This window comes from Sodalis sp. RH21 (assembly GCF_047324175.1).
Taxonomy (GTDB): Bacteria; Pseudomonadota; Gammaproteobacteria; order Enterobacterales; family Enterobacteriaceae; genus Acerihabitans.
Window position 1 is genome coordinate 2,878,460 of record NZ_CP178732.1, and the last position, 57,671, is coordinate 2,936,130.

The 57,671-nt window shown below is 53.9% G+C and carries 50 protein-coding genes, 2 tRNA genes, 1 other RNA gene and 1 other annotated feature (2 of these 54 running past the window's edge); of the genes, 20 read left to right on the plus strand and 33 right to left on the minus strand.

Annotated features, from left to right (window positions below; genetic code table 11):
* The 3 genes from pdxH to anmK form a co-directional block, all read right to left on the minus strand.
* Window positions 1-429 carry the 5' portion of a pyridoxamine 5'-phosphate oxidase gene (gene pdxH / locus ACL2XP_RS13190; protein ID WP_413738945.1) on the minus strand. The gene continues 222 nt to the left of window position 1, outside the view, so 429 of the gene's 651 nt are visible here — the first part of the coding sequence; the start codon lies at window positions 427-429; its stop codon lies off the left edge, out of view.
* A gap of 72 nt (window positions 430-501) precedes the next feature.
* Window positions 502-810: an MliC family protein gene (locus ACL2XP_RS13195; protein ID WP_413738946.1), complete on the minus strand. Its 309-nt coding sequence runs from the start codon at window positions 808-810 to the stop codon at window positions 502-504.
* Window positions 811-952: 142 nt separating this feature from the next.
* Window positions 953-2,056, minus strand: a complete 1,104-nt coding sequence (anmK, locus tag ACL2XP_RS13200) for an anhydro-N-acetylmuramic acid kinase (protein ID WP_413738947.1) — start codon at window positions 2,054-2,056, stop codon at window positions 953-955.
* A gap of 385 nt (window positions 2,057-2,441) precedes the next feature.
* Here anmK and slyB point away from each other — a divergent pair, with 385 nt between their 5' ends.
* Window positions 2,442-2,909 (plus strand): outer membrane lipoprotein SlyB, encoded by a 468-nt coding sequence (slyB, locus tag ACL2XP_RS13205; protein WP_413738948.1) that lies wholly within the window; start codon window positions 2,442-2,444, stop codon window positions 2,907-2,909.
* 126 nt (window positions 2,910-3,035) lie between these two features.
* Here the strand turns inward: slyB and slyA are convergent, their stop codons facing one another.
* Both slyA and ACL2XP_RS13215 read right to left on the minus strand, forming a co-directional pair.
* Complete coding sequence (gene slyA, locus ACL2XP_RS13210; protein ID WP_413738949.1) at window positions 3,036-3,470, minus strand: transcriptional regulator SlyA; 435 nt, start codon at window positions 3,468-3,470, stop codon at window positions 3,036-3,038.
* A gap of 604 nt (window positions 3,471-4,074) precedes the next feature.
* Window positions 4,075-4,320 carry a DUF1289 domain-containing protein gene (locus ACL2XP_RS13215; RefSeq protein WP_413738950.1) on the minus strand — a complete coding sequence of 82 codons (246 nt, stop codon included), beginning with the start codon at window positions 4,318-4,320 and terminating at the stop codon, window positions 4,075-4,077.
* Window positions 4,321-4,551: 231 nt separating this feature from the next.
* On the opposite strand from ACL2XP_RS13215, the gene gloA reads away from it, so the two are divergent.
* Both gloA and rnt read left to right on the plus strand, forming a co-directional pair.
* A complete protein-coding gene (gene gloA, locus ACL2XP_RS13220) occupies window positions 4,552-4,959 on the plus strand; it encodes a lactoylglutathione lyase (protein WP_413738951.1) in 408 nt (135 codons plus the stop codon).
* 130 nt (window positions 4,960-5,089) lie between these two features.
* A complete protein-coding gene (gene rnt, locus ACL2XP_RS13225) occupies window positions 5,090-5,755 on the plus strand; it encodes a ribonuclease T (protein ID WP_413738952.1) in 666 nt (221 codons plus the stop codon).
* Window positions 5,756-5,837: 82 nt separating this feature from the next.
* Here rnt and ACL2XP_RS13230 read toward each other — a convergent pair whose 3' ends face one another.
* Window positions 5,838-6,185, minus strand: a complete 348-nt coding sequence (locus ACL2XP_RS13230) for a Grx4 family monothiol glutaredoxin (RefSeq protein ID WP_413738953.1) — start codon at window positions 6,183-6,185, stop codon at window positions 5,838-5,840.
* 414 nt (window positions 6,186-6,599) lie between these two features.
* Between ACL2XP_RS13230 and ACL2XP_RS13235 the strand changes: the two genes are divergently transcribed.
* Window positions 6,600-7,427, plus strand: coding sequence for a C40 family peptidase (locus ACL2XP_RS13235; protein WP_413738954.1), 828 nt, complete (start codon window positions 6,600-6,602; stop codon window positions 7,425-7,427).
* A gap of 185 nt (window positions 7,428-7,612) precedes the next feature.
* Here ACL2XP_RS13235 and ACL2XP_RS13240 read toward each other — a convergent pair whose 3' ends face one another.
* Window positions 7,613-7,702 (minus strand): YnhF family membrane protein, encoded by a 90-nt coding sequence (locus ACL2XP_RS13240; protein WP_162365808.1) that lies wholly within the window; start codon window positions 7,700-7,702, stop codon window positions 7,613-7,615.
* A 250-nt stretch (window positions 7,703-7,952) separates the two neighbouring features.
* Here ACL2XP_RS13240 and purR point away from each other — a divergent pair, with 250 nt between their 5' ends.
* Together purR and cfa are read left to right on the plus strand one after the other, a co-directional pair.
* Window positions 7,953-8,969 carry an HTH-type transcriptional repressor PurR gene (purR, locus tag ACL2XP_RS13245; protein ID WP_413738955.1) on the plus strand — a complete coding sequence of 339 codons (1,017 nt, stop codon included), beginning with the start codon at window positions 7,953-7,955 and terminating at the stop codon, window positions 8,967-8,969.
* 453 nt (window positions 8,970-9,422) lie between these two features.
* Entirely contained in the window at window positions 9,423-10,574 is a 1,152-nt protein-coding gene (gene cfa, locus ACL2XP_RS13250) for a cyclopropane fatty acyl phospholipid synthase (RefSeq protein ID WP_413738956.1), read from the plus strand.
* A gap of 47 nt (window positions 10,575-10,621) precedes the next feature.
* On the opposite strand, the gene ACL2XP_RS13255 is transcribed toward cfa, so the two are convergent.
* A complete protein-coding gene (locus ACL2XP_RS13255) occupies window positions 10,622-11,263 on the minus strand; it encodes a riboflavin synthase subunit alpha (protein ID WP_413738957.1) in 642 nt (213 codons plus the stop codon).
* Window positions 11,264-11,495: 232 nt separating this feature from the next.
* Here ACL2XP_RS13255 and ACL2XP_RS13260 point away from each other — a divergent pair, with 232 nt between their 5' ends.
* The 5 genes from ACL2XP_RS13260 (at window position 11,496) to ACL2XP_RS13280 (ending at window position 15,766) form a co-directional block, all read left to right on the plus strand.
* Complete coding sequence (locus ACL2XP_RS13260; RefSeq protein ID WP_413738958.1) at window positions 11,496-12,869, plus strand: MATE family efflux transporter; 1,374 nt, start codon at window positions 11,496-11,498, stop codon at window positions 12,867-12,869.
* Between the two features lie 160 nt (window positions 12,870-13,029).
* Window positions 13,030-13,106, plus strand: a tRNA-Val gene (locus ACL2XP_RS13265).
* A 24-nt stretch (window positions 13,107-13,130) separates the two neighbouring features.
* Window positions 13,131-13,207 (plus strand) — tRNA-Val (locus tag ACL2XP_RS13270).
* A 558-nt stretch (window positions 13,208-13,765) separates the two neighbouring features.
* Entirely contained in the window at window positions 13,766-15,178 is a 1,413-nt protein-coding gene (pykF, locus tag ACL2XP_RS13275) for a pyruvate kinase PykF (protein ID WP_413738959.1), read from the plus strand.
* Between the two features lie 351 nt (window positions 15,179-15,529).
* Window positions 15,530-15,766: a major outer membrane lipoprotein gene (locus tag ACL2XP_RS13280; protein ID WP_213989638.1), complete on the plus strand. Its 237-nt coding sequence runs from the start codon at window positions 15,530-15,532 to the stop codon at window positions 15,764-15,766.
* A gap of 210 nt (window positions 15,767-15,976) precedes the next feature.
* On the opposite strand, the gene ACL2XP_RS13285 is transcribed toward ACL2XP_RS13280, so the two are convergent.
* From ACL2XP_RS13285 to sufA, 7 genes are all read right to left on the minus strand, one after another.
* Window positions 15,977-17,035 (minus strand): L,D-transpeptidase family protein, encoded by a 1,059-nt coding sequence (locus tag ACL2XP_RS13285; protein WP_413738960.1) that lies wholly within the window; start codon window positions 17,033-17,035, stop codon window positions 15,977-15,979.
* A gap of 252 nt (window positions 17,036-17,287) precedes the next feature.
* Window positions 17,288-17,701 carry a cysteine desulfuration protein SufE gene (gene sufE, locus ACL2XP_RS13290; RefSeq protein ID WP_413738961.1) on the minus strand — a complete coding sequence of 138 codons (414 nt, stop codon included), beginning with the start codon at window positions 17,699-17,701 and terminating at the stop codon, window positions 17,288-17,290.
* Between the two features lie 27 nt (window positions 17,702-17,728).
* A complete protein-coding gene (gene sufS, locus ACL2XP_RS13295) occupies window positions 17,729-18,949 on the minus strand; it encodes a cysteine desulfurase SufS (protein WP_413738962.1) in 1,221 nt (406 codons plus the stop codon).
* The gene (gene sufD, locus ACL2XP_RS13300; protein ID WP_413738963.1) at window positions 18,933-20,234 is read right to left on the minus strand and encodes a Fe-S cluster assembly protein SufD; all 1,302 of its coding nucleotides are present in this window, start codon (window positions 20,232-20,234) and stop codon (window positions 18,933-18,935) included. Before sufD ends, sufS begins: the two co-directional genes overlap by 17 nt.
* On the minus strand, window positions 20,209-20,955 hold the full coding sequence (gene sufC, locus ACL2XP_RS13305) for a Fe-S cluster assembly ATPase SufC (RefSeq protein ID WP_413738964.1): 747 nt from the start codon (window positions 20,953-20,955) through the stop codon (window positions 20,209-20,211). The genes sufD and sufC overlap by 26 nt, the downstream gene beginning before the upstream one ends.
* A gap of 92 nt (window positions 20,956-21,047) precedes the next feature.
* Window positions 21,048-22,553 carry a Fe-S cluster assembly protein SufB gene (sufB, locus tag ACL2XP_RS13310; protein WP_413738965.1) on the minus strand — a complete coding sequence of 502 codons (1,506 nt, stop codon included), beginning with the start codon at window positions 22,551-22,553 and terminating at the stop codon, window positions 21,048-21,050.
* 13 nt (window positions 22,554-22,566) lie between these two features.
* Complete coding sequence (gene sufA, locus ACL2XP_RS13315) at window positions 22,567-22,938, minus strand: Fe-S cluster assembly scaffold SufA (RefSeq protein WP_413738966.1); 372 nt, start codon at window positions 22,936-22,938, stop codon at window positions 22,567-22,569.
* Between the two features lie 713 nt (window positions 22,939-23,651).
* Here sufA and ACL2XP_RS13320 point away from each other — a divergent pair.
* On the plus strand, window positions 23,652-24,857 hold the full coding sequence (locus ACL2XP_RS13320; protein ID WP_413738967.1) for an MFS transporter: 1,206 nt from the start codon (window positions 23,652-23,654) through the stop codon (window positions 24,855-24,857).
* Here the strand turns inward: ACL2XP_RS13320 and ACL2XP_RS13325 are convergent.
* Together ACL2XP_RS13325 and ACL2XP_RS13330 are read right to left on the minus strand one after the other, a co-directional pair.
* Window positions 24,835-25,287, minus strand: a complete 453-nt coding sequence (locus ACL2XP_RS13325) for a hotdog fold thioesterase (RefSeq protein WP_413738968.1) — start codon at window positions 25,285-25,287, stop codon at window positions 24,835-24,837. The two genes, ACL2XP_RS13320 and ACL2XP_RS13325, sit on opposite strands and share 23 nt — an antisense overlap.
* On the minus strand, window positions 25,287-28,496 hold the full coding sequence (locus ACL2XP_RS13330) for an FAD-binding and (Fe-S)-binding domain-containing protein (RefSeq protein WP_413738969.1): 3,210 nt from the start codon (window positions 28,494-28,496) through the stop codon (window positions 25,287-25,289). Before ACL2XP_RS13330 ends, ACL2XP_RS13325 begins: the two co-directional genes overlap by 1 nt.
* A 311-nt stretch (window positions 28,497-28,807) precedes the next feature.
* Here ACL2XP_RS13330 and ydiK point away from each other — a divergent pair, with 311 nt between their 5' ends.
* Together ydiK and rprA are read left to right on the plus strand one after the other, a co-directional pair.
* A complete protein-coding gene (gene ydiK / locus ACL2XP_RS13335; RefSeq protein ID WP_413738970.1) occupies window positions 28,808-29,908 on the plus strand; it encodes an AI-2E family transporter YdiK in 1,101 nt (366 codons plus the stop codon).
* A gap of 201 nt (window positions 29,909-30,109) precedes the next feature.
* Window positions 30,110-30,211, plus strand: an RNA gene (gene rprA / locus ACL2XP_RS13340) — antisense sRNA RprA.
* Window positions 30,212-30,373: 162 nt separating this feature from the next.
* On the opposite strand, the gene ppsA is transcribed toward rprA, so the two are convergent.
* Entirely contained in the window at window positions 30,374-32,749 is a 2,376-nt protein-coding gene (gene ppsA, locus ACL2XP_RS13345) for a phosphoenolpyruvate synthase (RefSeq protein ID WP_413738971.1), read from the minus strand.
* A gap of 166 nt (window positions 32,750-32,915) precedes the next feature.
* Between ppsA and ACL2XP_RS13350 the strand changes: the two genes are divergently transcribed.
* The 3 genes from ACL2XP_RS13350 (at window position 32,916) to ACL2XP_RS13360 (ending at window position 41,032) form a co-directional block, all read left to right on the plus strand.
* Window positions 32,916-33,737 carry a pyruvate, water dikinase regulatory protein gene (locus ACL2XP_RS13350; RefSeq protein WP_413738972.1) on the plus strand — a complete coding sequence of 274 codons (822 nt, stop codon included), beginning with the start codon at window positions 32,916-32,918 and terminating at the stop codon, window positions 33,735-33,737.
* Window positions 33,738-33,871: 134 nt separating this feature from the next.
* Window positions 33,872-34,918 carry a 3-deoxy-7-phosphoheptulonate synthase gene (locus ACL2XP_RS13355; RefSeq protein ID WP_413738973.1) on the plus strand — a complete coding sequence of 349 codons (1,047 nt, stop codon included), beginning with the start codon at window positions 33,872-33,874 and terminating at the stop codon, window positions 34,916-34,918.
* 249 nt (window positions 34,919-35,167) lie between these two features.
* Window positions 35,168-41,032, plus strand: a complete 5,865-nt coding sequence (locus ACL2XP_RS13360; RefSeq protein ID WP_413738974.1) for a hypothetical protein — start codon at window positions 35,168-35,170, stop codon at window positions 41,030-41,032.
* 30 nt (window positions 41,033-41,062) lie between these two features.
* Here the strand turns inward: ACL2XP_RS13360 and ACL2XP_RS13365 are convergent, their stop codons facing one another.
* The 15 genes from ACL2XP_RS13365 to thrS form a co-directional block, all read right to left on the minus strand.
* Window positions 41,063-42,514 (minus strand): protein adenylyltransferase SelO, encoded by a 1,452-nt coding sequence (locus ACL2XP_RS13365; protein ID WP_413738975.1) that lies wholly within the window; start codon window positions 42,512-42,514, stop codon window positions 41,063-41,065.
* A gap of 92 nt (window positions 42,515-42,606) precedes the next feature.
* Window positions 42,607-43,623 carry a lipoate--protein ligase gene (locus ACL2XP_RS13370; RefSeq protein WP_413738976.1) on the minus strand — a complete coding sequence of 339 codons (1,017 nt, stop codon included), beginning with the start codon at window positions 43,621-43,623 and terminating at the stop codon, window positions 42,607-42,609.
* 35 nt (window positions 43,624-43,658) lie between these two features.
* Entirely contained in the window at window positions 43,659-44,126 is a 468-nt protein-coding gene (locus tag ACL2XP_RS13375) for an NlpC/P60 family protein (RefSeq protein WP_413738977.1), read from the minus strand.
* Window positions 44,127-44,133: 7 nt separating this feature from the next.
* Complete coding sequence (btuD, locus tag ACL2XP_RS13380) at window positions 44,134-44,940, minus strand: vitamin B12 ABC transporter ATP-binding protein BtuD (protein WP_413738978.1); 807 nt, start codon at window positions 44,938-44,940, stop codon at window positions 44,134-44,136.
* A 16-nt stretch (window positions 44,941-44,956) separates the two neighbouring features.
* Window positions 44,957-45,508, minus strand: coding sequence for a glutathione peroxidase (locus ACL2XP_RS13385; protein WP_413738979.1), 552 nt, complete (start codon window positions 45,506-45,508; stop codon window positions 44,957-44,959).
* 55 nt (window positions 45,509-45,563) lie between these two features.
* The gene (gene btuC / locus ACL2XP_RS13390) at window positions 45,564-46,568 is read right to left on the minus strand and encodes a vitamin B12 ABC transporter permease BtuC (protein ID WP_413738980.1); all 1,005 of its coding nucleotides are present in this window, start codon (window positions 46,566-46,568) and stop codon (window positions 45,564-45,566) included.
* A gap of 227 nt (window positions 46,569-46,795) precedes the next feature.
* Window positions 46,796-47,218, minus strand: a complete 423-nt coding sequence (locus tag ACL2XP_RS13395; RefSeq protein ID WP_413738981.1) for a DUF2502 domain-containing protein — start codon at window positions 47,216-47,218, stop codon at window positions 46,796-46,798.
* 409 nt (window positions 47,219-47,627) lie between these two features.
* Window positions 47,628-47,924, minus strand: a complete 297-nt coding sequence (gene ihfA, locus ACL2XP_RS13400; protein ID WP_011411244.1) for an integration host factor subunit alpha — start codon at window positions 47,922-47,924, stop codon at window positions 47,628-47,630.
* Between the two features lie 4 nt (window positions 47,925-47,928).
* Window positions 47,929-50,316: a phenylalanine--tRNA ligase subunit beta gene (gene pheT, locus ACL2XP_RS13405; protein ID WP_413738982.1), complete on the minus strand. Its 2,388-nt coding sequence runs from the start codon at window positions 50,314-50,316 to the stop codon at window positions 47,929-47,931.
* A 14-nt stretch (window positions 50,317-50,330) separates the two neighbouring features.
* A complete protein-coding gene (pheS, locus tag ACL2XP_RS13410; protein WP_413738983.1) occupies window positions 50,331-51,314 on the minus strand; it encodes a phenylalanine--tRNA ligase subunit alpha in 984 nt (327 codons plus the stop codon).
* A 50-nt stretch (window positions 51,315-51,364) separates the two neighbouring features.
* Window positions 51,365-51,488: a sequence feature (Phe leader region), on the minus strand.
* The gene (gene pheM / locus ACL2XP_RS13415) at window positions 51,439-51,483 is read right to left on the minus strand and encodes a pheST operon leader peptide PheM (protein ID WP_106120997.1); all 45 of its coding nucleotides are present in this window, start codon (window positions 51,481-51,483) and stop codon (window positions 51,439-51,441) included. Its footprint overlaps the feature before it by 45 nt.
* Window positions 51,489-51,552: 64 nt before the next feature.
* Complete coding sequence (gene rplT, locus ACL2XP_RS13420; protein WP_162365778.1) at window positions 51,553-51,909, minus strand: 50S ribosomal protein L20; 357 nt, start codon at window positions 51,907-51,909, stop codon at window positions 51,553-51,555.
* A gap of 42 nt (window positions 51,910-51,951) precedes the next feature.
* Window positions 51,952-52,149: a 50S ribosomal protein L35 gene (gene rpmI / locus ACL2XP_RS13425; RefSeq protein WP_010847343.1), complete on the minus strand. Its 198-nt coding sequence runs from the start codon at window positions 52,147-52,149 to the stop codon at window positions 51,952-51,954.
* Between the two features lie 96 nt (window positions 52,150-52,245).
* Complete coding sequence (infC, locus tag ACL2XP_RS13430; protein WP_074012490.1) at window positions 52,246-52,788, minus strand: translation initiation factor IF-3; 543 nt, start codon at window positions 52,786-52,788, stop codon at window positions 52,246-52,248.
* Between the two features lie 3 nt (window positions 52,789-52,791).
* On the minus strand, window positions 52,792-54,720 hold the full coding sequence (gene thrS / locus ACL2XP_RS13435) for a threonine--tRNA ligase (RefSeq protein ID WP_413738984.1): 1,929 nt from the start codon (window positions 54,718-54,720) through the stop codon (window positions 52,792-52,794).
* 401 nt (window positions 54,721-55,121) lie between these two features.
* Here thrS and ACL2XP_RS13440 point away from each other — a divergent pair, with 401 nt between their 5' ends.
* From ACL2XP_RS13440 to pfkB, 3 genes are all read left to right on the plus strand, one after another.
* A complete protein-coding gene (locus tag ACL2XP_RS13440; RefSeq protein ID WP_413738985.1) occupies window positions 55,122-55,487 on the plus strand; it encodes a GtrA family protein in 366 nt (121 codons plus the stop codon).
* Window positions 55,484-56,401, plus strand: a complete 918-nt coding sequence (locus ACL2XP_RS13445; protein ID WP_413738986.1) for a glycosyltransferase family 2 protein — start codon at window positions 55,484-55,486, stop codon at window positions 56,399-56,401. Before ACL2XP_RS13440 ends, ACL2XP_RS13445 begins: the two co-directional genes overlap by 4 nt.
* Before the next feature lie 666 nt (window positions 56,402-57,067).
* A protein-coding gene (gene pfkB, locus ACL2XP_RS13450) for a 6-phosphofructokinase II (protein WP_413738987.1) crosses the window boundary here: on the plus strand, window positions 57,068-57,671 show its 5' portion. 338 nt of this gene lie beyond the right edge of the window; the window shows 604 of its 942 coding nt (coding positions 1-604); the start codon lies at window positions 57,068-57,070; its stop codon lies beyond the right edge, outside the window.

A 57,671-nucleotide genomic window follows, 5' to 3' on the forward strand; every position in this document is an offset into this window, starting at 1 on the left:
CCGCGAGACCCAGGCGGCGATTTGGCTGTCTTTCGGGCGGCTGTGGAAGTATTTCATCACGTCGATGGCCGACAGGCGTTGCGCTCGCCCGAGCACCATGACCTGACGTTCCAGCCCGTGCCAGGGAAAATGCAGGCTGATGCGGGAATTATGGGCCAGATGGGCGGCCTTGCGGCTGCCCAGGTTGGTATAAAATACCATGCCGGCGGCATCAAAGTGTTTGAGCAGCACCATGCGCTGAAAGGGCTGGCCCTGCTCGTCGACGGTGGCCACGCACATGGCGGTGGGTTCGGCGAGCCGGGCTTCGCAAGCCTGTTTGAGCCAGCGCTCAAACAAATCCAGCGGTTCCGCGGTTAAATCCGCGCGCCGCAGGCCGCCGCGCGTATATTCACGACGCAGGCCGGCGATATCGATTTTGGGATCTGTCATAGTGATGTTCTGCGTCAAACCGTGGCTTTATTGTGCGCCGGACGGCTGAAAATCTCAATCATTTACCACCGCCTAACCGGCGATAATACAGTCGTTTATGATGATTTTTCCTTCACGTTCGACAAAGGCGTTATTGCCTTTTGACCAAAAAGTATATTGCCCGTTGCTATAACGTACACCGGAAGCGGAGTTCACCTGGTCCAGGGTCAATTGGCGGCCGTCGAGAATAAAAGCGACCTGCGGCGGGCTGGCGGTTTGGCGCACCGTCAGCGGCGTGGTGCCGCATTGATAATGCAGCGTTTGCTCTTGGGTACCGCGGTTTAGCTGGCTGCATGCGGTAGCGGCGAGCACGCAGGCGCAAATGGTAAGCCGGTTGATCATGATGTCCCCTTAATGACGGCCTTGGGATGATGGCATCCCTGAATTCGGACCCGCCGGCGCAATCGCGCCGGGTCCACGGCTCACCATAATCAACTCCCGCCGGCCGCTAAAGCGGATCTGTCTGAAAACCAACCGCCGCGGCCTATACCGGATAAATGGCGCCCAGTACCGTTTCCCGGCTGGCCCCGGTGACGGACGGCAGATTACCTGGCAGCCCGGATAAAGTGCGAAAAGCCAGCCAGGCGAAGGCCAGCGCTTCCATATCGTCGCCGCTGACGCCGTATTTGTCGGTTGGACCGACTTCCATGCCGGGCAGCAGAGCCGAAAGACGGGCCATCAACAGCGGATTACGCGCCCCGCCGCCGCACACCAGCAAATGTTCGCAACCGCCGGAGAGCTGAACCTGCTCGGCAATACTCATGGCCGTCAACTCCGCCAGGGTCGCCTGCACATCCCGGGGCGGGATGGGGACGAACTGCGTAAGCTGGTAGCGCAGCCAACTTAAATTGAAATATTCGCGACCGGTGCTTTTGGGCGCGGGCAACGCAAAATAATCGTCGGACAGCATTTGCTGCAACAAGGGCTGGTGCACGGTGCCGCCGATGGCCCAGGCGGCGTCTTTATCATAGGCCTGGCCCAGGTTGCGCCATATCCAGGCGTCCATCAGCATATTGCCCGGTCCGGTATCATAGCCGCGTATCGGCTGCCCGGGCAGCAGCAGCGATAAATTGGCGATTCCGCCGATATTAAGCACCATGCGCCGTTCACAGGGATGCGCCAGCAATGCGTGATGGAACCCGGGCACCAGCGGCGCGCCCTGGCCGCCGAATGCCATATCCCGGCGGCGAAAATCCCCTACCGTGGTGATACCGGTCAGGGCGGCGATACGGTTATTATCGCCGATTTGCAGCGTACAGGGCGCATCGCCCTCAGGCTGATGCCAGACGGTTTGCCCATGGTTGCCGATGGCGGTAACCTCCAGGGGATCAACCGCGGCGTGCCGCAGCATCTCCTGCACCGCCTGGCCGAATAAAATGCCCAGCCGGGTATCCAGCTGGCCCATTTGTGACAACGTCACTGCCTGCCCCTGGCACATGGATAAAATCTGGTGCTTGAGTTCAACGGGGATCGGATGGGAATAACTGTACTGCTGCGCTACCGTATGTTCATCAATAGCGGCCAGCACCACGTCCACGCCATCAAGGCTGGTACCCGACATCACACCTATATAGCGACCCGATCTCATAGCCTGTCCTTATCCCTTCGCACGCGGCGACTAAACCTCATCCGACTACGTTAAACAGGTTTGCTCCCCGAGGCTATGGAAAAGTCGCCAAATTTTTAAAGTTGTTACAATAAAAGGAGGGATACGTGACAAAGCTTAGCGGTAAAATTATTGCTATAATGAAAAATAAGCGTCTGTTGATTCGCAGTTTATGGTTTTTACAATATTATCAACTATTGTAAACTATAGAAGTCGCATCGATTAGCGGTGGTTGATTAAGCGGTAGTTGATTAAGCTATAGTCGATTAAACAGTAGCCGCCGCGGTAGTCATGGCGGCTCGCGACAACATTTGCATTTGTTCCGTCTGGGTTTGCCTTGACGAACGGCGTATAACAGGAGTTTTCAATGATGAAACGTTTGCTCGTGGTCACCCTGGCTGGATTGACGCTGGCGGGTTGTGCCAGTAACAACAGCTTATCCGGTGATGTCTATTCCGCCTCTGAAGCCAAGCAGGTACAAAGCGTTACCTACGGCACCCTGGTGGGCGTTCGCCCGGTGCAAATCCAGGGCGGAGATGATTCAAACGTTATCGGCGCGCTGGGCGGCGCGGTACTCGGGGGATTCCTGGGTAATACCCTGGGCGGCGGTACCGGGCGCAGCCTGGCAACGGCGGCCGGCGCGGTGGCCGGGGGCGTGGCGGGACAAGGCGTGCAGGGCGCGGCTAACCGCACCCAGGGCGTCGAACTGGAAGTGCGCAAGGACGACGGTAATACTATTATGGTGGTGCAAAAACAGGGGAACACCCGCTACAGTGTGGGGCAACGCGTGGCGATCGCCAGCAATGGCCGCAACGTGACCGTTTCACCACGTTAATTCCACCAGGAAAATAAGGCGGTTACGCTTAACCCCTGGCCATGGAGTGGTTTCCCCCCACCCCAATAAAAAAACCGGCAATATATGCCGGTTTTTTTATAAAACATGTTTTTACCGGCTGGCATATCAGGATTTATTGTAGAGTTCCAAGATATTTTTTTCCAATCGGGCAATCATATTACTCAAGAAATGTATTTCATCTTCCGATATGCCGGTGAGGATTTCATCTCGGGTACTATTTATGACATGGTTCACTTCTTTAATGATAGGTTCGGCGGACTCCGTCAGTTTAATACGTTTTGCCCGCCGGTCGTTGGCGCAGGTATGGCGCGTGATGAGTTTTTTCTCTTCGAGCTGGTCAAGGGTTCGCACCAATGATGGCTGCTCGATGCCTATAGCCTTCGCCAACTGAATTTGCGACTGCTCCGGCGGTAATTGGCAAATATTATGCAGCGTGATCCAATGAGTCTGCGTAAGCTCTAGCGGTTTTAAGCGATGGTCAATCAGCGCGCGCCAAACACGAACAAGTCGCGCCAAATCAGATCCTAATGGCGATTCCAATTCTCTCTCCTTATAATTAAGCTGATTAAGCTTGTTCCCTGGATTCCCATCCATTCTAATGGGTGGAATGGCAAAATACAAATATATATATATGAATAAGACGGCAGTTAAGTTGAGATTGATGTATTAGGCATGTTATTCCTTTGAAATAATGGACGTTACCGAAGAGCGAATTTCTCTTTGCCGGGCAGCCGCCCCGCGGATGGATCGGCCCTTCATTCCTTGGATTTCCCGCTTAGTATTAGATAAGCTTTGGAAACGTCTTATAATCCGTTTCTAGCAGTGGTTACCGCCAGGTAGTTGCCGACATCATTGTCGGCGTACGTGTCCGGCATAATCACCGCAGCGCCATAGGCTACGCATGCCAAGCGGATTATTCATAACTGTATCACTATTATTGTCATGCAACGTGTTTTATTGTTAATTTAAGTTAAATGAAGACATAACCAATATCATAATGTCATGTATTCGAGCTGATAATGTAATTATAATATATTAATAACAATTCATTAGTCACATAATTAATATAACTAAATGCATTCACGCCAATGCCGCTCCGGGCGAAACCGTGGCGTGAAATGACGGGAAAGTACAATGGCAGCGGTCAAAACAGCGAAGGCTGTTCCGGACCAACCGGTTCGTTGGGGATGTTCTTGCCGGCGCGCACCAGGCGCAAATAACGTTGATGGCATAATCTGAGCACGTCGCGCTTCTGGCTATCGTTCATACCGGTCCAATCAAACCGCTCCTGCCGCGAGCGCAGGCAACCACGACAAAACCCGCGGGCATCTGATTGGCAAACGCCGCGGCACGGACTGGCTATGGAAAAAAACTCTAGCTGTTCTGGCACACCCCTCCCCTTCTTTTATTTTAATTGAAGACGTTATTTCCCCCCATGGCAAGGATTTTGTATGAAAAAGCGGCGTTAGCCCCGCCGTGCGCTGCTCATGGCGGCCCATCCAGTACCATCGGTTACCGGCCCCATGGGGTATATTGAACCCGGCGTAGCCCAGCGGCTATACTGTCACGCATTCATTAACCGGCGGCGGATTGTCCGCCGTCTTCGTCGATTGAGGATACTATGCGCCTACTTCATACCATGCTGCGGGTCGGTGATTTACAGCGATCCATTGATTTTTATACCAAAATATTAGGAATGCGGTTACTGCGCACCAGCGAAAACACGGAATATAAATACACGCTGGCGTTTGTGGGCTATACCGAGGAAAGCGAGGGCGCGGTCATTGAACTGACCTATAACTGGGGCGTCGACCATTACGATCTCGGCAGCGCCTATGGGCATGTGGCATTGGGCGTGGATGACGTCGCCGCGACCTGCGACCGCATCCGCCAGGCGGGTGGGCGGGTCACCCGTGAAGCCGGTCCGGTCAAGGGCGGCACGACCATCATTGCGTTTATCGAGGACCCCGATGGCTATAAAATCGAGCTGATTGAACAAAAGCATGCCGGCAAGGGCCTGGGCGCCTGATGCCATCCGGTTAATCCCGCGGCTGTGGCTGTACTACCGCAGCGCGGGCCACACGGCAGCGGATTCGCCATGCATCCCGCGCTAAAATTTGCCATAATGCGGGCTGTTTTCCTGGATATTAAGAACTGGCATGGCTGAACTTGATGATGTAAATACCCTTCGAGGCCGCTTTCGCGGTTTTTATCCGGTGGTAATCGATATAGAATCCGCCGGTTTTAACGCCACCACCGACGCCCTGCTTGAAATTGCCGCCGTGACAGTCAATATGGATGACCAAGGTTGGCTGATCCCCGATCAATGCTTGCATTTCCATGTGGAACCGTTCCCCGGCGCGCAGCTCCAGCCCGAGGCGCTGGCGTTCAACGGCATCGATCCCACCAATCCCCTACGGGGCGCGGTAAGCGAATACGTGGCGTTGCATGAGATTTTTAAAATGGTGCGCAAAGGCATTAAGGATCGGGGATGTAACCGGGCGATCATTGTCGCGCATAATGCCGGTTTCGATCACGGTTTTCTGATGGCTGCGGCCGGCCGGGCGGCCCTGAAGCGCAATCCGTTCCACCCGTTCGCCACTTTTGATACCGCCGCGCTCAGCGGGCTGGTGCTGGGGCAAACCGTACTGGCGAAAGCCTGCGCGGCCGGTGGCATTGAGTTCGACGGCAGCCAGGCCCATTCGGCGCTGTATGACACCGAGCGCACGGCGGAGCTGTTTTGCGAGTTGGTCAACCGCTGGAAACGCCTGGGCGGCTGGCCGGTGCCGCCGTTAAATTCCCCCGATCCTGAGAATAACGGCTAATCACGGTGCGTCAAACGCTGAAAAGCCGGCCTTATCTGATGATAAGGCCGGCTTTTTTATGCGCCTGCGGTGACGGGCGACATCAAGAGGGAGACTGATCTTCCTTGGAACCGTATTTCACCGCCGTCTCTTTGATCAACGGTTGCAGTTCGCCGTGCTGGTACATCTCGATGATAATGTCGCAGCCGCCGACCAGTTCGCCATCCACCCAAAGCTGGGGGAAGGTCGGCCAATTAGCGAATTTCGGCAGCTCGGCGCGAATGTCCGGATTTTGCAGCACATCCACATAAGCGAAACGTTCGCCGCAGGCGGACAGCGCCTGGACCGCCTGGGCGGAAAAACCGCAGCCGGGCAATTTAGGAGAGCCTTTCATATAAAGCAGAATCGGGTTCTCAGCAATTTGCTGCTGAATTTTTTCTATTGTCGTCATTGTCTCGCTTCCTCAAGCCAGTACCTGGCCTTATCTGCACTATGCGGGATTACACTCAGTCCTCCCATTCTAGCCACTACCGGGTAAACATATAAACGTTTTTTTGCCCCGGTTAGCAATTATGCAACATCTTGCGCTGCCCGTATTATCCCTTTCACGGGCGCCATGCTATCCACTTTAGCGTTATTTTTGCCCCGCCGGCGGACAAAACGGGCTTAAACAGAAGTTTAACGCCTGGAAAAAGTGTTGTATTTAACGCCGCAGTACGCTGATTAATGCAGCAATTACGCGTTTATTCACGTTTATTCACAATATGGAGTGAATTACTGATGCAATAGCGGGATAAATAGCTTAAATTCCTGTGAGGTGTCGATAACCCTCCCTATTTTGGGCCACATAAGGATAGCGTTGATCATGCGTTTATGCTTTACGCTTTTTGTGTTGCTTTTTACCCAGCTGTTTTTCAATCTGGCGCATGCCGCCCCGAATGCCGGCGTCAATGCGGACCAACGGAAATCCCAGGCGACAACGGCCAAGGCCGGTGACAAGCGCAAGCGCAAACCGGTGAAAGTCGCCAAAAAAAGCAAACCCGTTGCGGCTGAAAAAGTCAGCGTGCAAAGCGTCAAAAAAACGAAGGTCCTGGTGGCAGCCAAATCCACCCGGGAAAAAAAAGCGGTTGCCGTACCGGCCGGTCGCAAAATAGCCAAATTCACCCCGCCGAAAAAAGGATATAAAAAGGGGTATGGCCGGCACCGAGCGATTCGCGAACAGGCCGCAGTTGAGCTGGTGGCCAACGACCAGCCGATAAAAATGAGCGACAGCCATAAAAAGCGCTACCAATCGGCCAAGCTCACCGCCATGAATAAACTGATGTCCCAGATGGGTAAACCCTATCGCTGGGGCGGGATGTCGCCCAATACCGGTTTTGACTGTAGCGGGCTGATTTATTACGCGTATAAAGATGTGGTGCGTATCCGTATGCCGCGCACCGCCAATGAGATGTATCATTTGCGCGACGCGGCGCCGGTGAAAAAAGGCGAGCTGGAAAGCGGGGATTTGGTTTTTTTCCATATATCCAATCGCGGCGCGGCGGATCATGTGGGTGTCTATCTGGGGAACGGGCGGTTTATCCAGTCACCGCGCACCGGACGGGATATCCGCATCAGTTATCTCAATGAAGATTATTGGCAGGATCACTATGTGGGCGCCCGCCGCGTTGTAACGCCGAAGAATATCCGCTAGGCGGGACGCTGCCGCTGTTTACCCGTGATGCGTTAATGAAAAAAGGAGCCTTGGCTCCTTTTTTCATTAACATACGGTTTCATTAACATACGGTTTCATTAACATACGGTTTCATTAACGAGCGGTTTCATCACCAAACGGTTTTATAACTAAACGTTTTATCGACTGGTCGCTCGCTAGCCGGCTTAGTTCATTACGGCGGTAAAGCTGAACACGATGATAACCAATAATGAAAAGACCGTGGTGAGTAATGACATTTTCAAATCGCTATCCATGGTTTGCCCTTATCATGTTGCGTGCCTGTGCGGTGGCCAGGGCGTCAATCAGGTGGTCGACGCGCTTTCGTGATAACGCCATTTTGGCACAATCGCCGCAAGAAAGCTCGCCGTTCGGCAGGCCCGGTTAACATTTAACGCTTTCACTTTGCCGCGGGATCAAGGAAAATTACCGGTTATTGTTATTGCGTCGTAAAGTGCTTGCGCCTTCGACAGGTTTTCATTCAGGGCGTTCAGGAGTATTCAAGGCATGGCAACCATAAAAGATGTGGCGAAACGCGCTAACGTATCGACCACCACCGTATCGCACGTGATTAATAAGACCCGTTTCGTAGCGGAAGATACCAAAATCGCCGTGCTGGACGCTATCAAACAATTACATTATTCCCCCAGCGCCGTGGCGCGCAGCCTGAAAATCAACCGTACCAAATCCATCGGTTTATTGGCCAGCACCAGTGAAGCCCCCTACTTTGCCGAAATTATCGAGGCCATAGAACATCACTGTTTCGCCAGGGGCTATACGCTGATTTTATGCAACTCCCATAACGATCTCGACAAACAGCGGGCCTACCTGGCCATGCTGGCGCAAAAGCGCGTCGACGGCCTGCTGGTGATGTGCGCCGAATATCCGGAACCGCTGCTGGATATGTTGGAAGAGTATCAGCATATCCCGATGGTGGTGATGGATTGGGGCGAAGCCCGCCGTGATTTTACCGATACCATTATCGATAATGCCTTTGCCGGGGGCTACATGGCCACGCAATATCTGCTTAAGCGCGGCCACCGGGCCATTGGCGCGATACCCGGCCAGTTGGCCCGCAATACCGGCGGCGGCCGCCATCGCGGATATTTGCACGCCATGGCCGAGGCGGGAATTCCCCTGACCGACCGGTGGATTGTGCAGGGAGATTTCGAACCCGAATCGGGCTATCTCGCCATGAAGCAGATACTGGCGCAGCCGCAGCGTCCCACCGCGGTGTTCTGCGGCGGGGATATCATGGCGATGGGGGCCTTGTGCGCCATTGACGAGTTGGGACTGCGCGTGCCCGATGATATTTCCCTTATCGGCTATGATAATGTTCGCAATTCGTGCTTTTTTTCCCCGGCGCTGACCACGATTCACCAACCCAAAGAAGAGCTGGGCGAGGCGGCGTTAACCATGTTATTGGATCGCATTACCAGTAAACGGGTAGCCGCCAAAAGCATTGAAGTGCATCCCAAACTCGTTGAACGGCGTTCGGTTGCCGACGGTCCTTTCCTGCCCTAGCCTGCCGGCGCCAGGCTTTGTGCGCTGGCGCGCATGTCTTCCCCGCGTTAGCCGCGTTTATCTCCGTACGGCGCCGAACCGACACAATATATTGCAATTCAATATTTTTTTACCAACTGTTATTGTTTCAGAGAGAAATCATTAAGTTATACTATGAAATACATTGCTATGTTAGCTATTGTCTAAACGGAAATGCAGGCTTATACTCAATATCGTTAACAATTATAACGAGTTGTCTTCTATATTTTTGAAAAGCATGTCGTGTTTACAAGCATGGCATCACCCTTTTTATAAAGCACGCGGCTAACAACCAGTCTTAGCTTTACTTTATATTCCTCTGTTTATGGTGGTACTTCAGACACCACGGATAACCGTGGATTCTTATAAAAGCCCGCAGGCATTGGCTTAGCTTTTCCTGACGGGGCATTACAGAATAAAGGTGATGGAGAAGCTATGAGTTCCTCGTGTGTTGAAGACCTGAGCTTTCATGATAACGCTTGGTATCGTATCGTCCATGAATTGCTCGCTGAAGCCGGTGTTGAAATCAATGGCTCAAGGCCTTTTGATATTCGTGTCAAGAACCCGGGTTTTTTTAAGCGGGTACTGCAAGACGGATCGCTGGGATTGGGCGAGAGCTATATGGATGGTTGGTGGGAATGCGATCGGCTGGATGTTTTTTTCCAACGCGTTCTCAGGGCTGGACTGGAAAATAAACTTCCTCATCATTTAAAGGATACCCTGCGCGTCGCCGCTGCCCGGGTGCTGAACCTGCAATCCAAAAAAAGAGCCTGGATAGTGGGTAAAGAGCATTATGATTTAGGCAACGACCTGTTCGAATTGATGCTTGATCCCTATATGCAGTACTCTTGCGGTTACTGGAGCCGGGCGCAGACCCTGGAACAGGCGCAGCAGGATAAGCTGAAAATGATTTGTGAAAAATTACAGCTAAAACCAGGCATGTCTTTGCTGGATGTCGGCTGCGGCTGGGGAGGCCTCGCGGCTTATGCCGCTAAAAATTACGGCGTATCGGTACAAGGCGTCACCATTTCCGCCGAGCAGCAGAAACTGGCCCAAAAGCGCTGCGAGGGTTTGGACGTAACCATTTTGCTACAGGATTACCGCGATCTGAATATGCAGTTCGACCGCATAGTCTCCGTAGGAATGTTTGAACACGTCGGGCCGAAGAATTACGCCACTTATTTTGACGTGGTCGATCGCAACCTGAAACGCGACGGGTTGTTTTTGCTGCACACTATCGGTTCCAACGAAACGGATATGAATGTCGATCCCTGGATCGATAAATATATCTTTCCCAACGGCTGCCTGCCGTCGGTACAGCATATAGCCCACGCCAGCGAGAAGCATTTTGTCATGGAAGACTGGCACAACTTCGGCGCCGATTACGATCGCACGCTGATGGCCTGGCACGAACGCTTCATCGCCGCCTGGCCGGGATTGGCCGATAAATACTCCGACCGGTTCTACCGGATGTTCACGTATTATCTGAATGCCTGCGCCGGCGCGTTTCGCGCGCGCAATATCCATTTGTGGCAGGTACTCTTCAGCCCGCAAGGCGTTGAAGGAGGGATTCGGGTGCCGCGCTAGCCGCGGGACAGGAACGACAAAAGCCTGGCCAGCCGCCAGGTTTTTTTTTACAGGTTATTTATCACCGCGCCAGACGCGGCTTCCCGCTGGGCCAATACCCGCTCAACCGTATCCACCACCGCCTGGGTCTGGGGATCAATCTCGATATTGACCCGCTGCCCCAGCCGTTTTTTGCCCAGGGTGGTGCGCGCCAGGGTTTCCGGGATCAGGTGGACGCAAAATTTGTCCTGCGTCACTTCGCCGATGGTCAGGGAGATACCGTCGATGCCGATATACCCTTTATACAGCACGTATTTCATCAGCGTCTTGTCCGGCAGCTTAAACCAGATTTGCCGGTTGTTTTCGGAGGTGACGATTTTGACGATTTCCGCAGCGCACATAATATGCCCGGACATCAAATGGCCGCCGATCTCGGCGTTGAAGGTGGCGGCGCGCTCGACGTTGACCTCGTCCCCGACCTGCAATTCGCCCAGATTGGTGATACGCAGCGTCTCTTTCATTAAATCGAACGCCGCCACCGGCCCGTTGATCGCGCTGACCGTAAGACAGCAACCATTATGCGCAACCGAGGCGCCCGGCTCCAGGCCTGCCAGCATAGCCGCCGGCAGCGTGATAAAATGAGTGCGAAAATGACTTTTTTCTTCGATCGCAACGATGGGTGCCGTGCCCTGAACAATACCCGTAAACATGACCTTAGCCTCTGTGAACCACACCTGAGAATCGTAAGGGATAGTGTGCCCGATTTTGCGCCGAAAACCAAATGGCGACCGGGTCGAAACGCGGGCCGTGGCGGTGAAATTGTGTATTGTCGCACTGGCATAACCACCCAAATGCTTTACACTATGCCGCTTAATTTAACGTTTAATCATTGTATTAACTTTCACCTGCTAATTTCATTCTCCTAAAACTAAAGGTGCCGGCGTGCAGAAGTACTTCTTGGAAGCGCGTATTTTAATGTCCCTGGCGATACCGGTTATTCTCGCGCAGATAGCCCAAACCTCGATGGGTGTCGTCGATACCATTATGTCGGGTTCCGTCAGCGCGACGGATATGGCCGCCGTCGCCGTAGGCACGTCCATCTGGCTGCCGGCGATTTTATTCGGCCATGGATTGATCCTGGCGCTGACACCGGTTATCGCGCAGTTAAACGGCTCCGGCCGCCGGGATCGCATCGCCCACCAGGTACGCCAGGGTTTCTGGCTGGCGCTCGGGGCGTCGCTATTGGTCATGGCCGTGCTGTATAACAGCCGTCTGGTCATCGAACATATGCAGCATGTGGACCCGCTGCTGGCGCAGAAGGCCGTCGCTTACCTGCATTACCTGCTATGGGGCGTGCCGGGCTATTTGTTTTTCCAGGTGCTGCGCTGCCAATGCGAAGGCTTGTCCAAAACCAAACCGGGCATGGTCATCGGTTTTCTCGGCCTGCTGGCCAATGTGCCCATCAACTATGTCTTTATTTATGGTAAATGGGGCATCCCCGCCATGGGCGGCGTAGGATGCGGTATCGCCACCGCGTCGGTTTACTGGTTTATGTTCGCGTCCATGTGGTTATATGTCAGCAAGGCCGGCCATTTCAAGGACCTGCGGCTGTCCGGTCCGGTGGGCAAGCCGGATTGGCCGGCGCTGCGCCGGCTTGGCGGTCTGGGGCTGCCGGTCGCCCTGTCGCTGTTTTTTGAAGTCACGCTATTTGCCGTGGTGGCCCTGCTGGTCGCTCCCCTGGGCATCGTTTCGGTGGCCGGGCATCAAATTGCGTTGAACTTCAGCGCGCTGATGTTTGTCCTGCCGCTGTCGGTGGGGGTCGCCGCCACCATCCGCGTGGGATTCCGCCTGGGGGAAAACAACGTCGCACAGGCCCGGATCTCCGCCTGGACCAGCCTGGGGGTAGGTATCCTGCTGGCAAGCGTAACCGCGGTGTTTACCCTGGTTTTCCGGGTGCACATCGCCCGGTTGTATAATGACACGCCCGCGGTGGTGGCCATGGCGTCGCATCTGATGGCCCTGGCCGCGATTTACCAGATATCCGACTCTATCCAGGTGATCGGTAACGGGGTATTGCGCGGTTATAAAGATACCCGATCGATATTTTTTATTACCTTTACCGCATACTGGCTGCTTGGATTGCCCTGCGGTTATGTGCTCGCCCTGACGGATTACGTGGTGCCGGCCATGGGACCGAGCGGTTTTTGGATTGGTTTTATCATTGGCTTAACCTCTGCGGCGCTGATGATGGTGCTGCGCCTGTTGTGGCTACAGCGGCAGTCGCCGGTGCGGATTTTGCTACGGGCGGCCCGCTAGGCATCAAGGGTGAATGCGGCAGCGGCCAAAAAACCGGCACGCTGCGCATTAGATGTCCAGTTGATCGCCGCAGGCATCAAAAAACGCGTTTTCCTCTTGCATGCGGTGATGTAGCCCGTTAATATTCGTCCCGCTGCCGCCCGGCGGTGATTTACGGTATGCGTTCTTAGCTCAGTTGGTTAGAGCACCACCTTGACATGGTGGGGGTCGATGGTTCGAGTCCATTAGAACGCACCACTCTCTTTATTATGTTTATAATGTGCGTCCGTAGCTCAGTTGGTTAGAGCACCACCTTGACATGGTGGGGGTCGATGGTTCGAGTCCATTCGGACGCACCAATTCCAGTGAAATTCCAACTCAGCTCCCCTCCTTTGACTGCCATAATCCCCTATTCGCTGCTGCGAATCCCGGTTAGCCGGTATGGTCCCCGGTATTTACGCGCCGCGTCCCGTCGGGTGAAAAGGTTTCGTTTTGCGTGGCTGACGCCGGCTGCGGTGTTGCACGGCGATTTATGATTTTATTGTGCATTTGCGCAACACTTGATACTGAATATTTGCATAAATGCCACAAATGCACTTTTTTTCACGGCTAACGCAATAATTATGCTGTTTTTATCTTGTTTCCGCCGGCTCAATAACTATAATACAAAACGTTATTTCAATTGAATGGCTTTCGCTGATTGATTAGCCCAATACTAATTAAAACAGACTTATCCGCTACCCCTTGCCGACGTTGTCGGACAGAGTATTTAGACCTATTTTCATCACTTTCTCGTTTTTGTCTCCTATCCTTGAACATGGGGAACCGACTCACAGCGCTGCACAATTTTTCGTCGTCGATACTCACCGGCGATATATCAGATTCATCATCCAACACAACTTGCAGAAACCATTGTTATGAAAAAGACGAAAATCGTTTGTACCATCGGTCCAAAAACTGAATCGAAAGAAATGCTTGCCAAACTTCTGAACGCAGGCATGAATGTTATGCGTCTCAACTTTTCCCATGGTGATTTTGCAGAGCATGGCCAGCGCATCACCAACCTGCGCGCCATATTGAAGGAAACCGGCCAGAAAGCCGCCATCCTGCTGGACACCAAGGGTCCTGAAATCCGTACCATGAAGCTCGAAAACGGCAATGACGTGTCGCTGGTTGCCGGCCAGACCTTCACTTTCACCACCGATCAGAGCGTCATCGGCAATAAAGAACGCGTAGCGGTGACCTACCAGGGTTTCGCCAATGATTTATCCATCGGCAATACCGTGCTGGTGGATGACGGCCTGCTGGGCATGGAAGTCACCGACATCACCGAAAGCACCGTGGTTTGTAAGGTACTGAACAACGGCGACCTGGGTGAAAACAAAGGCGTTAACCTGCCGGGCGTCTCCATCGCGCTGCCGGCCCTGGCCGAAAAAGATAAAGGCGACCTGATCTTCGGCTGCGAACAAGGCGTCGATTTCATTGCCGCGTCGTTTATCCGTAAGCGTTCCGACGTGCTGGAAATCCGCGAGCACCTCAAACAGCACGGCGGCGAGCATATCCAGATCATCTCCAAAATCGAAAACCAGGAAGGCCTGAATAATTTTGACGAGATCCTGGAAGCGTCCGACGGCATCATGGTGGCCCGCGGCGACCTCGGCGTTGAAATCCCGGTGGAAGAAGTTATCTTTGCGCAAAAGATGATGATTGAAAAATGCAACCGCGCGCGCAAAGTGGTGATCACCGCCACCCAAATGCTCGATTCCATGATCAAGAACCCACGCCCTACCCGTGCGGAAGCCGGTGACGTCGCCAATGCCATCATCGACGGTACTGATGCGGTCATGCTGTCCGGCGAAAGCGCCAAAGGCAAATATCCTTTGGAAGCGGTGACCATCATGGCCACCATTTGCGATCGTACCGACCGCGTCATGCCAAGCCGTATCGATAGCATCAACGACAGCCGTAAACTGCGTATCACTGAAGCGGTATGCCGCGGTGCGGTGGAAACCGCCGAGAAACTGGAAGCACCCCTGATCGTCGTGGCCACCGAGGGCGGAAAATCGGCCAAGGCCGTACGTAAGTATTTCCCGAAGGCCGAAATCCTGGCATTGACCACCAATGCCCTGACCGCACGCCAGCTGCTGTTATCCAAAGGCGTAACCTGCCAGCTGGTTGACGAAATCGCGTCTACCGACGATTTCTACCGCATCGGTAAAGCCATGGCGCTTGAATGCGGTTTGGCCAAGAAAGGCGAGATCATCGTAATGGTATCCGGCGCACTGGTACCGAGCGGCACCACCAATACCGCTTCGGTTCACCTGCTGTAGTCGGTTCTTCCGCTGCGGTTTGGACCGTGTGAAAAAAGGCCCCCGGTATGCCGGGGGCCTTTTTTATGCCCGCCGCCATTTCCTTTTTGCCGTTTCCACCCCGGCCATGCAATAAAAAATCATAGATAGCACAAAATAACCGGCCTAATTTATGCTAGTTTAATCGGAGTTATCTTATGGAAGGGGGCGGTTTCGGCTATTTTTTTTAACCTCTCTGTAAAACAAGACGTTTCTTTGAGCGGTCGATCGAATTTAATCGTTTTATTACTAAAATTTATTCTCATTCGAAAATACTTTGTGTAATACTTGTAATGCTACATGGAGATTAACTCAATCTAGAGGGTATTAATAATGAATCGTACTAAACTGGTACTGGGCGCGGTAATTTTGGGTTCCACTCTGCTTGCTGGCTGTTCAAGCAACGCTAAAATCGATCAGCTGTCCTCTGACGTTCAAACTCTGAACGCGAAAGTTGACCAGCTCAGCAACGATGTAACCGCTATTCGTTCTGACGTACAGGCTGCTAAAGACGACGCTGCCCGTGCTAACCAACGTTTAGATAACCAAGCTCACTCTTATCGTAAATAAGAGTAATTGCCTTGTTTAGAAAATGGCGCACATTGTGCGCCATTTTTTTTGTCCGCTAACCGCTCCCGTACCGCCTCCCTTCTCCTTAGTTTGTTTTGCTTCCAGGCTCCCCGGGGCGCGGCGCGCCAGGAACCAACCGCTTCATGCCGTTTGCTGGCGCCTGGGCGCCCCCCTGCGGGGCGAAAGCCTATTGGACCGGCGATGGCCGCATCATTGCGTCACCGCTTCATCAGCGGCTTGTGGCGCGCTATTTTTGCCGGCGCTGGCGACATCCGCGGCCAAGGCGGGGGCCCCTCCCTGCTCCACCACCGTCGCCGCCGGCAAACTGTCGGGCTCGATGCCGGTGGAAATCAGGACCGGCATGCCCGAACGCCGGACGATGGCTTCATCGGCGACGGCTTTGTCGGTAGCGGCGTCCCCGAGGAATTTTTTAACCTTGGCGCCGTAAGTAATGCGCATGGTCTGCGGATCGTCGCGATCGTTGTGCGACAGCGGCTGATGCACTTCAATGTAACGCTTGCCGTCCGGTTCGAGGGAAACCTTCACCGGGTCGTTCACCACCTGCACCCGGGTGCCGACCGGCACGCTATTGAACAACGCCTCGATATCCTCCGGCCTTAACCGGATGCAGCCGGAGCTCACGCGCATGCCGATGCCGAAGTTGGCATTGGTACCATGGATCAAATAGGCCCCCTTGCCGGCCGCCAGGCGCAGGGCGAACAGTCCCATGGGGTTATCCGGCCCCGCCGGCACTACGCCCGGCAGGGTAATGCCCTGCTCCGCCAGATAGTGCTTGCGGATATTAGGGGTGGGGGTCCAGGTGGGGTTGGGAATTTTCTGGGTGATGGCGGTGGTCATTACCGGCGTGTTGCGCCCGAGCTGGCCGATGCCGATGGGATAGACGATCACTTTGTTTTCGTCTTTGGGATAGTAGTAGAGCCGCAGTTCGGCAAGATTGATCACGATGCCCTTGCGCGGAGTATCGGGCAGCAGCATCTGGGTGGGAATCGTCAGGGTAGTGCCGGGCTGCGGCAGATACGGATCGGTGCCCGGATTGGCTTCCAGCATCGCCAGCAAGCCTATTTTATAAGCGGCGGCAATGGACTCCAGCGAACCGCCGTTATTGGCGACCATGGCGGTGGTATTTTCGCCGATAAGCCGGCTGTCGGCCGCCGGCAGCGCATACTCGGTCGCATTGGCGGCGGCGGGTACGGCTCCGGCCAGGCAGGAAGCGAAGGCTATACTGACTATGGTCAACGCATTTTTCATAATGACATCCCGCTTGATTTTTATTGTTGGTTAAGACATCCCTGGCGCATAGCTTCCACGGATATAAAGACACAGCCTGAAGGCAAAGAACGGATTACCAATAGCAGCCAAATTCACCGGCCGCTATCAGATAGCGCCGATAATTGCAGTTTAGCAAAACACCATGGGAGATGTCAGGCAGGGGGAAACGATGGTTGCCGCCCCAGGCGGGGCGGCAACCAAACCGCTACGCGGCGCAATCCATACGGGATACTAGAGCGCGGCGGCTTTGGCGCGGATGCCCCGTACCATGGCTTCAAGACCCTGCGAACGGGACGGAGTGAGATGCTGGCTCAATGCCAGCTCGCTGAAAAACGGCCGCACATCCAGCCCGACGATTTCCGGCGCGTCCAGTCCCTGATAGAGGATGAACACCGTGGCGATCAGGCCTTTGACAATCGCCGCGTCGCTGTCGCCCATCAGCCGGACATTGCCCGCTTCATCCCTGGATACCACAATCCACACCTGGCTTTGGCACCCGGCTATAAGATTGCCGGCGATGCGCGCCTCCGGCGGCAGAGGCGGCAGTTGCGCCCCGAGCTCAATGATGTACATGTACTTCTCTTCCCAGTTGCTACAACGGGAAAAGTTACGCAATAACTTATCTTTATCCGGCAAGCTTGCCATTAACCCCATTCTCCATGGCTGTCAGAATTAACCCAGCAAGCGCCGTACGCGTATCAATCCGGCCACCAGCCGGTCGATGTCTTCCCGGGTGGTATATAGCGCCAGGGAAGCGCGGCACATGCTAGGCACCTGATAATACGCCATCAGCGGCATAGCGCAATGGTGCCCGGTGCGGATGGCGATGCCATATTGATCGAGAAAACTGCCCACATCGTAGGCATGATGCTTACCCAGATTAAACGCGATGACCCCGGCGCGGTCGTCCGGACCGTAGAGGATCAGGTCGGGCACCTGCTGCAACGCTTCCAGCGCGTAGCGCATCAACTCGCGTTCGTAGGCATGGATATTGTCAATCCCCAGTTCTTCCACATATCCCAGGGCGGCGCCCAGCCCCATCATACCGGCGGTATTGGGGGAACCGGCCTCAAAACGCCACGGCGCGTCGAGGAACGTGGTGCCTTCGGTCAGGCTGACGGTGCGGATCATGGAACCGCCGCCTTCCCACGGCAGCATGGCGTCGAGCAGCCGTTTTTTGCCGTACAAAATGCCGATACCGGACGGACCGTAGATTTTATGGCCGGAGAATACGTAAAAATCACAGTCGAGGGCCTGCACATCCACCTTCTGGTGCATGATCCCCTGGGCGCCGTCCACCAGCACCACCAGATTGGCGGCCCGCGCCCGCGCAATCAGCCGCGGCAGCGGATTAACGGTACCCAGCACGTTGGAAACCTGGGTAATGGCCAGCAGGCGCGTGCGATCGTCAATTAAATCCGCGAGTTTCGCTTCATCCAGGGTGCCGTCGGACAATAGCGGCAAAACCCGGATATCGATGCCTTTTTCAGCGGCGATGATCTGCCAGGGCACGATATTGGAGTGGTGCTCCATTTCGGTGATGATCAGGTTGTCGCCGGGCTGCAAAAAGTGGCGCCCGTAGCTGTTGGCCACCAGGTTGATGCCTTCGGTGGTGCCTTTGACGAAAATAATCTCGTCTACCGACGCCGCGTTGATAAAGCGGGCGGCCTGGGCGCGCACGTCCTCCATGCGGCCGGTGGCTTCGGCGCTGAGCGTATGAATGCCGCGGTGCACGGCTGCATATCCCTGGCGATAAAAGTCGCTTTCGCTCTCGATAACGACATTGGGCTTCTGTGCGCTGGCCGCGCTGTCCAGATAGGTTAAGGGCTGGCCGTTAACCTCCCGCGCCAGTATCGGGAAATCCGACCGGATACGCTCAATGGGATAAGACATTCATTCCCCCCTGTAAAGAATCGGCGATGCGCGCCAGTACGGTTTCGCGCACCACCTGGTTATCGATCGCCTCGGTGATTTCAGCGGCGAAAGCATGGATAATCATTTTCTGCGCGTCTTCCTGGCGAATGCCCCGCGAGCGCAGATAAAACATCTGCTCTTCGTCGATGCGTCCGACGGTGGCGCCATGGCTGCATTTCACGTCGTCGGCGTAGATTTCCAGCTGTGGTTTGGTATCCACTTCCGCCAGGCGATCCATCAACAGGTTATTATTGGTCATCTGGCCGTCGGTTTTGATGGCATGTTTGGCTACTTTGATCAAGCCGTTAAACACCCCTTTGCCCCGCTCGCGGGCAATGACTTTATGCAATTGGCGGCTCAGGCAGTACCCCTTGTTGTGCTCCAGGTAGGTGCGGGTGTCGGTCACATCATTATGGGACGGCAACAGTAAACTGTTGATGGCCAGATCCGACCCTTCACCGTCGAGACGGGCGCTGGTCTGGTGGCGCGTCAGGCCGGCGCCTAACAAAAAGCTGCTGCTGCGCACCACGGCATCGCGGCCGATAGTGATATCGTTATGGGCGAAGTGATAGCTGTCGCGATGTTCAAACGCCAGCTTGATGTGGCTCAGGCGGGCATTGTCGCCCACCGTCATGGTCAGCCGCGCGCCGGTGAAGTGCGCCCGGCCGTCCGCGCTGATAAAGTGCTCAATCACCTGCGCCTGCGCCCCGCGCTCCACGTCGATATGGTGACGATAATGCAGCGTGTTCAGCTCTTCGCCGGCGTTATCGCCGCCGCGGCTGATGTGCAGCAGGTACAGGGGCCTTTGCGCCGCTTTCCCGGCCGGCAGGCGGATACGCGTCGTTTCACGGCTCAGGCTTTCCGTCAGATGCAGAAAGATTTCCGCTTGAACGGGTTCGGGCAGCGGCTGGCGCTGCGCGTCCCTTTCCACCGTCACCTGCCAGAAACCGGTATCGATATCGCTCAGGCTGGCGTCATAGCGTCCGTCGACAAACACCAGGCGCACGGCATCGAGCTCCAGGCCCAGCTCATCGCGCTGCGCCGGGCTGATGCTTTTGCCTTCGATGCTGGCGAAACGGTGGGCCAGCAGGCCTTCCAGGGGGGTATATTTCCAGTTTTCGTGTTTGCGCGTCGGCAAACCGAGGCGTTCCACATTCTGCCAATGCTCATATGCCTGCGCCGAACGGGTCGCATTAAGCCCCTCGAACAGATGGTGCCATTGTTGCAACGCCTGGGCATTATTGTTGTTCGGTAAGCCAGCCATAGCCTTGCTCCTCAAGCTGTTTCACCAGGGAAAAATCGCCGGATTTAACAATGCGGCCCTGGTAAAGCACGTGTACGTGATCCGGTTTGATGTAATCCAAGATACGCTGGTAATGGGTAACGATAATAAATGAGCGTTCCTCATTGCGCAGGGTATTCACACCGTGCGCCACGACTTTGAGCGCATCGATATCCAGGCCGGAGTCGGTCTCGTCCAGGATGCACAGCCGCGGCTCCAGCGCCGCCATTTGCAAAATGTCGTTGCGCTTTTTCTCGCCGCCGGAAAAACCGACGTTAACCGAGCGGGTAAGCAGATCCTGCGGCATTTTCAGCAAGGCGATCTTTTCTTCGATAAAGTCGGCGAAATCAAAACGATCGAGCGGTTCCTGCTGGCGGTATTTGCGCACCGCGTTTACCGCGGTCTGTAAAAAGAACTGATTGCTGACGCCCGGGATCTCCACCGGATACTGGAAGGCCATGAAAATGCCTTCGCCCGCGCGCTCTTCTGGATCAAGGGCCAGCAGGTCTTTGCCGTTAAACAGCACTTCCCCTTCGGTGACCCGATAATCTTCCCGCCCGGCAAGGGTAGCGGAGAGCGTGCTTTTTCCGGAACCATTCGGCCCCATGATCGCATGCACCTCGCCGGGTTTGATCTCCAAATTCAATCCCTTGAGGATGGATGTGTCTTCCACACTGACGTTTAAATTGCGAACTGTTAACATGTTTTTTCCTTTACCCGACTTTTCAGACCCACTTTTTTCAGACTGACAGGCGGACAGCAAATGCTGGTGCGCGCCAAGCGGCCAATGGCCGGTTAACCCACGCTGTGTTCAAGGCTGATAGCCAATAATTTTTGCGCCTCGACGGCGAATTCCAGCGGCAATTCCGAGAAAACGTCCTTGCAGAACCCGTTGACGATCATCGAGATGGCATCGTCCTCGCTGATGCCGCGCTGGCGGCAATAAAACAGCTGATCCTCGCCGATGCGCGACGTCGTCGCTTCATGTTCCAGCTGCGCCGTATTATTACGCACTTCCACATAGGGGAAGGTATGCGCGCCGCTCTCGCTGCCGATCAGCATCGAGTCACACTGGGTAAAGTTGCGGGCGTTGGTCGCACTCGGCATGATTTTCACCAGGCCGCGATAGGTGTTTTCACTTTTACCCGCTGAAATCCCCTTGGAAATGATGGTTGAGCGGGTGTTTTTGCCGATATGGATCATTTTGGTGCCGGTATCCGCCTGCTGGCGGCCGTTGGTCAAGGCTACCGAGAAAAACTCGCCCACGGAATTGTCGCCGCGCAGGATCACGCTCGGGTATTTCCAGGTGATGGCAGAACCGGTTTCGGACTGGGTCCAGGACATTTTCGAATTATCGCCTTCACACAGCGCGCGCTTGGTGACGAAATTCAGGATGCCGCCTTCGGACTCGCTGCCGGCGAACCAGTTTTGCACCGTGGAATATTTTACTTCGGCGTCTTTATGGGCGATCACTTCCACCACCGCGGCGTGCAGCTGGTAGCTATCCCGTACCGGCGCGGAGCACCCTTCGATATAACTGACATAGCTGCCTTCGTCGGCAATCAGGATCGTGCGCTCGAACTGGCCGGTTTTCGCCGCATTGATACGGAAATAGGTGGACAGCTCCATCGGGCAGCGCACCCCTTTCGGGATATAGACAAAGGTGCCGTCGGAAGCGACCGCCGAGTTCAGCGCCGCGAAGAAGTTGTCATTGGGCGGCACCACGCTGCCCAGGTACTTGCGTACCAGTTCAGGATGCTCGTGGATGGCTTCGCCGAACGAACAGAAGATGATGCCTTGCTTCGCCAGTTTGTCGCGATAGGTGGTAGACACCGACACGGAGTCGAAAATGGCGTCCACCGCCACTTCGCTACCTTCACGTACCGGCACGCCAAGCTGGTTGAACGCGTTTTCGACTTCGCTGGTCAGATAATTATTGGTCGCTTCGATACCGGGCTGCTGCAGCGCCCCGGGCTGGGAGCCGCAGGTATCGTCGCAGCTACCGCAGGAAGGTGCGGAATAATAGCTGTACTCGTTATAATCCAGTTTCTTGTAATGCGCTTTCAACCAATGGGGTTCTTCCATTTTCAGCCAGGCGCGGTAGGCATCGAGACGAAACTCCAGCATCCACTCCGGCTCATTACGTTTAGCCGAGATCGCCCGCACCACATCTTCGCTGATGCCGTGGGCCAACTCGTCGGTGACCAGCTGGGTAAAAAAGCCCTCTTTATAACGTTCGCTTTTTTCCCAGGGTTGCGCGGCATTGATTGCCTCAGGAGTTTCTATATTGCTTCGTGCCATAATGGTTCATCGCTCAAAGACCAAAACTTTCGCCACACCCGCAGGCATGCTGAGCTTTGGGATTGTTAAATTTAAATACGTGATTCAGCCCTTCCTGCACATAATCCACTTCGGTGCCGTCGATAAACGGCATGGCTTTGAGCGGTACATACAGGCGTGCGCCATCGCGTTCATAAACCAATTCGTCTTCATTCGAGTCGGTGGCGACATCCATAACGTAGCCGAAGCCCGCGCAACCCGATTGTTTCACCCCGAGCCGTAATCCCTGCATGGCGGCATTTTGCTCCATCAGATGACGAATCTGCCTGGCCGCGGTCTCGCTTAGGGTGAGTCCCTGCCATATATTTTCTTCTAATGAAAACGTTTCAACCGTATCCATTTGCATAAAACTTACCTCTCAATGTTTCAAGACGATAAACAGCAATCTCTCTATGTTAGTGATATGAATTACCACTGCAACCTTGCCCTTTGTAGGGGAATAGCCAAAAATGGCGTTAAAAAAGCGTTTACTGATAATAATAACCGTTTTATTACTGTTTGTCCCGCTATCCGTCGCGGGGATGATTTTTTATTCATTTGATTTTAAAGAATAAAGTCAAATAAAGACCCTATTATAAATATCAGAACTCTTATTGCGGCTAAATAAAAAAAACTTCATCGAAAAAAACTATTTTTATGACAGGCCAACTTTATCGCACCCGTTTTGCGCATTTGTTATGCATTTTAAAATAGATCCGGCGTGTTTATCAGCGGGAAATGCCCGTAAAAAAACGCTTCCAATTGATAATGATAACCATCTCTATTGATATAAGCATTTCTCAACGCATAGATATTCATATTATTCCGCTGTTCTCATTTGCCACAAGCAATCCGTGCGATTAAACCGCCCGCCTCCGGCTTATCCCCGCCATTGGCCGCTTGATTTTGCTCAATGCTTTTTACATTTATAGTACAATTATATCACACAACGGGGGTTTGAGCAGGGCCGGCGTGCGCAGCGACCCCCGGGTCGTAATGATTTTTAGCATTTTAATCGGTGAACCGCCGCGGCGGTGCGGTATGCTGGGGCAAATTTAGTGTGCCGGACTCGCCAAGCCTATGCCCTCTTCCGTTGCCCCCGTTCCTGTCCTGACTACGCGCCAGCTGAATAAACGCATTCTCCCAATCGTTTTTTTTACTTTCATCTGCTACCTGACCATCGGCCTGCCGCTGGCCATTATTCCCGGTTTTACCCATACCCAGTTGGGCTTTAACACCGTTATCGCGGGTTTTGCCATCAGCATCCAGTATATCGCCACTTTGCTGAGCCGCCCCCATGCCGGACGTTATGCCGATGTGCTGGGCCCCAAAAAAGTGGTGCTGTTCGGCTTGGCCTGCTGCAGCCTGAGCGGCCTGGGTTATGGGCTGGCCGCCTGGACGCACGCGCTGCCGTGGGTCAGTCTGGCTTTGCTGTTCGCCGGACGGCTGGTGCTGGGGGTCGGCGAAAGCTTTGCCAGTACCGGCGCCACGTTATGGGGCATAGCCAGCGTAGGCCAAAGGCATACCGCGCGGGTGATTTCATGGAACGGCGTGGCCACGTACGGGGCCATCGCCGTCGGCGCGCCGCTGGGGGTGTATGTAAACGACCTCGGCGGCATCGGCGCCGTCGGCGCATTTATTTTACTGGCGGCTCTCATCGCCTGGTTTCTGGCGGCGCGTAAAACGGCGGTGTCCATTTCCCCCGGCACACGTATCGCCTTTAGCACCGTAGTGGGCAAAATCTGGCTGTTCGGACTGGGGCTGGGATTGGGTACCATCGGGTTCGGGGTCATCGTCAGTTTTATCACCCTCTATTACGCCGAGCGCTCCTGGGCGGGGGCCGCCTTCGCGCTGACGTTGATGAGCACCGCTTTTGTCGGCGTGCGGCTGATGTCGGGCGACACCATTAATAAGTACGGCGGGCTAAATGTTTCACTGCTGTCTTTTATCTGCGAAACCTTGGGGCTGCTGCTGATTTGGCTGGCGCCTAATCCCCTGGTGGCGGGCATGGGCGCATTGTTGACCGGCGCCGGGTTCTCGCTGGTATTCCCGGCCCTGGGGGTCGAGGCGGTAAAGCAGGTGCCGCCGCCCAACCAGGGCACCGCGCTTGGCACCTACACCGCGTTCCTCGATTTGGGTCTCAGCCTGGCGGGGCCGGCGGCGGGCCTGATTATGTCCCATCTGGGCATGTCGTATATTTATCTGTGCGCAGCGATGATGGCCGGCCTCGCCGCGTTGCTGATACTGCACCTGAAACGGCGTATCAATCGGCGCCACCCGGTTTAGCCGGCGCCTTGCCTGATGCAGATAGCACCGCCGTGGTCAGCCGTGCGATGCAGCTCAAATGATTTTTGCTATCGTGCAGACGAATTTCCCACACCTGGTGGGTACGGCCGATGCGGATGGCGCGGCATATCCCGCGCACATATCCCTCTTTTACCGCCCGCAGGTGGTTGGCATTGATATCCAACCCGACGACCCGATCGTTCCCCGTGGTGCACAGGTAGCCGGCCACCGAGCCCAGGGATTCGGCCAATACTACCGACGCTCCGCCGTGCAGCAGGCCGTACGGCTGGCGGGTGCGGCGATCTACCGGCATGGTCCCCTCCAGTTCATCGTCGCCCAGCCGGGTAAAAACAATGCCCAGATGTTCCACCAGGGTGCCCGCATTGAGGTGGTTAAGCGCCTCAAGCGATGTTGCGCGTGTCCAAATCATCAAATGATCTCCAGTAGCGCCTGTAGCGGATGACGAATGCCCTCTCCTTCGATGCGCTTGACCTGGCTGCGGCAAGAGTAGCCGGTGGCCAGGCAGCGGGCGTGCGGCAGGCGTTGCAGGGCCTGCTGCCATGACAGGGCGTAAATACCGCGCGAGTTTTCCAGGTTGGCGCTTTCGTGGCCGTAGGTGCCCGCCATGCCGCAACAGCCGACGCTCACGGTCTCAAGCGTCGCGCCGAAGCGGGCGAAAATGGACGCCCACTGCTGGCCGCTGGCCGGCAATTCGGTGGCTTCCGTACAATGGCCAAGCAGATACCAGGGAGCGGCGGAAAGGGTCTGCGTCGTCGCTGGCTGTGGTCCGGCCGGTCGAGTGATTTCCGCTTCAGCCGCCGCGGCGGAGGCCGCTAAAGCAGGCTGGGCGGTCGCGTCAGGTGACACCGTCACTGGTGACTGCGCCGGTGCCGATAAGAGCGCAGGCGCGGCTGCTACAGGCGCCGCCGCACCGCCCGCCGGCAGCGTCATAAGCCATTCATGTACCAGCAGCACCTTAAAATCCCCACGGGCGTCGGCGAGTATCTCGCGGTATTCGTCGCGATAGCAGAGCACCAGCGCCGGGTCCACCCCGACCATCGGCAGGCCCAGACGCGCGGTACGGTTAAGGAAATCGGCGGTTTTGGCGGCGGTTTTGGCGAAGCGCTGTAAAAAGCCCTTGATATGCTGGGCTTTGCCATTGGGCGAAAACGGCAGCAATACCGGTCGATATCCCAGTTTTTCCACCAGCAGGACAAAATCGGCGACCACGTCGGCATCATAAAAACTGGTGAAGGGGTCCTGCACGATCAAAACATAATCCCGCCGCTGGCCGGCGGTCATCCGTTCCAGTTGCTCAAGGGTCACCCCGCTTGTCCGCCGGCCGGCCAGGCGGGCGCGTAACGGCGGTGCGGACAGCAGCGGCAAATCCACCATGCCGATGCGCGCGCGGCCGAGTTCCCGCAGCCACGGTTGTTTAAGGAAAAAGTTAAACAGCCGCGGGGCGCGGGCCATCAGCGGCGCATAACCTTCCACGCCCGCCACCAAATGATCGCGCACCGGGCGCAGATAACGCGTGTGATAGAGCTGGAGAAAACGGGAGCGGAAACCCGGCACATCTATTTTTATCGGACATTGTGTCGAGCAGGCTTTACAGGCCAGGCAGCCGGACATGGCCATTTTGACTTCGTGGGAAAAATCGTACTCGCCGCTCGCCGCCCGCAGGCTGTTGCGCGTTCGGCTGACCAGATCGCGCAGCGTGGCCATGCCGGTCGGCAGGTTTTTCTCCAGCAACAGCGGATCGACCCCTTGCTCCGCCAGCAAACGCAGCCATTCCCGCACCAGGGTGGCGCGGCCTTTGGGGGAATGAATACGATTGCCGGTAATTTTCATCGAGGGGCACATGGGGCTGCGGGCGTCAAAATTAAAACACAGGCCATTACCGTTGCAATCCAGCGCGCCGCGAAAAGAACCGCGCACCGCCAGCGGAATTTGCCGATCGAAGGTGCCGCGTTTGACCGCATCGATGGTTTTCATCGGCGCCAGGCTATCCACCGGCGAACAAATTTTGCCGGGATTCAGCCGGTTACCGGCGTCAAAGGCCGATTTGATCAGCCGCAGTTCGTGATAAAGGACATCGCCGAAAAACGCCGGGCTGTATTCGGCGCGAAAACCTTTGCCGTGCTCGCCCCATAGCAGGCCGCCGTATTTGGCGGTAAGCGCCACGATGCTATCCGACAGCCGCTTCATCACCATTTCCTGCGCCGGATCGCACATATCCAGCGCCGGACGCACATGGAGCACCCCGGCGTCCACATGGCCAAACATGCCATAACTAAGATGATTATCATCCAGCAATTGACGGAATTCGTTGATATAATCGGCTAAATGCTCAGGGGGCACGCAGGTATCCTCAGCGAAGGGAATAGGCTTGGCGCTGCCCTTGCTGTTGCCCAGCAGTCCCACCGCTTTTTTGCGCATGGCGTAAATTCTTTCGATGCCGGCCAATCGATCGCAGATTTGATAGCCGATCACGCCGTCTTGCCCCTGCGCCATCAGATTATCAAGTCCAAGGCAAAGGTCGGCGAGCTGGCGCCCGATAAGTTCGGCATCGTCGCCGGCGAATTCCACGATATTCAGCCCCAGCACCTCACGGCCCGGCACATCCGCGATCAAATCGCGCACCGAGTGCCAGACGATATCTTCCCGCGCCAGGTTCAGCACCGTCGAGTCCACCGTTTCAACCGAAAGCGCATGGGCCCGCAGCATAAACGGCGCATTGCGTAGCGCCGAATTAAACGAATCATATTTCACATTCACCAGCCGGCGCACTTTGGGCAGCGGAGTGATATCCAGGCGGGCCTCGGTAATAAACGCCAGGGTGCCTTCGGAGCCGGTCAGAATGCGCGTCAGGTCAAAAGTTTGCAGGTCGTCGCTATAGACATGGCGTAAATCGTAGCCGGTAAGAAACCGGTTCAGCTTGGGGAATTTTGCCAGAATCAGCCCGCGCTGCTCCCGGCAGCGTTCCAGCACCGTGCGATAAATCCGCCCGACCGGATTATCCTGCGCGGCCAATTGCTCCGCCTGGGCGGTAGGCATCGCCTGGGTATCGAGCAGCTCGCCGCCCATCAGCACCGCCCGGATGCCCAGGACATGATCGGAGGTTTTGCCATAGACCAGCGAACCCTGCCCCGACGCATCGGTATTGATCATCCCGCCCAGGGTGGCGCGATTACTGGTGGACAACTCGGGGGCGAAAAAATAGCCCAGCGGGCGCAGGTACTCGTTGAGCTGGTCTTTGATCACCCCCGCCTCGACCCTGACCCAACCCTGCTGCGGGTCCACTTCCAGGATGCGGTTCATATAGCGCGACATATCCACGACGATGCCGGTATTAAGCGCCTGGCCATTGGTGCCGGTGCCGCCGCCGCGCGGGGTAAAAGCCAGCGCGGCGAAGCGCGGGTCGTGCGCCAGACGGCTAATCAGCGCCACATCGGCGGTATGGCGCGGAAAGACCACCGCGTCGGGCAACAACTGGTAAATGCTATTATCGGTGGCCATGGTGAGCCGGTCGGCATAGGTGGTGGCCGTGTCGCCGGTAAAGCCGCTGAGTTTGAGGGTGTTGATAAAATCAATTACCGGCTGCGCCAGTCCCGGCGCCTGCGAAATCTGTGGGATCATTGACTCTGGGCCTGCTGTTCGATGATGAATGGGTTCGGCATCACGGTTTTTTGAGGGTGCGTATGATTGTTTTATCATATTTCTTTTTGTCGTGCGCCGTTGCCGAAGAAAAATCTTCGCCTATGCTAGGTTAGCGCCCTGACGCCCCGGTGCGAATGCTCCCGCGCCCCCGGGTTAAACTTTTTGCGCCGGTCTGTCAAAAAACCGTGAAATAACGCATTATTATGGCTGTTGCTGACGAACGGATTTATTTTTGCCGCTCTATGTCATACCGCTTTGACCAGCCTGTTAACTGAGGTGAAAACTTTTTGATGGATTACCCGCGTCAACTGCTTGATCTGCCAAGGATGCTGTTTAGCGTAACGTTTATTGCGCTCATGACATTGGCCTGCTTTTGGGTCGTGCAACCGTTTATCCTGGGATTTGCCTGGGCCAGCATGGTGGTCATCGCCACCTGGCCGCTATTGATCAAATTACAAAACTTGCTTTGGGGGCGACGCTCGCTGGCGGTGGTCGTCATGACCATATTGCTGCTATTGTTGTTTGTGCTGCCGGTTTCCATCCTGATCAGCAGCGTCATCGATAACAGCGCCCCGCTGATCGCCTGGGCCACACAGCCCAACCGCCTGACGTTGCCCACCCTGCATTGGCTCCGTGACGTGCCTCTGGTCGGTCATAAATTATATTCCGGCTGGCAAACCATGATTTCCGGCGGCGGCGGCCCCCTGGTCAATAAGATACAGCCGTATATCGGCCAATCGGCCACCTGGCTATTATCCCAGGTGGCGCAGGTGGGCAGTTTCCTGATTCACTGCGGCCTGATGATTTTATTTAGCGTACTGCTCTATATCCGGGGCGAGCGCGTGGCGCTGGCGGTGCGCCATTTTGCCATTCGCCTGGGCGCCGAGCGCGGCGACGCCTCGGTGCTGCTGGCGGCGCAAGCCATCCGCGCGGTGGCGCTGGGCGTGGTGCTCACCGCCATTGTGCAGTCGGTGCTGGGCGGTATCGGGCTGGCGGTTTCCGGCATCCCGCTGGCGACGATTCTGACCATTGTGATGTTTATCCTCTGCATCGCCCAATTAGGCCCGCTGCCGGTACTGATTCCCGCCATGATATGGCTTTACTGGAGCGGCGACACCACCTGGGGCACCGTCCTGCTGGTTTGGAGCTGCGTGGTGGGAACCCTGGATAATATCCTGCGGCCGATATTTATCCGTATGGGCGCGGACTTGCCGATCCTGCTGGTGCTGTGCGGCGTTATCGGCGGGTTGCTGGCGTTTGGCATGATTGGCCTGTTTATCGGGCCGGTGGTGCTGGCGGTATCTTACCGGCTGATTTTCGCCTGGGTGCACGAAGCGCCGCCGCCGACGGAAATACACGACCCCGAAAAACATTTAAGCGATCTTACCTGATACTCGTAGGGCTGAAAATAAAACAAATGATGCCGCAATCTCAGGCTCCCGACGGGAGCCTGATTATTTTACCGGTCATAGTACGCCAAGGTCGTGCAATGTTTAAATAAGTACGATCGGGCGCTGCGCAAATTAGCCTTTTATTTGCTATTCAGAGGATTCTTAATGACGAAGCTCACCTCAATTAATATTATTAGCCCATCAATTAACTCAACTCACTGATTTTACATCAAGGTTTCCCCTGAGTTAAATGAATTGCTGTGTGTAGTCTTTGCCCGTCTCATAGGATGGGCTTTTTTTTATTTTTTTCCGCGCTCCTGATGAATCCTTACCCTGAATAGGGCGGTTGCGCCGGTCAAATTTTATAAATTCACCGTTTAGAAAAAATGCGAGATAAATAAAAAAGCCGGCGGACCGGCCGGCTTTTTTCCTGCTGCATTTCCTGTTTCAAATAATGGGCCGATATTACAGCTTGGCCAAACTTAGCCAGGTTTTAACCACCGTATCCGGATTAAGGGACAGGCTGTCAATGCCCTGTTCCATCAGCCAGGCCGCGAAATCCTCATGATCCGACGGTCCCTGACCGCAAATGCCGACATATTTCCCTTGCTGTTTGGCTGCCGCGATAGCCATGGACAACAAGGCTTTGACCGCCTCGTCGCGCTCGTCAAACAGTTCCGATACCAGGCCGGAATCGCGGTCCAGGCCCAGGGCCAGCTGGGTCATGTCGTTCGAACCGATGGAGAAACCGTCGAAATGCTGTAAAAACTGCTCCGCCAGCAGCGCATTGGAAGGGATTTCACACATCATGATGATTTTCAGCCCCTGTTCGCCGCGCTTAAGACCCTGGCGAGCCAGTTCGTCCACCACCGCTTTACCCTGTGCTACCGTGCGTACGAAGGGGATCATGATTTCCACATTGGTCAATCCCATATCATTGCGCACCCGTTTGATGGCATCGCATTCCAGGGCGAAACAGGCTTTGAAATTCGCGGAAACATAACGGCCGGCGCCGCGAAAACCGAGCATCGGATTTTCTTCGTCGGGCTCGTAGCGTTCGCCGCCCAGCAAATTGGCATATTCATTGGATTTAAAATCGGACAGCCGCACTATCACCCGTTTGGGCCAGAATGCCGCCGCCAGCGTGGAAACCCCTTCGGTCAGCCGGGCGATATAATACTCTTTCGGGCTGTCGTAGCCTTGGATCATATCGTTGATTTCCTGCTGCAGCTTAGGCGTTTGATCGTCGAACTCCAACAGGGCCCGGGGATGGACGCCGATCATACGATTAATGATAAACTCCAGCCGCGCAAGGCCCACCCCGTCATTGGGCAAACCGGCGAAGTCGAACGCCCGGTCGGGATTGCCGACGTTCATCATGATTTTCAGCGGCAACTCCGGCATCCGATCGATTTCCGAACTGTTGACGGCAAAATCGAGCAACTCCTGGTAGACATACCCCGTATCCCCTTCGGCGCAGGAGACGGTGACATTCTGCCCTTCGGCGATACGCTCGGTGGCGTCGCCGCAGCCGACCACGGCGGGAATGCCCAGCTCGCGGGCGATAATGGCCGCATGGCAGGTTCGCCCCCCGCGATTGGTGACAATAGCCGCGGCCTTTTTCATGATCGGCTCCCAGTCGGGGTCGGTCATATCGGTCACCAGCACATCGCCGGCCTCGACCCGGTTCATTTCGCTGATGTCATGGATGATTTTTACCGGGCCGGCGCCGATGCGATGGCCGATGGCCCGGCCTTCAATCAGGACCTCGCCGCGCGCCTTAAGCTGGTAGCGTTCCATGACCTGGCCGCGCGAGCGCACCGTTTCTGGCCGGGCCTGCACGATAAACAGCTGGCCGGTATGGCCGTCTTTGGCCCATTCAATATCCATGGGGCGTTTATAGTGCTGCTCGATTTGCAACGCCTGGCGGGCAAGATCCTGTACTTCTTCGTCGGTAAGCGCGAAGCGGCGGCGTTCGTTTTCCGGCACATCCTCGATTCTTACCTGCTTGCTGTGTTCCTGGCTATCGGCATAAACCATGCGGATTTTTTTCGAGCCGATATTACGCCGCACTATCGCAGGCCGGCCGGCCTGCAGAGTAGGTTTATGCACATAAAATTCGTCGGGGTTGACCGCGCCCTGCACCACCATTTCGCCCAGGCCGTAAGCGGCGGTGATAAATACCACTCGATCGAAACCGGACTCGGTATCGATGGTGAACATCACGCCGGCCGCGGCCAGGTCGGAACGTACCATGCGCTGCACGCCGGCGGACAGCGCCACGCCGCGGTGATCATACCCCTGGTGCACCCGGTAGGAGATGGCCCGATCGTTAAACAAGGAAGCGTAGACGTGCTTAATGGCGGTCATGACCGCGTCGATGCCCTGGACGTTAAGAAAGGTTTCCTGCTGGCCGGCGAACGAAGCGTCGGGCATATCTTCCGCGGTAGCGGACGAACGTACGGCAAAGGAAGCCTCGTCGTCATCCTTGGACAATTGCTGGTAAGCGGCACTGATGGCGGCCTGCAGCTCGGGCTGAAACGGGGTATCGATAATCCATTGCCGGATTTGCTGGCCGGCCTGGGACAATTCACCGATATCATCAATGTCGGTGCGATCCAGTAATTCATAGATACGCTGATTAATGCCGCTTTGATTAAGAAAATCATTAAACGCCTTGGCCGTAGTGGCAAAACCGTTCGGCACAGAGACGCCAAGGGCGGATAAGTGCGTAATCATTTCTCCCAGGGACGCATTTTTGCCGCCAACGCGCTCAACATCATGCATGCCGAGTTGGTCGTACCATAATACGCTATCTGAATCATTATCAGTTTGAGACATCTGCGTCTTCCTTTTATTACTTATAATGGAATAGGGTAATGCCAATATTAATGCCGGTATTGATGACCATCTTGAGCGTAGCATAAACCTCCATGCTTAGGCCCAGGGTGAATCGTGCCAGCCCGAAAAATCAGAGTTTGCCGCAACGACAAGCCAGGAGTGGTCTATGGAACGAAGCGTTTTTTTCATCTCCGATGGCACCGCCATCACCGCGGAAGTGGTCGGCCATGCGGTGCTATCCCAATTTCCGGTGTCCACCGCCAGCTTCACCCTGCCCTTTGTAGAGACCGAAACCAGGGCGCTGGCGGTCAAGGAACAGATCAATGCGATCCATAAGCAAAGCGGTCTGCGCCCGCTGGTGTTTTATTCTATTGTTTCGCCGGTGATCCGCACCATTGTCGAAAGCAGCGATGGATTTTGCCAGGACGTGGTACAGGCGCTGGTGGCCCCGCTGCAACAGGAACTGGGACTGTCCCCCGATCCGGTGGCCCACCGCACCCATGGACTGACCGCCACTAATCTCACCAAATACGATGCGCGCATCGCGGCGATTGATTACACCCTGGCCCACGATGACGGTATTTCCCTGCGTAATCTCGATCAGGCGCAAATCATCCTGCTGGGCGTGTCCCGCTGCGGGAAAACCCCTACCAGTATTTATCTGGCCATGCAGTACGGTATCCGCGCCGCCAATTATCCGTTTATCGCCGACGATATGGACAATTTGCGTTTACCGGCCGCGTTAAAACCGTTTCACGATAAGCTGTTCGGCTTAACTATCGACCCCGAACGCCTGGCGGCTATCCGCGATGAACGCCTTAATAACAGCCAATACGCCTCCCTGCGGCAGTGCCGGCTCGAAATTAATGAAGTCGAGTCATTGTTTCGCAACAATCAAATTCGTTATCTCAACTCCACCAATCATTCCGTTGAAGAGATAGCCACTAAAATAATGGATTTATTAGGAATGAACCGGCGCATGTACTAGCCCAAGGCCGCAGAACGCCGAGCCGCTGCGCAAAGTCATTATTATTGTTGAAATCATCTGGTTTTGGTTTATTGTGATCGCCATCACTTCCCGGTATTTTCACCGTTGAGAAGAACACATTTTAGAGATTGTCCATGTTTAACACTGATGAATTGCGCACCAGGCGCATCGGTCGTCTTATCGAGCCCGCAAAATTAGCCGAATTATTACCGATCGGCCCTCAGGTGGCGGAAAATGTTACCGGCGCGCGCCATCGTATCGAAAACATCCTGCATGGCCGGGATCAGCGCTTATTGGTGGTGATCGGCCCCTGCTCCATTCATGATATCGACGGCGCCATCGACTATGCCCGTCAACTCAATACGCTGCGCCTGCGCTACCAGGATCGTCTGGAAATCGTGATGCGCACCTATTTTGAAAAACCCCGTACGGTGATTGGCTGGAAAGGCATGATTGCCGACCCGGGCCTCGACGGTACCTTTCGGGTCAACGATGGGCTGGAAGCGGCGCGGCGTTTATTACTGGCGGTAAATGAATTAGGCATGCCCACCGCCACGGAATTCCTGGATATGGTGGTCGGCCAATACATTGCCGATTTAATTAGCTGGGGCGCCATCGGCGCGCGCACCACGGAAAGCCAGATCCACCGGGAAATGGCATCGGCGCTGTCCTGCCCGGTCGGGTTCAAAAACGGTACCGACGGCAACACGCAAATCGCCATTGATGCCATCCGCGCCGCCCGCGCGTCCCATCTGTTCCTCTCCCCCGACAAACAAGGGCAGATGACCATTTACCAGACCGCGGGCAATCCTTACGGCCATATCATCATGCGCGGCGGCAAGACGCCCAATTACCATGCCGTAGACGTTCTCCAGGCCTGCGAGCATTTGGCCGAGTATGATTTACCGCCGCATTTGCTGGTGGATTTCAGCCATGGCAATAGCCAAAAACAGCATCGGCGCCAACTGGACGTGGCAGAGTCGGTTTGCCGCCAGATAAAGGATGGTTCACAGCGGGTGGTGGGCATTATGGCGGAAAGTTATCTGGTAGAAGGCTGCCAGACGCCGATCCCCGGCCAGGCGCTAACCTACGGTCAATCGATCACTGACGCCTGCCTGGGCTGGGAAGATAGCGAAAAACTGCTGGCTATGCTGGCGGCCGCGGTGGATAGCCGTTTCTAACCCGCAGCAAGCGTTGAGCCGCACCGAAAAAAGCCGCCTCTGCGCGGTTTTTTTTGCAATTGTCCAGCATACCGCCAACGGAAAAAAAGAGTTAAATCCGCCCTTTATTTGTTGTATCTTCTTAATGGCCACAGCAAAGAAATTCGCCGTTATATCAATATCGGCCGCGGGGAGCTATTGCTCATGGCCATCACCTAAATAGAGAAACAAATAATATCTTTCTAATGAAAATTATTAAAAGGATGTTTTATGCAAAAGAATACTACTATATTTTCTTCTTCAAAAAAAATTGCTTTATCAGAAAATTACCAGTTTGATAATAATACACATCATCGAAACAGCTTCTCCCGTAAATTAACCTGCATCAGCAATGATATTGCCGCCTTTCCGGCGCTTCGAACTACTGAAAAATCACCCAGGCGCCGCTTAACTGCGCGCCAAGATACCGGGGGAAGGGCCGACGGGAAAAACTCAGAAAATCATCTGTTCAGCTGCGTGAAAGAATTCCGCCAGATATTGGGGACACCGCTTAATACCGGAGGCAGCCAATATATTACCGTTGAAATAAATGACCGACAGTACAGCATACCCGCTACCCGCGTTGAGCTTCCCAGCAAAAGAAGAATTTACGTGGGCATATTCGCCAGTCGATGGGTGGTATCCTGCGGTGAAAATTATTATATAGAAAATGTAATTATTCCCAAACCTTTAGGATTGTTGCCTACAGCGGCATTATTAGCCGCCGGCGCGACGGCCGCCGGCGGATGGGATTTGTGGGATAAAACGCGGTCATGGCTGACGTGGTTCGGCAAACTGGCGGATATCGGCAAATTTCCCATGGCTGCCGCACAGATGCCTAATACCACCACCGCGTCACCGGGCAATCAATTCCTCTACTTAAAAACCGTTGAGTTCAGCGCCGCCAGGGACACTCAGCCAAAAGAGCCGAATATAACCGATACCGGCGATAAAGCATTGGCCGAAGCCGACATCGAGACCGCAATGGTTACCACGGCCCCCTCAACGACCTCCGCGCCGCCGGCAAGTACGCTACGGCCCATCGACCAGGATCTGTCCGAAAAACCGCTGCCGCATCCAACAGGTTCATTTGTTTTCCTCATCGATGATCTTGAAATGCAACTGATCGTTGCGCCACGGAATGCCAGGAAATATTTGGATGAGCTAAAAACCGAGTTTTTACAAAACGCCGATAATCACGGCCATAAACTTCCTCAGTTATTAGCGCTGGACCATTTCCTGGGGGAGTATGTCATTAAGGTATTTCACCAGGGATTGTATTTTAAAGAGGATGCTAATCCGCTAAACATCATTATATTTAAGAAAAACACCGAAAATTTTATCGATAAATGCAGACATAACCCACACGCAAGCCAGGCGACAATAGCTCACATAACTACTTATGCATCGCGCCAAACGTTGCTGAGTAATTATATACTAAACATTGACAAACAATTAGTCCAGGCGAATGAAAACATTGATAATGCGCTTTTCAGCGAACTGCTGGACATGCAACGTTATAACTCTTTTGAGGAAGCAAGAAAAATAATAAGACAAAAATCCATCAATGCGGATTTTATTAAAGATAATCACTTTAAAGAAATAATGTCTTTATTACATATTATGGAAGATGCCTATAATCAATACTGCAATGAACTGATCATCGACGACACGGCCCCCATAGACAGGGTCATTTACCAGAATAATAAAGGAATCTATAATGCATTGATAAAACATGACGGACAGGAGTTAAAAAATTCCCTGATAAAATTGAGATTTTTCTTTATTTTTGAATACACGCGCAGCAATGGCATTAGCGTGCACAGTTCTAATTTTTTATTGCCAGGAGAATTATCAAATCATTGGTATCTATTTTCCGAAGATGAAATGGAATTACAGCATACGAAAGTGGAAAATATTTTGGTTACAGAGCTTGATAATTTACTTAATCAACGTTCCGATAGCTATCCAAATATTTCTCTATTGATCCGCATCATTGAATTATCACGATTAAATGAACACATGACGTATAGTTCTGACCGCTGGCAGGAGAAAAACATTTTCCCTTTTACCATGACCTACAATATCTTAAAGGAGGTGCTAACCTATAACAGCCAGGAAAAAGAAAAAGTCAAAAATTTGAAATTCTGGTACCGGGATTATCTTAATATATTAGAGAAAGCAAAAATATCCTTTGTACTATTGATTTATATCACGGACTTACAGGAAAAATTTAATGATAATATTGAAATTTATTTAAATAGCCCTGTATTCTCTGGTGTGGAAACAAATATTCAAAAAGTCATCAATGCAAAAATTATGGCAGCCAAAAGCCTTATCAGCGGACAACAAGGTGATGCCTATGATGATGACAGGCTACTCTCCGAATATGAGAAAATGATAGCAACCGGCAATCTGGATGTAATAATTAAAGCGGCCGCAATTTGGTATTTATCTTACGAACAACACCGAACAATTCGCATGCTTAGCACGGTAAATGTCTTATATGTCATAAAAAAGTTTATCATCCTAAATAAATATATTCACATTGAGCTAGGCATGAGGAACCAACTGGTTTACTCCAGCGTGTTTAAATTAGAAAGTCGCACACATTTTGCTTCGCTTGGGGACTATTATCAACAGTTCATTGAATATAAACTTCATGACTCATATCATGAGGCGGTAAATATGACAACCATGGCGCTAGGGAATGCTACCATCGGCTTGGTTGAATTGATATATCCGCCCAAAGAAATTTATACCTTTAAAATATTTTCCCGAAATTTTGTAGTTAATCCGGCATCGCCTTTAACTTCCTTTTCCTTTCCGCATAATAATATCGGTTTCATCTCATTATTTAAAACCCAAAGCAACAGGTTTTACGCCTTGTCGACTTTAAATAGCTTGTCCTTCATTATTAATATTACTCATCTGCAACATTCCTCACTCATTAAACAACTTATAACGCATTGGAAAAATAGCGGCATCAATTTAAATATCAGAAATAGGCCACACTTAGGGGTTAATGAAACCGAGATGATGTCATTACTGTCCCTGGCCGCAAATGACATTAAAGCCAATGAGCCGGTTATCAACTTCTTACTCAGGCAGCCAGAATCCGATCTGGAGCAAAATGCCATTCCACCTTATAGTTTTTCGCCGGTCAGAAATGAAGACATTGCGTCAACGATAAGTGATTATAGCATCCACTTTTCGGAAAACGTGCAGCCTCTCGCGATCAATGTCCCGTTAATCACTAGTATCGATAATTTAAATCAGGCTACGCTGATTGAAATTGCCGATCAGCTAAAAGAATCATTACTAAAACATACCTGGCCGGAATATATCGGGCAGCTGCTACCCTTTTTTGAAATCCTAGTGCGCCACTGGTATGATGAGGAGCATGAGATACAATTCCATGAAATTATATTCGATCTTTTTGACGTAGTGATGACATGTTTCAATATAGGGAACAGAGTACAGAAGCTGGCGAATGTGAGTTTGAATAATTTACTGGAAAAAGCCGTTCGGCTCAAAATATCCAGGGGTAGAATGATGCCATTTATTGCCGCCGAACTTGCCTCCATAGCCCCGAAATTTGCGAACACGGGCGGTAAAATTGCTTTACAAGAGTTAAGCTCTTTAATAAACCCCAGCCCCATTTCACCGTCATTATTATTCAACTTGCGAAAACAAAAATCCCATAAAAAAATCGCTGAAAGCATCGCTATGGTAAATGAATCGATCAGGAAAGAAATCACACGTAAAAAAAACCAGCGGCAAGCTTGGAAAGTGGATATGGAGGGTAAAACATTTCATCAGCAGGGAGATATTTGGATTGACGGTGACAATAGCAAGAGAAAATATATCAAAAATAATAATGATTTTTTCAGGGTCTATGAAGATAACAACCAGCTATTGCGCATTGTAAACGCTCAAGCCGCCAATGATAAAAATTTAGCTATCCCCATTGTAAAAGGCCCCACCGGTGACTGGATTGCCGATCGTACTGATTTATTCAACTACCGCGAATTTCCGCGTAATCTCATGCAGCTCAGCGGGAAAAATCTTTTGGGGCTGGAATCCATTGAATCCGAACCATTGTCTCCGGTTGAGAGTGAAAGCCGCTACAATTATGAGAAAATTGAATTTCATAAAAAAGTATTGAGATTTTATCTTTATAAAAATGACTATGCGCGCAGTCTTATTGCGGGCACGGCAAATCATGAACATTTTCTTTACAAATTCAATAAAAATTTATTCTTTCGAAAAGAAATTGTCGATCTGTTAAAAATAAACTCCAGTAGCGTCGCTGAATCCATGCTTATCGATGCGTTAAATACGTTAAACGATCGCCAGGATGCTATTGTCAGATTCCGTGCCATTACCTCATGGACAGATAGTGGCGACGTCAATCCGATAACCTATTATGCGCTAACGGTTGATATTGAAGAAATCAGATACATACTTGATCTGCGTGAAATGAGAGCGCATTTAAAACTGTCTGATAAAAGAGATGTATTTACGCATAATGAATGGGTAATGATGTATCGACATGATGTAAATATAGGTTATGATCTTGTTAAATATAAAGATTTTGAACACGTTGAGGATGCGAAATATTTCCCTTTTCGTGAATCGATGTCCGCCTCTAACTATATCAAGGATGGGTATTTACTTACCGAGCCTACCTGGTATCAGGCTTCACTTGTTAAAAAATCCAATCGCGCCTACAATTCAAAACATTCTTTTCAGCGAACTGCTGCCAAAGACTTTCGTTCTGCCATGCGCTCGCTTCGCCATAGTAAAAAAATTCATTTCGATAAGCAAGAATATCCGATAAAAATATTATATCGATGTGGAAAAATTAATGTCGAAACATTTGATCTATTAATAAATATAATCCAATCAGCAAAAATTGATTCATATAACAGCGGCGCCCTGTTAACGCATAAAGTACGAATATCCAGCATCGAAGAATTATTAAAAGTCAACGAAGGGAAATTAGTTGGATTTTACTCGTTAGGCAATCAATTAGAGCATTTGCTCCTCTCCTTGGGCAATGGCCGGTTTACCGGGGTACAAAACAATTTTTTTGATAATGGCTTGCCGGAACGTCCTTCTATTATCATTGCTGAACAAATGGGGGAATTTGTCGGCGGGATTTTAGCATTGAGGCAGGTAGAAAAAAGGCTTATTGTCCTCACCGGTGCCGCATTTGGTTCGATTGAAGATAGCCCCACGCTACTCGATTCCTTGCCCCAGGAATCGATGCCGAAATATTTTGTTGATGGGCGTTTACTAGAACATCGCCAGCAAGTAATACCACGTCAGCGAGTATTATTGGGCAAAGATTGCCGCATCGAAGCCATTAACGATCTTGGCACCCGCATACGGATAAAAATGCATGGCGCCCCTTTTAATATCAATCATATGGATGCTATAGAATTTTCGGATATTATCCGCGGGCTCCCCCATCTGGAAAACGCCGTGTTTAACCTGCGAGAACTGACCAGTATCGAGCTATTTTCCTGTTATGGCGGATATGGCAACCGCTATTCGACCGCGCAGATCCTGGCTGATGAACTGGGGGTTGACGTTAAAGCGTTTCCCCATAAAGTCAGTGATGATATCAGAACCAGACGTCCGGAATGGTTTAGGGTTTTTCATCCCAAACAAAAAAAAAGCTTGAGTATTATCGACACCCTCCATCCGCATGACAATATAACACCGAAAATGGCGCAGAAGATCCACCGCACATTCCACGATTTATGGGGTTCACTGCGCGACACGATAAATTCGCTGACCGCCTCCAGGCAAAAACGGGATCATGAAAATATTCCGCCAATTTATATCGATTTATTAAAGCTGATTATTTTACATGAACCGGAAAACCCGGTTAAAATCGGCGGAATTGAATTAAGCGACGCGTCGCTCTCTCTGCTCCGGCATATTTTGGCTGAATATGACATCGACGGAATTGAGGAGCCTGAAATCATCGAGCAGACATTTTTGGACATTATATTATCCATTGATGAACTGCGCTATTTATCCGACGGCTTTAACGATCCTATCCCCAGCGGGGAAGATCGGTAGCGCGGGCCCCCCGGGCAACCCGCGCAAGATCTAGCTGGAGCAGGATATTTCCAGGTGCCTGCCCCACTCCGGCGGCAACGCCGCCAGATCGTCGAGATCGGGGTCGTCGGTATAAGGGCGGCGCAGCGCCTCATGCAGGCGGCGCAGGAATGAGAGGTCATTTTTTCCGGCGCCGTCAATCGCCAACTGCGCCAGATAATTGCGCAGGATAAATTTAGGGTTTTTGGCCTGCATCGATTCACGGCGCTGGTCGTCCGCGATGCCTTCTTGCAGCAGCCGCCGACGGTAGGCTTGATACCAGTGGTCGAAGGCCGCCAGATCCTTCATATCATCGCGCAGGGGCGAACGAGCGTTGGCCGCCTCGCTTTCGCTTAGCAGGCGAAACAGCCGGGTATAATCACTGCCTTCTTTGCTCATCAGGCTCAGTAATCCGGTCAATAAGTCGTTATCCTGCTTATCCACCGTGTGCAAACCCAGTTTAGCGCGCATCTCTCCGCCATAGGCGCGCATTAGCGCGGGTTCGTAATGGCCCAGCGCCAGCTCCAGATCGCTCACCGGCATCAAGCCGGACAGCGCCTGGGCCAAACGGTGCAAATTCCATAACGCTACCGCCGGCTGGTTGTCGAACGCATAGCGTCCCTGATGATCGGTATGATTGCATATGTATCCCGGCTGATAGGCATCCAGGAACCCGAACGGGCCATAATCCATGGTGGTGCCCAAAATGGACATATTATCGGTATTCATGACGCCATGGGCGAAACCAACGGCCTGCCATTGGGCAATAGTGCGCGCCGTGCGTTCCACCACATCCGTGAACCAGAGCCGATAGCGGCCTTCTTGCCCCGCCAGCGCCGGCCAGTGGCGATCGATCGCATAGTCGGCCAGTTGCCGCACTTTGTCCGGCTCGCGGCGATAATAAAAATGCTCGAAATGGCCGAAGCGCACATGGCTTTGCGCGATGCGCAGCAACATCGCTCCCGGTTCCGGCTGCTCCCGCCATACCGGCTCGTCGCTGGTGACAATGGTCAAGGCCCGGGTGCTATCGATGCCCAGATAATGCAGCGCTTCCGAGGCCAAAAACTCCCGCACCACCGAGCGCAGCACCGCGCGGCCGTCGCCCATGCGCGAATAAGGCGTATGCCCGGCGCCTTTTAAGTGCCAATCAAACATCCTGCCGTCCGGCAATTGCTGTTCGCCGAGCAAAATACCGCGCCCGTCCCCCAACTGCCCGGCCCACACGCCGAATTGATGCCCGCTGTAGACCTGGGCCAGCGGCTGCATGCCGGGCAACAGCTGTTCGCCGGACCAGACGGCGGCATGCCGTTCATCGAATAAGTGGGCCGGCAGCGCCAGTTCCCGGGCCAAATCCTCGCTATGATAGAGTAAACGCGCGCCGCGCAGCGGCGTCGGCGCCAGGGCGGTATAGAATTCCGGCAACCGCTGGAAATAGGTATTATTGAATATGGGGTTTTCGGCCATGGACGCCTCCTTACTTAAGTGTAGAACGTCAGGAGCCGTCCGGCAGGCATCACCGATACGATACGCGATATCAGCGCGGCCCGGCGACCGGCTCAGCGCACCTGATTGGTCAGCCAGTCGGTAAATTCGGCCAGCGATGCCCGATCCTGCGGGTGCCGGGCCATCATCCGGCGGCATAATAAATCGATCGCATCGGCCCGGTAGGCTACGCCGCGCAATGCGGCGGACAGTTCTTCCAGCGGAGTGGGATTCAGGCTGTCGGTAAACAGCTGGCTGCGGGTGATTACGCCATGTTCGACGTCAAAATGCAATTCCACCCCGCCCCAGATAAAACGGGTATCCAGGGTATGGCTGAAGGCCGGCGCCTGGCCGAAATTCCATTCCCATCCGCTTTGCTTGATAAACTGTTCGGTAAAGCCGGGTAAATCCGGAATATGCCGGGGTGAGATGATTTCCGGTTCCACCGTTTCGCCATACCAGTGGCCAAAAGCGTGCTGGAGGTGTCGGCACAGCAGCGGATGAGTAATGCCGGGCATGACGTCGATTAAATTGGCCACCCTGGCGCGTACGGACGTGATCCCCTTGGCCTGGAGCTTTTTCCGATCGGGATTGAGATACAGCGCCAGGCGATCGAGATCGGCATTTAGCAGCAGCGTGCCGTGGTGAAATCCCCGATCGGAGGTTTCGCGGTAAGCGGAACCGGAAATTTTACGTTCCCCGTCCGGGGTGCCCAGGACCAAATCGTTGCGCCCGGAAGCGATGGCCGCAATGCCCATATCATGCAGGCCGTTAAGAATAATTTGCGTGGAGATGGATTTATCATATTCAGGTTTGCCGGCCATAAAGGTAAAACACGTGTTGCCCAGATCATGGAACACCGCCCCGCCGCCGCTGCTGCGCCGCGCCAGCTTGACCCGGTCTTGCTCCATCCGGCGGGTATTGCACTCCTTCCACGGGTTCTGCGCGCGGCCTATCACCACGGTATCGGCATTACGCCATAAGAACAGCACCCGTTGGGTAGGGGGCATCTGGCGGAAAATGCACTCTTCCACCGCCAGGTTAAACCAGGGATCGTGCGAATCAGACAGTAATAAACGTAAAGACGACATGCTTTCTCCCGCCCATGGACCACCGGGTCAAACGGTTAAATACGCCTGGCCTGCCAGTAAGTTTTGCGCCAGTACACGTTATCCAGCGATGAACGAATGACGCCCTGGCTGGTAGAGGCGTGGATAAACAGATCGTTGTTATCGTAAATCCCCACGTGCAGGCCGTTGCTGCCGCTACCGGTTTTAAAAAACACCAAATCCCCCGGCAGCAGGTCGTCGCGAGAGATGCGGGTACCGATTTTGGTCTGCGCTTCGGTGGTGCGCGGCAATATAATGGCAAAACGATCCCGGAAGGTGCGGAACACAAATCCCGAGCAGTCCACCCCGCCGCGATCCAGGCCGCCATACCGATAAGGAACCCCATGCCACTGCCGCAATTGGGAGTGCAACTGGGCCTTGACCAGATTGGTATTGGCCAGCCGGGGATCGGGCGGGGGCGCATGATGGCTACAGCCGGCCAGAAACAGCGCCAGCACCACTACCCAAAAAGAAATCCGTCTCATTTTCTACTCATAAGCAAGTCGTGTGATGTACCGCCTGGCCAGGCTCCTGGCCATACGCGAACAGCCACGGCCGGGAGCCGGCCTGTAATAGGGTGAAATCCACCCCAAAAACCGGCGATAACACCGCCGGGTGCATGATTTGCCGCGCATCGCCCTGCGCCGCCAGCCTACCCTCTGACATCAGCCAGACTTCGCTGGCATGTTGCAGCGTGTGGTTAAGATCGTGGGCGCAAACCACCACGGCGATGCCGGATTGGGCCACCTCCGCCAGCAGGGCGTCAAGCGCCACGCGCTGCGCGATATCCAGGCTGGCGGCCGGTTCGTCCAATAATAGCAGGCCGGCCCGCGGATTGAGCGCCGGCCAGATTTGTAATAATACCGCCGCCAGTCTGACCCGTTGCCATTCGCCGCCGGAGAGATGAGTCAACGGCCGGGCCAATTTATCCGTCAGGGCCAAGGCATCGGCAAGATAGGATACGGTGCGATCGATCTCTTTCGTCCCTGCATTCAGGGGCTGGTGCAAGGCCAGATATTGAAATACCGGCATGGCGGCATAAGGCAGTGCTTGCTGGCATAGATATCCCCGTCGCAGTGCAAGCTGCGCCCCGCCCCATGACGTTATGGGCTGGCCCATGAGGGTAATATCGCCGCCGCAGGGTTGCAGGCCGCCGATGCAGGCCAGCAAAGTGCTTTTGCCCGCGCCGTTAGGGCCGATGATGTGGACCAGGCCGCCGGGACTCACCTGCGCGGATATTTCCGCCAGCCGGTGGGCCACCGTCACCCGATTCAGGGCCAGCAGGGTATAATCCGTCATGGGGTTATCCCGGCGATTACTTTGCCAGCGCCTGGGTGATGGCATCCAGGATGATGGGGTCGCGGGGACGCATATCCGGCGCAAAACGCGCAATGACCTTGCCGTCGCGTCCTACCAGGAATTTTTCAAAATTCCACAGGATATCCTGCGGGTGTTTCGGCTCTCGGCCTTTACCCGCCAGGCGCTGGTAAAATCCGCTGTCCTGCGGGGCGATCGCTTTGGGCTGCGCGGCGATCAGCGCTTGATAAAGAGGATGCCGGCGTTCGCCGTTAACCTCGATTTTGCTGAACATCGGAAATTCCACTCCGAAGGTGCCGCGGCAAAACGCCAAAATTTCGTCATCGCTACCGGGTTCCTGGCCGGCAAATTCATTGGAAGGAAAACCTAATACTTCCAGCCCCTGCGGGTGATGGGTTTTGTACAGGCTTTCCAACTCTTCATATTGGTCGGTCAAGCCGCATTTCGACGCGACATTCACAATCAGCAGCACCGAGCCCCGGTAATTTTCCAAGGTGGTAACGTCGCCGGTGATGGTCTTAAGCGGTAGGGTAAAAATATTATCACTCATCTCGAACTCCTCCAGATACAGGTAAAATCAGCACCTTAACATTCCGGACACAAGCTTATCCCCTAATCCTGATTAATAGCCAGATAAATATCGGCGAACCCAGGGTCGCGGTCACCACGCCGATGGGCAACTCGGCGGAGGGCAATGCAATGCGCGCGATCGCATCCGCCAGCAGTAATACGCCGGCACCGGCCAACGCGCAACCGGGCAGCAGGCGCCGGTGGTCTGTGAGTCCGCCCAGGCGCAATATGTGCGGGATAACCAGCCCGATAAAGCTGATAACCCCGGCCAGGGCGACGCTGATGCCCACCATCCAGCCAAACGCCAGCACCAGCACATTGCGCCAGATAAATACCGGTAGCCCCAACTGCAAGGCCTGCTGCTCGCCCAGCGCCAGCAGGTTCATGACCCGTCCTTGCAGGGAAAGCCAGATAATGAACGGCACCAGGGATAACACCAGCCATTTGGCGCGCCAATCAACGCCGCCAAAACCGCCCATCATCCAATATAATAGCTGGCGCAAATCCAGGCTGGTGCTGAAATAGACCGCCCAGGTCATGACGGCGCTGCACACAATGCCCAAGGCGACGCCGACCAGCAATAGCCGGGCGTTGGACGCGCGGCGTCTGGCGAACCACAGCAGCATGGCGGTAATGGCCAGCGCGCCGCCCACGGCGCACAATCCAAGGCCCCACACCGGCATCATGCCGCGGCTAAGCAGTACGCCCAGCGCCAGCGCTACGCCGGCGCCGTTTGCCACCCCCAGCAGCCCCGGTTCGGCCAGCGGATTTTCAAATATATTTTGCATCGCGGCCCCCGCCAGGGCCAGCGCGGCGCCGACGACCATGACCGCCAGCGCGCGCGGCAACCGCAACTCCCAGACAAAGACCCGCGCCGTGGCATCAAACCATTGCGTTGGCCAAAACCAGACATCACCGGCACACAAGCTCAGCAGCCAGGCAATGCCCAGAAATAATGCCAGCCAGCGCAGCCGGGCGGTATCCTGGCGCAGTTGGCGATCTTTCAGGGCGCTAAAAAGAGACAGGTCAGACGGCAGCATTATTCAGGTCCGGTCATTAAGTGGTCCAGCAGCACGTAAAGCTGGGCATTATCCTACCGGGAATGGCGGCAAAGCGGTAGTAGCAAGACCTGGGAGCATGTCCGCGGCAGGATTTTTTCGGGGCGGTGGGGTGAAGTCGCGGTGGGAAACCTTATGGGACCGGCACCGGATTCGGATATCCTGGCGGTGCCGGCGGTTATGATCACGCTAACCGGAGTCGGGGTGGGTTATTGCTGAGGCGCTTTGCGCGGCTGTTCCGTGGCGCCATTCTGGCTTTGCTGCCGGTTGTCGCCGCCAGGCAGGGTTTTACCCTCGGTGCCGGCGGCATGTCCCTGGTTTTTCGGGTCGCCGGCATTGCCTTGCGGCCGGGCCTTGGCCGCGGCGGGCGCTTTTGGCGACCAGCGGCCCCCGTCCCAATATTCGCCATGCTGGTTGCGCTCGCCCAGATGCTTGCCCTGATGGGCGCGCCACCATTTGGCGGTGCGCCATTGATAGCCATCCCAATACTTGCCCTGGCTATTGCGGTCCCCGACCCCCCTTGAGACCCCATGGGCATCGCCGTTGCCGGCGCCCGCCGCCATGACGACCGAAGGCGCCATAGCCGGCATGATTGATAACGCCATCACCAACAACGCGGTAGTTTTTTTCATTAGATATTCCCTGAGTTTATTTGCTGTCGTTATATCAGTAGCGGAAAAACAGCACTATCAGACAGCGGCGCATTTGCGGCACTCTTTCGCAAAACTAACGTTATGCTTACAGTGATGTCCGGCTAAACATACCGAGCAGAAGCGAGTCCCCTCGGCGGGCTATCGGACATGAGGCTTGGGTTTAATAAAATCCTGATGCGGCGGGTTATTTACAGCGGTTTATACCAGCAGGCCCAGAACGCCGCGATCCGATCATCGCACAGACCACCGCACCTTGGCGTAAAACGGCAGAGGCGCCCACCAGCGCCGACAAATGCCTGTATAACGACACATCCGCACGAACCGGAGCGCGCCGGCGCGGGCAAAAAAAAGGCCGCACTATGCGGCCTTTCAGGTAGCTGACAATACGTCACTCTTTAGGTGAAGCATTCTCGACACGGCTTTTTAACTTTTGTCCCGGACGAAACGTTACTACCCGCCTGGCAGTGATCGGGATATCTTCACCGGTTTTCGGGTTACGCCCAGGTCGTTGATTTTTGTCGCGCAAATCAAAATTACCAAAACCGGATAATTTTACCTGCTCGCCATTTTCCAGCGCTCGCCGGACTTCCTCAAAAAACAGTTCCACTATTTCTTTGGCATCCCGTTTGCTCAGCCCGAGCTTTTCAAACAGGTATTCTGACATTTCAGCTTTAGTAAGCGCCATAGGTTCAATCCCTCAAGGATGCTTGGAATCGCTGTTTTAGTGCCGCAACGCATTTATCAACGGTGGCGGCAATAGCCTCTTCTTCCAGTGTACGAGCGGTATCCTGTAATATCAGGCTGATAGCCAGGCTCTTAAAACCTTCCGCTACGCCCTTCCCCCGGTACACATCAAACAAGTTTACGCCAACTACCTGATTTGCGCCAACTTTCTTACACTCTGCGATAATTTCTGCTGCCGGAACGCTTTCGGCGACCACAACGGCGATGTCGCGGCGGTTCGCCGGGAAGCGCGAAATGTCCCGCGCTTCAGGCACTTTGCGGACCGCCACCTTATCCCAGAGTAGTTCAAACACGACGGTACGGCCATTTAAATCCAATTTTGCTTCTAATTCCGGATGTATAACCCCAATAAATCCAATACGTTCCCCCGCCAGATAGAGCGCGGCGCTCTGGCCGGGGTGTAAAGCGGGATTATTTTCAATCCTGAAGTCAATATCGGCAAGTTTGCCGGTAAGTTCAAGTAATGATTCAAGATCGCCCTTCAAATCATAAAAATCCACCGGCTGGCGCGCCAAATCCCAATGTTCATCGAATCTTGGACCGGTAATGACTCCCGCCAGCATAAGATCCTGGCGGATACCCAGGTCCGCTGCATTATCAGGAACAAAGCGCAATCCGCTCTCGAATAAACGGATGCGATTTTGCTGACGATTCTGATTATAGACCACGGCGGCGATCAAACCGCTCCATAGCGACAGGCGCATAGCGGACATTTCGGCGGAAATGGGGCTTGGCAGCATCAGCGGCGCCTGGTCCGGATGCAGCAGGGATTGTATCTTGGGATCGACGAAACTGTAAGTGATCGCCTCTTGATAACCCCGATCCACCAGCAGCGTCTTCACGCGGTTCAGCGGCAATGCGGCCTCCTGGTGGCGGGTCATTTCAAGATTGGCGCGGATCGGCACATTGGGAATGGCGTTATAGCCAAATACCCGGGCCACTTCTTCCACCAAATCCTCTTCGATCGCCATATCGAAACGCCAGCTCGGCGCGACCGCCTGCCAGCTATCCTGGCCCGCGGTAACGCTGCAGCCCAGACGGGCCAGGATATCGCCGACGTCCGCATCCGCGATGACATGGCCAATGAGACGATCAAGTTTTTCCCGGCGCAGGGTAATGGTGGCGGGCGTCGGCAAATCGGCCGGCGAGCCAACCTCAATCACCGGGCCAGGCTGGCCGCCGCAAATGGCGATCAGCAGGCCGGTGGCGCGTTCGATGGCCCGCTGCTGCAAGGCCGGATCGACCCCGCGTTCATAGCGATGGGACGCGTCGGTGTGCAAACCGTAGCGGCGCGCGCGGCCGGCAATGGCCAGCGGGTCGAAGAAGGCGCTCTCCAGCACGACGTCCCGGGTGGCGGTGCCGATGCCGGAGAACTCGCCGCCGAAGATACCGGCCATTGCCAGCGCTTTCTGATGGTCGGCAATGACCAGCGTGTCAGGCGCCAGGGTGGCTTTGGTGCCGTCCAGCAGCGTCAGGGTTTCCCCCTGCCCGGCCATACGCACCACGATGCCGCCGTCAATGGCCTGCAAATCGAAGGCATGCATGGGCTGGCCCAGCTCCAGCAACACAAAGTTGGTCACATCCACCACGGCGTCCACCGGACGCAGGCCCGAGCGGCGCAGCTTCTCTTTCATCCACAGCGGCGTGGGCGCGGCGACGTCGATACCTTTGATCACCCTGGCAAGATAGCGCGGGCAGGCGGCCGGCGCATCAACGCGCACCGCGATCCGGTCGGCGATGGCCGGCGCCACGGCATCAATAGCCGCCGCGTTCAGCGGCAGGCGATTGATTACCGCCACGTCGCGGGCAATCCCCAGCAGGCCCAGGCAATCGGCCCGGTTCGGCGTCACGCTGATATCGATAATCTTGTCGTCAAGGCGCAGGTAATCGCGGATGCTGGCGCCAATGGGCGCATCCGCGGGCAGTTCGATAATGCCGCTATGATCGTCCACCAGGCCGAGTTCGGAAAATGAACACAGCATGCCTTCGGACGGCTCGCCGCGCAGTTTGGCGGCCTTGATTTTGAACTCGCCGGGCAGCACCGCGCCGACCGTAGCCACCGCCACCGTTAATCCTTCGCGGCAATTGGGGGCGCCGCAGACAATATCCAGCCAGGCGCCGGCGCCGATATCCACCTTGGTGACCCGCAGTTTATCGGCGTTGGGATGCTGCTGACAGGCGACCACCCGTCCCACTACTACGCCGGTAAAGGCGGGGGCGGCATCGGTGATGCCGTCGACTTCCAGCCCGGCCATGGTGATTTGTTCCGCCAGTTCGTCGCTGCTAATGGCCGGATTCACCCATTCACGCAGCCAAAGTTCACTGAATTTCATGTGCTTATCCCGCCTTATTTGAATTGTTTAAGAAAACGCAGATCGTTTTCGAAGAATGCGCGTAAATCAGTGACGCCGTAACGCAACATAGACAGCCGTTCCATACCCATGCCAAAAGCGAAGCCGGAATAGACTTCCGGGTCGATGCCGACGTTGCGCAATACGTTGGGATGGACCATGCCGCAGCCCAGCACTTCCAGCCATTTGCCGTTTTTACCCATCACATCCACTTCAGCCGATGGTTCGGTAAACGGGAAATAGGAAGGACGAAAACGAATCTGCAGATCTTCTTCAAAGAAATTACGCAGGAAGTCGTTTAGCGTGCCTTTCAGGTTGGTAAAGCTGATATTGGTATCAATGATCAGCCCTTCCATTTGATGGAACATCGGGGTATGGGTCTGATCGTAGTCGTTGCGATAAACGCGCCCCGGGGCAATGATGCGGATCGGCGGCTGCTGGTTTTTCATGGTGCGGATTTGCACGCCCGAGGTCTGGGTGCGCAATAACCGGGTGGCGTCAAACCAGAAGGTGTCATGGTCCGCCCGGGCCGGATGGTGCGGGGGAATATTCAGGGCATCGAAATTGTGATAATCATCTTCGATTTCCGGGCCGGTGGCCACCGAGAAACCCAGCTCGCCAAAGAACTGCTCAATGCGGGAGATCGTGCGGGTCACCGGATGCAGCCCGCCGTTTTCCATGCGCCGTCCCGGCAGCGAGACATCCAGCGTCTCTTGCGCCAGCCGGCTGTTTAGCGCCGCGGACTCCAGGCTGGCCTTGCGCTCGTTGAGCGCCTGCTGAACTTCCAGCTTGACCTGATTGATCACCGCACCCGCCGCAGGACGCTCTTCCGCCGGCAAATCGCGTAAGGTGGTCATTTGTAATGTCAAATGGCCTTTTTTGCCGAGATACTCGACGCGCACGTTGTCCAGCGCCGCGATATCCTGGGCCTGTGCTATGGCAAGCTTGGCTTGCACAACCAAATCTGCGAGATGTGGCATTGCTTTCCTCTTCTTTTCCGGCCTTGAATGGCTTAATCGTTAATGGCGAGCAAAAAAAAACCTCCACACCGGGAGGCTTTAGCGCTATTTTTCGTTTCTTTTCTTACGCGCAAGCTCCCGGGATTCAGGCGCTAAAGTAAAAAAAGAAACGGAAAATAGCAGCATTCATGCTTGCATTACCTTGTTAGCTAGATTGTGCTTGATAAAAGAGGGAGTCAGACTCCCTCTTCCATGCGTATTACGCCAGCGCACCTTTCGCTTTTTCGGCAAGTGCGGTAAAGGCCACTTTGTCGAATACGGCGATGTCTGCCAGGATCTTACGGTCGATTTCAATAGAGGCTTTTTTCAGGCCATTAATGAAGCGGCTGTAAGAAATGCCGTTCTGACGGGCTGCGGCGTTGATACGCGCAATCCACAGTTGACGGAATTGACGTTTCTTCTGACGACGGTCGCGGTAGGCATACTGGCCTGCTTTGATAACCGCCTGGAAGGCAACACGGTAAACACGCGAACGGGCGCCGTAGTAGCCTTTCGCTTTTTTCAGAATCTTTTTGTGACGTGCACGAGCTGTCACACCACGTTTTACGCGAGCCATATGCTCTCTCCTAAAGTCTTATCCAAAACCATTAAAAAACGCTTATGCGTACGGCAGGCACGCGATTACCAGACCCAGATCGCCTTTGGAGACCATGGATTTAGGACGCAGGTGACGCTTACGCTTCGTGGATTTCTTGGTCAGAATATGACGCAGGTTAGCATGCTTGCGCTTAAAGCCGCCGGAGGCGGTTTTCTTGAAGCGCTTGGCAGCACCGCGTACTGTCTTGATTTTTGGCATGAGTTATTTCTCTACTCCGCATTGTTGATAATATGAATCAATGAGGCGAAGGCGACGCACCGCGGTTAAGCGGCCCGCCGCCTTGCTTGTCAGGCCTTATTGTTTCTTCTTGGGTGCGAGCACCATGATCATCTGGCGTCCTTCGATTTTACTCGGAAAGGACTCAACTACCGCCAGTTCACTCAGATCGTCACGAACGCGGTTAAGCACTTCGATGCCAATCTGCTGGTGCGCCATTTCACGTCCGCGAAACCGCAGGGTGATTTTGGCTTTATCGCCGTCTTCCAGAAAACGAATCAGGTTGCGTAGTTTTACCTGATAGTCGCCTTCATCGGTACCAGGCCGGAACTTAATTTCCTTAACCTGAATAACTTTTTGTTTCTTTTTCTGCTCTTTGGTGGATTTGCTCTTCTCGTAGAGGAACTTGCCGTAATCCATTATACGACAAACCGGCGGTTCGGCATTAGGGCTGATTTCAACTAAATCTACGCCCGCTTCCTCGGCTTTTTCAAGCGCTTCATTGAGGCTGACTATGCCAATCTGCTCGCCGTCAATCCCCGTCAGACGAACCTCTGCTGCGCGGATTTCTCGGTTAATACGATTAGGACGCGCCGGTTGAACTCGTTTTCCGCCTTTAATACTTTATACCTCCAGTTGATGAAGATTACGGCTGCGAATTTCAAGCTGCAGCTTTTCAATAATCTCGTTAACGTCGATGCTGCCCAAGTCGATGCCGCGGCGTGTACGCACGGCAACTTTGCCTGCCTCGGTTTCTTTATCACCGCAGACCAGCATGTAGGGCACCCGACGCAAAGTATGTTCGCGGATTTTAAAGCCTATTTTCTCATTTCTCAAGTCTGCTTTTACACGAATGCCGGCAGCAGACAATCTTTCCGTCACTTTTGCGACGTACTCCGACTGATTGTCAGTGATATTCATCACCACAACCTGGGTCGGCGCCAGCCATGTCGGATAAAAACCCGCGTACTCTTCGGTTAGAATACCGATAAAACGTTCCATTGAACCCAAAATGGCGCGATGGATCATTACCGGCACTAAACGTTCGTTGTTTTCGCCTATATAAGAGGCGCTCAGGCGACCCGGTAATGAGAAGTCCAGCTGTACCGTACCACATTGCCATGCGCGATCGAGACAATCGAGCAGGGTAAATTCTATTTTAGGACCGTAAAAAGCGCCCTCGCCCGGCAAAAATTCAAAAGCGATGCCGTTTTCAGTTAACGCGGCGGCCAGGTCTTTTTCCGCCCGATCCCACGTTTCGTCGGAACCGATACGTTTTACAGGACGCGTGGAGAGTTTAACCAGAATATTATCAAAGCCAAACGTACCGTAAATATCATACACCATTTTGATGCAATTGTTTACTTCATCCCGAATCTGGTCTTCGGTACAGAAAATATGGGCATCGTCCTGGGTGAAACCGCGTACGCGCATCAGGCCGTGCAGGGACCCCGACGGCTCGTTGCGGTGGCAACTGCCGAACTCTGCCATGCGCAGAGGGAGATCGCGATAGGATTTCAGACCCTGGTTGAAAATCTGCACGTGGCCCGGGCAGTTCATCGGCTTAATGCAATACTCGCGGTTTTCCGATGAAGTGGTAAACATATGCTCGGCATAGTTTTCCCAATGGCCGGTTTTTTCCCACAGCACGCGGTCCATCATGAACGGACCTTTCACTTCCTGGTAGTGATAGGCTTTGAGTTTCATGCGCACAAAGGCTTCAAGCTCGCGGAAGATAGTCCAGCCGTCGTTGTGCCAGAATACCATGCCGGGCGCTTCTTCCTGCATATGGTACAAATCGAGCTGCTTGCCGATTTTGCGGTGATCGCGTTTGCCCGCTTCTTCCAGGTGCTGCAGATAGGTGTTCAACTGCTTTTTATCACCCCAGGCGGTGCCGTAGATGCGTTGCAGCATTTTATTTTTGCTGTCGCCGCGCCAATACGCCCCGGAGGTTTTTTGTAATTTGAAATGATGGCAAAAACGCATATTCGGCACGTGCGGACCGCGGCACATATCGACATATTCTTCGTGGTGATACAGGCCGGGACGATCGTCGTGGCTGATGTTCTCGTCGAGGATGGCGACTTTATATAGCTCGCCGCGGGCGACAAAGACGTCGCGCGCCTGCTGCCAGCTCACTTTTTCCTTGATAACGTCGTAATCCTTATCGGCCAGCTCATGCATGCGCTTTTCGAGCAGGTCGATGTCTTCCTGGGTCAGGGTGCGATCCAGATCAACGTCATAATAAAACCCTTTATCGATAACCGGGCCGATGGCCATTTTGGCATCGGGCCACAGCTGCTTGATGGCATGTCCCAGCAGATGCGCGCAGGAATGGCGGATAATTTCCAGCCCAGCTTCATCTTTGGCGGTGATGATGGCGAGCTGCGCATCATCGGTAATCATATCGACGGCGTCGATTAATTCACCGTTGACCCTGCCGGCTATGCAGGCCTTGGCCAGACCGGGACCGATATCACGGGCAACATCAAGGGGTGAGACGGGATGATCGAACTGACGCTGACTTCCATCAGGAAGGGTAATCACTGGCATGGTTGTTTCCTTAATTTGCAGTGGTGATCCATACGCGAGAACACATACAAATTTTTGTCATTCAAACTTCATAGGTTGGTATGCGCTATCAGGCTTTACTTTGCCGGATATAAGCACGCTCCCGCACCGGTAGAACGTCCGGGGGTGTGACGCATTGTTGGGAACCGTAATACTACCACCGAAAAGATGGATGTCGCCACGCTTAAAGAAAAAAAGCTTAGGCAATCATGGGATAGCGCCTTGCGCCGCTTGGTTCGCAGCCTATAAATACGCACCCGTATTTTATCTCCCCGGCGCGCTTTTGGACAGCGGATATCCGGCCACAACACGCTGAATTCTTTCTATATCGCGACCGCCGATAGTGGTAGACTTTCGCGCGTAATCCCTATTGGCAACCTAAGATGCTTAAAACGTTCTCGATGTACGCGATGGTCGGCGTAATTAATACCCTTATTCATTGGGCTGCATTTGGTTTATTCCATTACTGGGCCGGCATGGATCAGACGTTGTCTAATTTTTGCGCGTTTTGTATTGCGGTAACCTTCAGCTTTTTTGTCAACGCGCGTTTCACGTTCAAAAAAACCGCCACCACCATGCGTTATATTTTTTATATCGTTTTCATGGGGGCCATGGCTTTAACCGTGGGCTGGCTTGGCGACCGGCTGCATGCACCCGCTATTATTACTCTGATCGTCTTTTCAGGCGTAAGTCTGATATGTGGATTTTTTTATTCAAAATTCATCGTTTTCAAGGAAAATAAAGCGTGAAAATATCCTTGGTTGTTCCAGTATTTAATGAAGCGGAAATGATACCGCTATTTTATAAAGCGGTAAGAGAGTTTGAACCGCTGAAGCAATATGAAGTGGAAATCGTTTTTATCAATGATGGCAGCAAGGATAAAACTTCCGAGATCGCCTGGGCTTTTGCCCTGGCCGATCCCCTGGTCCTGGTGCTGGACTTCACCCGTAATTTCGGTAAGGAACCGGCGCTGTTCGCTGGCCTGCAATATGCCACCGGCGATGCCGTCATCCCCATTGACGTCGACTTGCAGGACCCCATCGCGGTCATCCCCCAACTGGTGCAAAAATGGCAGGAAGGCGCCGATATCGTGCTGGCCAAGCGTTCCGACCGCATGACCGACAGCCGGATGAAACGCAAAACCGCGGAATGGTTCTATAAGCTGCACAATAAAATCAGCTCGCCCAAAATCGAAGAAAATGTCGGGGACTTTCGCCTGATGTCCCGCCAGGTGGTGGATAATATCCTGCTGCTGCCGGAGCGCAACCTGTTTATGAAAGGCATCCTGTCCTGGGTCGGCGGCCGTACCGTGGTGGTGGAATATTCCCGGGCCAGCCGCGTGGCGGGCGAATCGAAGTTCAACGGCTGGAAGCTGTGGAACCTGGCCATTGAAGGTATCACCAGCTTTTCAACCTTCCCTTTGCGCATTTGGTCTTATCTGGGATTGACGGTTGCCCTGTTCGCTTTTTTCTATGCGGCCTGGATGATCCTCGACAAATTGATTTGGGGCAACAGCGTACCGGGTTATCCCTCGATCATGACGGCGATTCTGTTTTTGGGCGGGGTGCAGCTGATCGGCATAGGCGTGCTGGGTGAATATATCGGACGCATTTATATGGAAACGAAAAAACGGCCCCGTTTTATCATCAGGAAAAAGCCCTAAAGCATTAACATCTTATCAAAATGGATTCAACAGCAAATTATCATACGATACAAACTGTCAAGTGAAATTTATTTGCTTGCACCAAAAAGCAGCAAACCCGCCGGAGCGGGTTTGCTTGAATCAGCGAGTCATTATGAGGTAGGTTATACCAAAGCAGTAACGACAGCGACCCAAAAAGCCATACATATTAATACTATGCTGGGCAACGTTAACCGATAGAATTGATCCATAACACCCTCTCATTTACCTGACGTCTTTTAAGAATTATCCTACGCCTTTTCATCCCATCAAAACAGGATCTGGATCATTCTTTAATAATTTTAATGCTTAAAAAACACCCTCTGGATCACATACTGCGCGGTGATTCCGCCTGGCTGATGCAGACGCCGGGCAAAAGCAACCGCGGATTCACTGCTAGGCATTGACGTTAAGTAACAGTCCGGATAATCCTACCAATACCGCTAGCAACAGCAGACTAATCCACTTCCAGCGTTGTTCCGATTTAAGACTCATCTTATTCTCCGATTTGCCGTCATTCGCTATATCGGCAGCGGCGTGGAAAACTTGACGGCATAAGCGAAAAAAAATGCACCCCGCTTTAGCCTAACGGGATGGGCGTCGATTGGTGCTATGCTTGAAGCCAATTTTCGATGCTAGGAGAGTGTTATGATACAGATAACGACCCTGACTCTGGCCCCTTCGCTGGACAGCGCCACCACCACCGATCGCATTTATGCGGAAGGGAAACTGCGTTGCTCGGCCCCGCAGTTCGAGCCGGGAGGCGGCGGTATCAACGTGGCCCGCGCCATTGTGCATCTGGGCGGCACGGCAACCGCCCTGTTTCCCATCGGCGGCCCCACCGGACGCCATCTGGCCGAACTGCTGACCCAGGAAGGGATAATCACCGATGCCATAGAAACCCGCGATTGGACCCGCCAGAACCTGCACGTGCATGTCGCGAGCACCGGCGAGCAGTATCGCTTCGTCATGCCGGGCGCGCACTTGACCGATGACGAATTCCACTTGTTCGAGCAGCGGCTGCAAAACCTGCCCGCCGGCTCATTATTCGTGATTAGCGGCAGCCTGCCGCCGGGCGTCAGCGTCGAAAATTTACAGCATTTATTGCGAGACGCGCAGCGACGCGGCCTGCGCTGCATCGTCGATAGTTCCGGGCCGGCCCTGAAGGCCTGCCTCGACGTCGGCAATCTTGCGCTGGTTAAACCCAACCAAAAGGAACTGGCGGAACTGGCGCAGCGGGAATTAAACGATC

What these genes read in the sequence shown, in the direction of transcription:
- ACL2XP_RS13195 (WP_413738946.1), bottom strand. Translation starts at nt 810, where the DNA reads ATGATCAACCGGCTTACCATTTGCGCCTGCGTGCTCGCCGCTACCGCA.
- anmK (WP_413738947.1), bottom strand. Translation starts at nt 2,056, where the DNA reads ATGAGATCGGGTCGCTATATAGGTGTGATGTCGGGTACCAGCCTTGAT.
- slyB (WP_413738948.1), top strand. Translation starts at nt 2,442, where the DNA reads ATGATGAAACGTTTGCTCGTGGTCACCCTGGCTGGATTGACGCTGGCG.
- gloA (WP_413738951.1), top strand. Translation starts at nt 4,552, where the DNA reads ATGCGCCTACTTCATACCATGCTGCGGGTCGGTGATTTACAGCGATCC.
- rnt (WP_413738952.1), top strand. Translation starts at nt 5,090, where the DNA reads ATGGCTGAACTTGATGATGTAAATACCCTTCGAGGCCGCTTTCGCGGT.
- ACL2XP_RS13230 (WP_413738953.1), bottom strand. Translation starts at nt 6,185, where the DNA reads ATGACGACAATAGAAAAAATTCAGCAGCAAATTGCTGAGAACCCGATT.
- ACL2XP_RS13235 (WP_413738954.1), top strand. Translation starts at nt 6,600, where the DNA reads ATGCGTTTATGCTTTACGCTTTTTGTGTTGCTTTTTACCCAGCTGTTT.
- ACL2XP_RS13240 (WP_162365808.1), bottom strand. Translation starts at nt 7,702, where the DNA reads ATGGATAGCGATTTGAAAATGTCATTACTCACCACGGTCTTTTCATTA.
- purR (WP_413738955.1), top strand. Translation starts at nt 7,953, where the DNA reads ATGGCAACCATAAAAGATGTGGCGAAACGCGCTAACGTATCGACCACC.
- cfa (WP_413738956.1), top strand. Translation starts at nt 9,423, where the DNA reads ATGAGTTCCTCGTGTGTTGAAGACCTGAGCTTTCATGATAACGCTTGG.
- ACL2XP_RS13255 (WP_413738957.1), bottom strand. Translation starts at nt 11,263, where the DNA reads ATGTTTACGGGTATTGTTCAGGGCACGGCACCCATCGTTGCGATCGAA.
- pykF (WP_413738959.1), top strand. Translation starts at nt 13,766, where the DNA reads ATGAAAAAGACGAAAATCGTTTGTACCATCGGTCCAAAAACTGAATCG.
- ACL2XP_RS13280 (WP_213989638.1), top strand. Translation starts at nt 15,530, where the DNA reads ATGAATCGTACTAAACTGGTACTGGGCGCGGTAATTTTGGGTTCCACT.
- ACL2XP_RS13285 (WP_413738960.1), bottom strand. Translation starts at nt 17,035, where the DNA reads ATGAAAAATGCGTTGACCATAGTCAGTATAGCCTTCGCTTCCTGCCTG.
- sufE (WP_413738961.1), bottom strand. Translation starts at nt 17,701, where the DNA reads ATGGCAAGCTTGCCGGATAAAGATAAGTTATTGCGTAACTTTTCCCGT.
- sufS (WP_413738962.1), bottom strand. Translation starts at nt 18,949, where the DNA reads ATGTCTTATCCCATTGAGCGTATCCGGTCGGATTTCCCGATACTGGCG.
- sufD (WP_413738963.1), bottom strand. Translation starts at nt 20,234, where the DNA reads ATGGCTGGCTTACCGAACAACAATAATGCCCAGGCGTTGCAACAATGG.
- sufC (WP_413738964.1), bottom strand. Translation starts at nt 20,955, where the DNA reads ATGTTAACAGTTCGCAATTTAAACGTCAGTGTGGAAGACACATCCATC.
- sufB (WP_413738965.1), bottom strand. Translation starts at nt 22,553, where the DNA reads ATGGCACGAAGCAATATAGAAACTCCTGAGGCAATCAATGCCGCGCAA.
- sufA (WP_413738966.1), bottom strand. Translation starts at nt 22,938, where the DNA reads ATGCAAATGGATACGGTTGAAACGTTTTCATTAGAAGAAAATATATGG.
- ACL2XP_RS13320 (WP_413738967.1), top strand. Translation starts at nt 23,652, where the DNA reads ATGCCCTCTTCCGTTGCCCCCGTTCCTGTCCTGACTACGCGCCAGCTG.
- ACL2XP_RS13325 (WP_413738968.1), bottom strand. Translation starts at nt 25,287, where the DNA reads ATGATTTGGACACGCGCAACATCGCTTGAGGCGCTTAACCACCTCAAT.
- ACL2XP_RS13330 (WP_413738969.1), bottom strand. Translation starts at nt 28,496, where the DNA reads ATGATCCCACAGATTTCGCAGGCGCCGGGACTGGCGCAGCCGGTAATT.
- ydiK (WP_413738970.1), top strand. Translation starts at nt 28,808, where the DNA reads ATGGATTACCCGCGTCAACTGCTTGATCTGCCAAGGATGCTGTTTAGC.
- ppsA (WP_413738971.1), bottom strand. Translation starts at nt 32,749, where the DNA reads ATGTCTCAAACTGATAATGATTCAGATAGCGTATTATGGTACGACCAA.
- ACL2XP_RS13350 (WP_413738972.1), top strand. Translation starts at nt 32,916, where the DNA reads ATGGAACGAAGCGTTTTTTTCATCTCCGATGGCACCGCCATCACCGCG.
- ACL2XP_RS13355 (WP_413738973.1), top strand. Translation starts at nt 33,872, where the DNA reads ATGTTTAACACTGATGAATTGCGCACCAGGCGCATCGGTCGTCTTATC.
- ACL2XP_RS13360 (WP_413738974.1), top strand. Translation starts at nt 35,168, where the DNA reads ATGCAAAAGAATACTACTATATTTTCTTCTTCAAAAAAAATTGCTTTA.
- ACL2XP_RS13365 (WP_413738975.1), bottom strand. Translation starts at nt 42,514, where the DNA reads ATGGCCGAAAACCCCATATTCAATAATACCTATTTCCAGCGGTTGCCG.
- ACL2XP_RS13370 (WP_413738976.1), bottom strand. Translation starts at nt 43,623, where the DNA reads ATGTCGTCTTTACGTTTATTACTGTCTGATTCGCACGATCCCTGGTTT.
- ACL2XP_RS13375 (WP_413738977.1), bottom strand. Translation starts at nt 44,126, where the DNA reads ATGAGACGGATTTCTTTTTGGGTAGTGGTGCTGGCGCTGTTTCTGGCC.
- btuD (WP_413738978.1), bottom strand. Translation starts at nt 44,940, where the DNA reads ATGACGGATTATACCCTGCTGGCCCTGAATCGGGTGACGGTGGCCCAC.
- ACL2XP_RS13385 (WP_413738979.1), bottom strand. Translation starts at nt 45,508, where the DNA reads ATGAGTGATAATATTTTTACCCTACCGCTTAAGACCATCACCGGCGAC.
- btuC (WP_413738980.1), bottom strand. Translation starts at nt 46,568, where the DNA reads ATGCTGCCGTCTGACCTGTCTCTTTTTAGCGCCCTGAAAGATCGCCAA.
- ACL2XP_RS13395 (WP_413738981.1), bottom strand. Translation starts at nt 47,218, where the DNA reads ATGAAAAAAACTACCGCGTTGTTGGTGATGGCGTTATCAATCATGCCG.
- ihfA (WP_011411244.1), bottom strand. Translation starts at nt 47,924, where the DNA reads ATGGCGCTTACTAAAGCTGAAATGTCAGAATACCTGTTTGAAAAGCTC.
- pheT (WP_413738982.1), bottom strand. Translation starts at nt 50,316, where the DNA reads ATGAAATTCAGTGAACTTTGGCTGCGTGAATGGGTGAATCCGGCCATT.
- pheS (WP_413738983.1), bottom strand. Translation starts at nt 51,314, where the DNA reads ATGCCACATCTCGCAGATTTGGTTGTGCAAGCCAAGCTTGCCATAGCA.
- rplT (WP_162365778.1), bottom strand. Translation starts at nt 51,909, where the DNA reads ATGGCTCGCGTAAAACGTGGTGTGACAGCTCGTGCACGTCACAAAAAG.
- rpmI (WP_010847343.1), bottom strand. Translation starts at nt 52,149, where the DNA reads ATGCCAAAAATCAAGACAGTACGCGGTGCTGCCAAGCGCTTCAAGAAA.
- thrS (WP_413738984.1), bottom strand. Translation starts at nt 54,720, where the DNA reads ATGCCAGTGATTACCCTTCCTGATGGAAGTCAGCGTCAGTTCGATCAT.
- ACL2XP_RS13440 (WP_413738985.1), top strand. Translation starts at nt 55,122, where the DNA reads ATGCTTAAAACGTTCTCGATGTACGCGATGGTCGGCGTAATTAATACC.